We start from the raw sequence: 56255 nt of genomic DNA on the forward strand, positions 1-56255 counted from the left end.
CCAATCTGGTCGCTGGTGAAGCTGACGAAGTTTTCGCCCTGCAACGCTTCCAGCGGCAAACGCCGCTGGCCAAACAATCGGTGGCGCTTGCCACAGAAGAACGCATAGCGCTGGCGCAACAGGCGCCGCTGCTCCAGGCGGGCCTGCGGAAAACGGCACAAGCCAAGGCCGACGGTCGCGGTTCTCTGGTTGAGCGAACTCTGGATATCCGAGCTGCGCATGACCTCGATCTCCAGTTCGACCCGTGGATGATCACGGTGAAACTGCACCAGAAAATCATCGTACAGCGCCGACTGCACCTGGCTGATGGTCAGCATGCGCACCTTGCCGACGATATCGTCCTCGGGATTTTTCACCGTGGCCGCCAGCCGCGAGACATTGCCGTAGATCTCTTCGGCGATGCGCAGCACTTCTTCGCCAGCCGGCGACATATCGAAACGCGGGCCCCGGCGCAGGATCAGCGTTCCAGTTGTTCCTCCAGGCGCTTGAGCGACTGGCTGACGGCCGACTGGGTGATGAACAAGCGCGCGGCCGCCCGGCTGATGCTTTTTTCCTGGCCGATGGCCAGAAAGGTTCTCAGCAGGTTCCAGTCCAGCCGGTCATTGAGAAAGCGTCTGCCCTGCCAGTCTTGCCCTGTGGGCGGTACGTCGTGATCACTCATGCAACACCATTAGTAGCAGGCTTAATAATTAGAATAAGTATTAGCAAATTGATTAAACATCGAGGTTAAGGGATAAAGCCTGCAAGCGCCACAGAGCGCACCGTGACCTGTTTGAAACCCTGCCAGAAAGACAAAAGCCAAGGGCCTTGTATGCGTACTACATCGACACAACCACGCCGTGCGGCCGCCGCTGCCTTTGTGGGCACCACCATCGAATTCTATGATTTCTATATCTACGCCACGGCCGCAGCACTGATTCTTGGCCAGGTGTTTTTCCCCAGCGACAATCCAGCCCTCAGCACCCTCGCCGCCTTCGGCACCTTTGCCGTCGGCTTTATCGCCCGGCCGTTGGCAGGCATGATCTTCGGCCATCTGGGCGATCGCCTGGGACGCAAGAAAATGCTGCTGTTCACCATGGTGTTGATGGGCCTGGCCACCACCGGCATCGGCTTGCTGCCCAGCTATGCCAGTGTCGGTATCTGGGCGCCGATCGGCCTGGTGATCCTGCGCATCGTGCAGGGCATTTCGGTGGGCGGCGAATGGGGCGGCGCGGTGCTGATGGCCAGCGAACATGCCCCGGCCAAACGCAAAACGTTTTATGCCTCGTTTGCGCAACTGGGCAGCCCGGCGGGTTTGCTGCTGGCGCTGATCGCCTTTCGCCTGGTCACCTCGCTTGAACCTGCGCAATTTGCCGAGTGGGGCTGGCGCCTGCCGTTTCTGGCCAGCGGCGTGCTGATGCTGATCGGCCTGGCGATTCGCTTCGGTGTCGAAGAGTCGCCCGAATTCAAGCAGGTCAGCGAGTCGGGCACGACATCGCGCTATCCGGTGCTTGAGGTGGTGAAAACCTGCTGGCGGCAGATTTTCTTTGCCGCCTGTGCGGTGACCATCGGCTCGGCCGGGTTCTTTTTCACCAACACCTTCATGATCACCTACGTGACCCAATATCAAGGCATCTCGCGGGCGACCATTCTCGACTGCCTGTTCGTCGTCACCCTCATTCAGTTCATCTCGCAGCCCCTGAGCGCCTTGCTGGCCGAGCGCATCGGCGAGGGCCGTTTCCTGATGCTGGCGGCCTTGCTGTCGATGGCCATGCCCTACCCCATGTTCCTGCTGGTCGGCACCCAGAACCTGGTGCTCATGACCCTCGGCATCGCCATGGCGGTGGTCACCCTGTCGGGCCTTTACGCGGTGATTGCCGGCTACATGGCCCAGGCGTTTCCGACGCATTTGCGCTACAGCGGCATTTCTCTGGCCTACCAGTTGATCTGTGCCACCGCCGGCGGCACCACACCGATCATCGGCACCTTGCTGGCCTCTCGATTCGCCGGCCAATGGTTACCACTGGCCCTGTTCTTCAGCCTGCTGGCGGGCCTGTCACTGTTTGGCGTGTGCGGCCTTGCCCGTCTGCGCCAGGACACCCTGGCCCAGCCCCGCGCGGCCTTTTAAACAGGAGTTTTTATGTTGAAGCCCGAAATCCTCAACCCGCTGCAATGGCAGGCACGCTGTGACCTGGCGGCCCTGTACCGGTTGATCGCCTACTTTCGCATGACCGACCTGATCGACACGCACATCACCCTGCGTGTACCGGGTGATGAACATCACTTTCTGATCAACCGTTACGGCGTGGCCTTCGACCTCATGAAAGCCAGCGATCTGGTGCTCATCGATGAACACGGCCGTGTGGTCGAGGGCGATCCGGCGCGCAGCCGGGTCAACGCCGCAGGCTTTGTGATTCATTCGGCCATTCACATGGCGCGCCCTGACCTGACCTGCGTGATCCACACCCACACCGCCGCCGGCATGGCCGTTGCCGCGCAGGAACAAGGCCTGCTGCCGATCAGTCAGCATGCGCTGAAGTTCTACGGCAAGCTGGCCTACCACACCTATGAAGGCATCGCCCTGTCACTGGACGAGCGCGAGCGCCTGGTCGCCGACCTTGGCCCGCACAAGGCCATGATCCTGCGTAACCACGGCCTGCTGGCGGCCGGCACCGGCGTGGCCCAGGCCTTCCACGAGATCCACTTTCTGGAACGTGCTTGCCAGGCCCAGATCCAGGCGCTGGCCGGTGGCGGCAAGCTGGTTTACCCAAGCGATGAAGTGTGCCGCCTGACCGCGCAGCAGTTCGACCGCGATGAAGCCGAAGAAATCATCCAGTTGAGCTGGCAGGCCGCGCTCACCCTGATCGAAGACCAGCGCGAGTCGTACAGCTCATGACCACCCTCGTTCTGCTCAGCCGCGACACACTATTGCTCGGTCAATTGCAGGCCGCGTTCGCCGAACACGCGCCGGCGCTGCACGTGGTGCTGGCCGATGACCCGGCTGCCGTCGAAGCCGAAGTCGCCGCCTGCTGGTATCCACCGGCCGGCAGCCTGGCACGCTTGCCGCGCTTGCGACTGGTGCATTCGGTGGCCGCCGGGGTCGACCACCTCGGCACCGACTGCAGTGGCCCGAACGTACCGACGTGCCGCGTGGTCGACCCCGATCACCGGCGCGGCATGACCGAATACATTCGCTGGTGCGTGCTGCATTACCACCGCGACTTTGACCGGGTTATCGCGCAACAGCGCAGCAACCTGTGGCAGCGTCACCCGCAACGCCCGGCCGGCACGTTCAAGGTCGGGGTCATGGGCCTGGGCTCACTGGGCACGGCCATCGCCGAAGACCTGGCTGGCGCCGGTTACGCCGTACGCGGCTGGGCACGCAGTGAACGGACCCTGCCCGGCGTGGCGTGTCATCACGGCGAGGCCGGGTTCGCGGCGTTTCTCGATGGCCTGGACCTGCTGGTCAACTTGCTGCCACTGACCGACGCCACTCGCGGCATCCTCAACCGGCACACTTTTGCGCAACTGGCCAAAGGCGCGGCCATCGTCAATGGCGGGCGTGGCGCTCACCTGCTGATCGATGACCTGCACAGCGCGCTCGCCAAAGGCCAGTTGCGCGGCGCGGTACTGGATGTCTTCGAGCACGAGCCGCTGCCGGCCGAGCACCCGCTGTGGCACATGCCCGGCGTGGTGATTACTCCGCACATGGCCTCGGCCGCCTCGCATGCCTGCATCGCCCGTCAGGTCGCGGAAAACACTCGGCGTTTGCTCGCAGGCGTTGCACTGAACAATCGGGTCGACCCTGCCCTGGGTTACTGACGCCACACGTAGGAGAAATTGCATGAACCTGTTGAACTGCAACGGCGAACGGCTGTGGAACAGCCTCATGGACATGGCCCGGGTGGGCGCCACCGCCAAGGGCGGCAACTGCCGGCTGGCGCTGTCGGCCGAGGACAAGGCTGGTCGCGAGCTGTTCATGGGCTGGTGCCGCGAGGCCGGCATGAGCCTGGCTTTCGATGCCATCGGCAACCTGTTCGCCCGCCTTCCGGGGCTTAATGACAGCCTGCCGCCGGTGGTGATGGGCAGCCATCTGGACACCCAGCCCAAGGGCGGTCGCTTCGATGGGATCTATGGCGTGTTGTGCGGCCTGGAAGTGGTGCGCAGCCTCAACGAGCAAGGCCTGAAAAGCCCGCGCCCGATCGAGATTGCCGTGTGGACCAACGAAGAAGGCGCACGCTTTACCCCGGCCATGTTCGGCTCGGCGGTATTCACCGGATCGCTGGCCTTGCAGACCGCGCTGGATGCGCAAGACGTAGGCGGTATCAGCGTCGCCCAGGCCCTGGACAGCACCGGTCATGTCGGTGAGTTGGCATTCAAGCGGCCGTTCGACGCCTATTTCGAGGCGCACATCGAGCAAGGTCCGATTCTGGAAGACAACGGTGTGCCGGTCGGTGTGGTGACCGGTGGCCAGGCCATCTGCTGGCTGGACGTGCAGGTTCAGGGCATGAGCGCGCACGCCGGCACCACGCCGATGGCGCTGCGCAAGGACGCGCTGTTCGGCGTCGCTGAAATGGCCGCGCAACTCGAAGCCCTCGCCTGCGGGTTCAGCCCCAAGGGGCTGGTGACCATCGGCCAGCTGAACATTGCCAAGTCGTCACGCAACACCATTGCCGGCAACGTGACCTTCACTGTTGACCTGCGCCATCATGAAGATGCACAGATCGCGCTGATGGAGCAGCAGGTGCATGAGCATTTCCAGCGCGTGGCCGAGCATCGCGGCCTGCAGCTTGCGATCACTCGTCACTGGCTGAGCCCGGCCACGCCGTTCGACTCCGAGTGCGTGGCGGCGGTGCGGCGTGCGGTCGAGGCGCTGGGCTATGCGCATCAGGACATCGTCAGCGGTGCCGGCCACGACGCGATTCTGCTGGCCCGCCACTGCCCGACCACTATGATTTTCATCCCGTGCGTCGGTGGCCTGAGTCACAACGAAGCCGAAGACGTCTTGCCGGACGATGCGCGCAGGGGCTGCGACGTGCTGCTCAACGCCGTCGCCGAGCGCCTGATGCGCTAACGCTTCTCCACCAAGGGCCCGTCGAGGCCTGATTCAACAATGATTGATTGAAGTGCCCGCACGCGGGCGCTTGCACCTCCCTGCTGCCCAGAAAAACACCATCCGTTGAGCACCGCTCATTTTGGAGACATAAGGCATGAACAGTACTGCGTGCATAAAAGACCCGGCTTCGGTCAGCGAAACCCCGGTCAACATGAAAAAAGTCGCCGTCGCCAGCGTCATCGGCACCACCGTGGAATGGTACGACCTGTTCGTCTTCGCCACGGCCTCGGCCCTGGTCTTCAACAAGATCTTCTTTCCGGCCTTCGATGCCCTGGTCGGCACCTTGCTGGCATTCGGCACCTTCGCGTCGGCCTACGGCGCGCGGATTGTCGGGGCGGCGCTGTTCGGCCACTTCGGCGACAAGCTGGGACGCAAGTCGATGCTGCTGATTTCGCTGCTGGTCATGGGCGCCGCCACCTTCGCCATCGGCCTGCTGCCGGACTACGCCGCCATCGGCATCTGGGCACCGATCCTGCTGCTGACCCTGCGCATCATTCAGGGCCTGGCGCTGGGCGGTGAATGGGGCGGCGCGGTGTTGATGGCGGTCGAGCATGCACCGGCGCATCAACGCGGCCTGTATGGCTCGTGGGTGCAGATCGGCGTTCCGGCCGGCACCCTGATCGCCAACCTGGCATTCCTGGCGATTGCCGCCTGGCTGCCGCAAGAAGAACTGCTGGCCTGGGGCTGGCGCATTCCGTTTCTCGCCAGCGCGTTGCTGATCGCGGTGGGCCTGTATATCCGCCTGAACATTCATGAAACACCGGTCTTCAATCAGGAGAAAAAAACGGCAGCACCGGCAAAACTGCCGCTGGCCGAGATGTTTCGCAAGTACTGGAAGCAAGTGCTGCTGGGCGGCATCGCCACCATGTCCACCGGCGCCTCGTTCAACATCATCGTCGCCTTCGGCCTGACCTACGGCACCCAGACCCTGGGCTTCAGCCGCCCGACCATGCTCAGCGTGGTGCTGGCCTCGTGCGCCTTGTGCATCGTCCTGCTGCCGGTGTTCGGCGCCCTTTCAGACCGCTACGGGCGCAAGCCGGTGATCATCGCCGGCATCGTCGCCGAAGCGCTGGTGGCGTTCCCGATGTTCTGGCTGATGGACACTCGCGAGCTGCCGCTGGTGTTTCTCGGCTACATGCTGCTGATGACCGCCTTTGCCGCCAACTACGGCCCTATCGCCACCTTTCTCGCCGAGCTGTTCGGCACCGGGGTGCGTTATTCCGGGCTGTCGGTGTCGTACATGCTCTCCGGCCTGCTGGGCAGCGCCGCGACCCCGATCGTGACCACCGCCTTGCTGGCCTGGACCGGCAAGGGCTCATCGGTAGCCTGGTACATGATCGGCTCGGCGGCGATCTCGCTGATTGCCCTGCTGCTGTTGACCGAAACCTTCAAGCGCGACCTGACCCGCGCCAACAAACCGTGACTGAAGGAACAACTCCATGAAACGCATCAACGCAGCAGCCGGCAGCATCGGCCCGGTGGGCCCTTACTCGCAGGCCGTGATCAGCGGCCATCTGGTGTTCACCGCCGGACAGATTCCGGCCAGCGGCGATTTCGCCTCGCAGCCTGAAAGCTTTGAAGAGCAGGTGCGCCAGACCTTGCGCAATCTGGAAGCGATCCTGATCGCGGCCGGCTCCGATTTCGATCATGTGATCAAGGTCAATGGCTACCTCACCGATCCTGCGCAACTGGAGCCGTTCAACCGCATCTACAGCGAAGTGCTGGGCCACGCGCCACCGGCCAGGACCACGGTCTGCGTGGCGTTGTGGGGCGTGGCCCTGGAGATCGACTGCGTTGCCGAACTGATCACTGCACAAGGAGCTCAAGCATGACCGACACACCCAGCCTGCTGCAAAAACTCCAGCGCGTCAGCTTCGCCACATTGGGGCACTTCATGGAACACGGCTTTGTCAGCCCGCTTATTGCCGCGCAGCTACCTGGCATCAAGGTCATCGGCCGGGCCAGAACCCTGCGGGTCGGCAACGCCGATGCCTTTGCCGTCAATCAGGCACTGGCCAGCCTGCAAAGCGGTGAAGTGCTGGTCATCGACATGCAGGGTGACCACCGGCACGCCTGCGTCGGCACCGTCACCGCTTGCGCGGCAAACGCCCAGGGCGCACAGGCCATCGTGGTCGATGGCGTGATCACCGACCTGGCGGAACTGCGTGAGGCCAGCCTGCCGGTGTTTGCCCGTGGCACCAGCCTGCTGACCACCAAGCTGCGCAGCGACCCCGGCAGCGCCCACAACGTCGCGGTGCATTGCGCCGGTGTGACGGTGTTGCCGGGCGACTGGGTGCTGGGCGATGACAACGGCGTGCTGATCGCCTCGACGTCAGCGCTTGAAGCGGTCATCGACCGCGCACTGGCCAGCGACGCCGCCGAGCCGTTGTTGCTGGCAAGGATCAAGCATGGCGAACCGATTGAGCAGGTGTTGCGCTTGTCGTGAGCGCTGCAGGCTCGGCCAACAGCCCCTCGACTTGCGTGGTCAACAGCCGCTGTCCCGCCAGCCGGCCCATGACCCGCTCGACAATCTCCATCCGCGCCACCGCCGCCTCGCGCAGGCTTTGCATCGATTGCAGCGCTTCATCGGACTGCGCCAGGCCGCTGCGGGCCGAAGCGCCCAACTGATCGATGCCGCCGCGCGCTTCATCGGCGGTGCGTTCCAGGTTCTGGGCGATCTGATGAATCTGCGCGCTGGAGTCGGTCACGCGGCGCGACAGGTTGCGCACTTCATCGGCGACCACGGCAAAGCCGCGACCATGGTCGCCGGCGCGGGCGGCTTCAATGGCAGCGTTAAGGGCCAACAGGTTGGTTTGCCGGGCGATGTCCTGAATGCTGCCGACCAGCGCGCTGATCTGCAGCGACTGGCCGCCCAGTTCATCGAAGGAATGCGCCAACTGGCCCATGGACTGGTCCAGTTCACCGAGGATTTTCGCCGAGGCCTGAATGCTCTGCGCGCTGGCATTGACCTTGCCGCCGGCCTCGCGCGCCATCTGATTGGCCAGGCGCATGTCCTGCTCGGTGGCATGAATCGCCAGGGCCAGTTCGCCAAGGCTGCTGTGCAGGCGCGGATCGAGCGGCACCGGTTCCGGCGCACGCACGGCCTCGACCAGGCTGGTACGCGGCGCAATCAGCGGTTCGACCGGCACCTCGACGCGCACCTCGATCGTCTGCACCTTGTCGAAGTGATACAGCCCGCCGGCGGCGATCAGCGCCAGCACACCGAGGCTCAGGCAAACCGTGAGGTGTTCGGGGTAGAGGCCTGCGGCAAGGCAGGCCAGTACCGCAACGAGTTGTACGAAGGCGGCAAGACGCAAGCGGGTATTGGGTGTGTGCATGATTATTCTCATTATTGTTATTGGCATGGGACAGCAAACGCAAAAAACCGGGCCGGCCAATCAAGGCGGGCCCGGAGGGACGCGATAAACCTGCGGCGCGGTCAGGCCTCCTGCAAGGCCCGTGGGCGGTTGCTGCGCTGCTCGGCTTCAAGCTCGACGGCTTTCTGCAACTGGAAGTCGAAGGTCATCTCGGCGTAGCGGCCTTCGATGCCGCGTGCGCCGTCTTCACGGAACAGCACTTCACCAACCAGGCCGTCGCGGGTGGCATAGGCGAAGTCGTCCCACAGGTATTTCTCGCCCGACAGGTTGATCTGCGTGGTCAGGTGGCGATGGCCGGGCGCCGAGATGAAAAAGTGTACGTGGGCCGGGCGCTGGCCGTGGCGGCCGAGCAGGTCCAGGCATTCCTGGGTCGGGCCTTGCGGGTCGCAGCCGTAGCCGGAAGGCACGATGGAGCGCGCACGGTAACGGCCCTGTTCATCGGTGATGATGCGCCGGCGCAGATTGTATTCGGACTGGGTCGAGTCGAAGAACGAGTACGTGCCTTTGGTGTTCGCTTGCCACAGATCGACGGTCGCGCCGGCCACTGGTTTACCGTCCGGGTCGAGCACCTGGCCTTGCAGAAACATCACCGTGGCCACACCGTCTTCGGACCCGTCGTCCAGGCGCGCTTCGCTCTGGCTGATCGGCGCGCCGGCCACATACAGCGGGCCTTCGATGGTGCGCGGTGTGCCACCGGTAAGGCCGGCCTGCTGGTCCTTGGCGTCCTGCAACAGGTCGAGAAAATGCTCGACGCCCAGCCCTGCAACCAGCAGGCCGGCCTCGCTGCGACCGCCCAGGCGGTTGAAATAGTCGACGGTTTTCCAGAATTCGTCTTCGGTAACTTCCAGGTCTTCGACGAGCTTCGCGAGGTCTTGCAGCACCCGCAAAATAATACTTTTTACCCGCGGGTTACCGTCGTCGTTACCGAGGCCGGCGGCTTCTTTGAAGAACGCTTGCAGCTCTGGCGTATGGGAGATTTTCACGGTCATGCGGTTCACCTGTCTTGTTCTTGTTGAGCGTTCTTTTTAAAGACTTAGCCTAAATCGCCGCCGCCGACCGGCAAGGTCACGCCGGTGATGTACGAAGCTTCGTCCGAGGCCAGGAACAGGATCGGGCCGACCTGCTCATCGATCGTGCCATAGCGCTTCATCTGGCTGCTGTCGAGGGTCTGGTCGATGATCTGCTGGTACCAGACCTTTTCGTCTGCGCTCTGCTCGGCACTGTTGCGCGGGATGCGCCGTGGCGGCGCTTCGGTGCCGCCCGGCGCGGTGGCATTGACGCGAATGCCGCGCTCGGCGTTTTCAAATGCCAGGCACGCGGTCAGCGCATTGACCCCGCCCTTGGCCGCGCCGTACGGCACGCGGTTGATGCTGCGTGTCGCAATGGACGAGACGTTGACGATGGCGCCCTTGCCCTGGGCGAGCATGTACGGCAAGGCCGCATGGCAGCACCACAGGGTCGGAAACAGCGAGCGGCGCACCTCGGCCTCGATCTCGTGTTCGGCGTAATGCTCGAAAGGCTTGGCCCAGATCGTGCCGCCGACGTTGTTGATCAGCACATCCAGACGCCCGAAGCGCTCCACGGCGGCGGCCATGACCCGGCTGCAATCGGTGTATTGCTCAAGGTCAGCGGTCAGGGCCAGAACCTGCTCATCGCCCAGCTCACGACTGAGCTCGAAGACCAGGTCAGAGCGATCAACGGCCACGACTTGCGCGCCCTCCTGCACCAGACGCTCCGCCACGGTACGACCGATGCCTTGCGCAGCACCGGTGACCACGACGACCTTGCCGATAAATCTCGTATTCATGACAACCTCGTTAGTGTCAGGCCGCGCTGGCGGCGAATTTCTCGTAGTAGAAATTGCTCGGCGTCAGGCCCTGGTCGCGAATGTAGGTGCTGACCGCTTCGACCATCGGTGGCGGGCCGCACAGGTAGATATCGACCTCGCCTTCGTTAAGGTGCCCGGCCTCGATGTGCTGGGTCACATAGCCCTTGTGCGGATGGCCGCTGTCGGGGCTGGCCACGCAGGCGCGCCAGGTGAAATTCGGAATGCGGGCGGCGAAGGCTTCGAGTTTTTCAAGCTCCACCAGGTCGAAATCGTTGGTCACGCCGTAGATCAGATGCACCGGATACGCGCTGCCCTGCTCTGCGATTCTCTCCAGCATCGCGGTAAACGGCGCCAGTCCGGTGCCGCCGGCGAGCAACAGCAAAGGCCGTTTGATCTCGCGCAGATAAAAGCTGCCCAACGGCCCGGTCAGGCGCATCGCATCGCCGGCCTTGGCCACGCCGGTCAAAAAGCTGCTCATCAAGCCGCCCGGTACGTTACGCACCAGAAAACTGACCTCACCGCCCTTTTGCAACGAGCTGAAGGAATAGGCGCGGGTCTGTTCGCTGCCCGGCACTTGCAGGTTGACGTACTGGCCCGGCAAGAACGCCAGGCTGGCCAGCGCGTCGCCCTTGATCGACAGCGCGATGGTGCTTTCCGACAGTTGGCGCACATCACTGATTGCGGCGTCGAAGCTGGCTTGCTGGGTCTTGCACACCTGCGAGGACGCTGGAATGCGAATCACGCAATCGCTGGCCGCGCGCATCTGGCAGGTCAGCACATAGCCTTGTTCAGCTTCCTCTTCGGTGAGGGCGTCTTCGATGTATTCATCGCCCAGATCGTACTGGCCGGCCTCGGCGAAACATTTGCAGGTGCCGCAGGCGCCGTCGCGGCAGTCGAGCGGAATGTTGATGCCTTGGCGGTAAGCGGCGTCAGCGACGGTTTCGCTGGCGGTGGCGTCGATAAAACGGGTCACCCCGTCCTCGAAATTCAGCACGATATGAAAGCTCATGGGGCACCTTCAGATGTGGTAGACGTCGATGACCTGACGCACGTAATCGTTTTTCAGCACGACCTTCTTGGCCTTGATCAGCGGTTGTTCGCCGCGCATGTCGAGGGTGTAGAAACTGGTGCCGAAGTGGCTGTCGACGGTCTTGTAGCGAAAGCTCAGGGTGTGCCAGTTGAAGCGCACCTGCGCCACGCCATCACCCTCTTCAATCACCTCGATGTTGCTGAGGTTGTGCGAGGTGCGGGTATCGGGAATCGTCGCGCTGGAGCGCTCGGTCTTGATCCGGAACACGCGGTCTTCCAGGCCACCACGGTTGCCGTACCAGATCAGCGAGATTTCTTTTTGCGGGTCTTCGGTCAGGGTGTCGTTATCGTCCCAGGCCGGCATCCAGAAAGTGGCGTCCGACGCGTACAGCTCCAGCCATTGATCCCACTGGGCGTCATCCAGGTAGCGCGCTTCGCGAAACAGAAAATCGCGGACGATTTCGTAAGTGCGGCTCATTGCACGGCCTCCACAGGAATCAACGACTGCTCGGCTTCTACCGCCTTGATCATGGTCTGCTGCCAGTACTTGTGTTGCAGCACGAACAGGCCTTCATCCTCGGTACGTACGCCAGACAGCAGCGGCTTGAGTTCGATTTCCTGTGCCGCCGCGTCCGCCCCTTCGATCCAGTGGGTGGCGCCGCGCGACATGTCGTTCCAGCCGGTGCCGCCGCCGTAGCCGGTCTGGCACGAGCGGAATTCTTCTAGGTCGTCCGGCGTGGCCATGCCGCTGACGTTGAAGAAGTCTTCGTACTGACGAATGCGCTTGGCCCGCGCATCGGCGCTTTCGCCTTTGGGTGCGATGCAGTAGATGGTGATTTCGGTCTTGTTCACCGAGATCGGCCGCGCAATACGAATCTGCGAGCTGAACTGGTCCATCAGATACACGTTGGGGTACAGGCACAGGTTGCGCGAGTTCTGGATCATCCAGTCGGCCCGCGCCTGGCCAAAGTCGCGGGCCAGTTCGTCACGGCGCTCGTAGGCCGGACGGTCTTCGGGGTTGGCCCAGCGGGTCCACAGCAGCAGGTGGCCCTTGTCGAACGAGTAGAAACCACCGCCGGTCTTGCCCCAACTGCCGGCGCTCATGGTCTTGATTTCTTCGCCGGCCTCGCGCAGTTTGCGCTGGTTCTGGGTCGCGGCGTAGTTCCAGTGTACGGCGCTGACGTGGTAACCATCGGCGCCGTTTTCGGCGGTCAGCTTCCAGTTGCCTTCGTAGATATACGAGCTGGAACCGCGCAGCACTTCCAGGCCTTCGGGCGACTGGTCGACGATCATGTCGATGATCTTTGCCGACTCGCCGAGGTGCTCGACCAGCGGCAACACGTCAGCGTTCAGGCTGCCGAACAGAAAGCCGCGATACGACTCGAACCGCGCGACTTTGGTCAGGTCGTGGGAGCCTTCGCAGTTGAAGCTCGACGGATAGCCGGCATCGGTCGGGTCTTTGACCTTGAGCAGCTTGCCGCTGTTGTTGAAGGTCCAACCGTGAAACGGGCAGGTGTAGGACGACTTGTTGCCGGTCTTGTGCCGGCACAGCATTGCGCCACGGTGGCTACAGGCGTTGAGAAAAGCATTGAGCACGCCGTCTTTGTTGCGCGCGATAAAGATCGGCTGACGGCCGATTTGCGTGGTCAGGAAATCGTTTTTATTGGGAATCTGGCTTTCGTGCGCCAGATAGATCCAGTTGCCTTCGAAGATGTGTTTCATCTCCAGGTCGAACAGGCGCGGGTCGGTGAACATTTCACGCTTGCAGCGGTAGACGCCCTGCGCTTCATCTTCCTCAAGCAAACTGTTCAGGTACTCAATTCCCAAGGACATGGCCAGGGTCTCCGTTGTTATTGTTCAATGCAGAGCATGGTAGGGGCCTGTGCAAAGCCGGAAATATCCAGTTTGTGCAGACCTCTATCCATATCTCGCAAAAGGGGTGGATAAAACGCGGGCGTGATGCCTACCAGAACTTCCAGGTGTAGGTCGTGATCAGGCGGTTCTCGTCAAAATCCGCGCCGAAGCGGGTCTTGACCTTGATGTTGCGCCCCTCGAAAGCCACGCCTTTGAGCGGGCCGCCTTGCACCACATACGAAACAACCAGGTTGCTCTCGCTCTCGACGTTGTCTTGCAGGCTGGCACCGCGGTCGATGTTGGTGCCGCGCATATAGCGGGTCATGAACTTCAGGCCCGGCACACCCATGCCGGCAAAGTCGTAGTCATAACGGGCCTGCCAGGAGCGCTCGCCCGGTTTGTAGAAGGCGATGGTCGACCAGTTCACCAGCGTCGGTTGCGGCGCATAGCCGTTGAATAACGGGAAGGCATCGTCGCCGCTCATGCGCTGCCAGGCGAGCGTGAAGGTGTGGCCGTTCTTTTTAAGGGCGGTCATCAGGCCCAGCGCGCGGTTGTCGAAATCACCGGAACGCTTGGCGCCTTCATCCTGGGTGTCGTAGAAGCGCACGTCGTTCTTCAGGCTGTAGCCATTGCCCAGATCGAACGTGTAGGCGGCGCCCAGGTAGTGCTGCTGGTAGATGTCTTCCAGTTGCGCAAAGTAGTACGAGACGTTCAAGGCCGGGGTGAAATCGTAGCGGCCACCGGCAAAGTTGAGCCCGTCGCTGCTCTGCGCACGGGTGTCGCCAAACAGATAAATATCCTCGCGGTTGGTCGATTCGCGGCTGGCGATTTTCCAGAAGCGCCCGGCGTTAATAGTCAGGTTCGACCATTCTTTGGACTCGATCGTGGCGCCTTCGTAGGTGGTCACCAGTTGCCGTGAGTCATCCATGAAAGCGACCGGCAGCGTGGGCCGCTGCTCGCCGATGCGCAGCTCGGTTTTCGACACCCGGATCTTCGCCGTCAGCCCTGCCCGCCCGTAATCACGCACTGGCTCGCCCTTGCTCAGGTCATAGGGCAACACGGTGTCGGGACCACGCCCGCCGCCGCCATCGAGCCGGTAAGCGTATTGCCCTGCGGCATCGAGGCCGAACTGGATCGGGCCGTCGGTGTAGCCGGACTTGAACTGCAGATCAAAGCCCTGGCTCCAGCTGCCGACCCGCGACTTGGGCGCGTTGTCCTGCTTGAAATCGCGGTCGACGTAAAAGTTGCGCAGCCCCAGCGACAAGTGACTGTCCTGCACCACATCTGCGTGCGCCTGACCGCCCAGTGTCAACGTCATCAACGCTCCCGCCACTTTAATCTGGCTAACGGTCTTCATACTTTCACCGCTTCGACACTGGCAGCGACATGTCGCTGGGTGATCAACAGCACCGACACCACCGCCAGCACACCGGGCAGGCCGAACAACAGGAAGTTTTGCGCAAACGGCAGGCTCAGGCTGAGCAGATAACCGCCCAACAACGGACCCGCCACCGCTCCGCAACGCCCGACGGCGGCAGCCATGCTGACCCCTGTGGAACGGGCATTGGCCGGGTACAGGTCGGCGGCCAGGGTGTGCACCAGCGACAGGCAACCCACCGTGGCGCCACCGGCCAGCAGCAGCAGCGCGTAAAGGGTGACCGCGTCGGGCTTGATGCCCAGCAACGAAATGGAAATGGCCGAGACCGCGAACAGCACCAGCAAGGTCGGCTTGCAGCCCCAGCGATCAGCAATCACGCCACTGGCCAACTGGCCGATCAGGGCACCCACGTTCATGACAAACAGGAACATCACGCTGGAGCCCAGCGGGTAACCGCCACTGCTCATCAGCTTGGGCAGCCAGGTGTTGAGCCCGTACACCATCAGCATGCACATGCCGAACGACAGCCACAGCATCAGCGTGGCCAGCGAACGCCCGCCTTGAAACAGCGCGACCAGCGAGGTGCCGGCGCCAGCGTTTTGCGCATCGAGCTGGTAGTGAACCTCACCGACCGGTTTGTGTGCAGGGTTGATCTTGCCCAGCACGCGGGCGACGTCGGCCTGGCGATCGCGATGCACCAGAAACGCCACCGATTCGGGCAGGGTCTTGTACAGCAGCGGCAAGGCCACGATCGACAGGCCGGCGATGTAGAACGGTGAATGCCAGCCGAACGCCGGAATCAGGTACATGCCCGCCAGTGCCGAGAGCAGGCCGCCGACCGCAAAAAAGCTCAGCATCAGGTTGATCAGGCGGTTGCGGTACGCGCCGGGCGACATTTCCTTGAGGATCGTCACCAGGTTGGGCACCACGCCGCCCAGGCCGACGCCGGTCAGAAAGCGGCACAGGCCAAAGGTGGTGGCATCGTGGGCGAAGGCATTGGCGAATGCCGCCAGGCTGAACAGCGCCACGCAAAACAGGATGATCGGGCGCCTGCCGAAACGGTCGGCGACCGTGCCGAGGGTCAAGGCGCCGACCATCATGCCGAGCATGGAACTGGAGCCCAGCATCCCGGCCTGGCCGGCGCTCAGGCTCCACTCGGTCATCAGGTGCGGCAACACCGAGCCGTAGATGACCAGGTCATAGCCATCGAACATCATTATGAAGGAGCACCAGAACACCAGAAGATAGTGAAAGCCGTTCAGTTTCGCGGAGTCGACGACGTCCACTGCATTGATACGTTGCATGGCAGTTACTCTTTGTTGTTGTAGTTGTTTTAAGAACCGCAAGGGCGCGGTCCGGGCAATCGAATGGCGGGTTACAGGCAGGAAGGCTGTGAGCGTCACGTTATGCAGCAGGTAGAAATAGATCAAATAGATAGTTTTTTGAATTAAAAATAAGAACTCTCTATTTTCATGCTTAACACCTTTATAAACACAGCTGATAAACAACCTTAAAATCTATCTATTTGATCTATTCATAGACCAATCTTATGGTGCCCTCATCCTCTAATAATGAGAGCACCTCACCATGGCTTCGGTACATTCGACCACCTACGAGCTGTTGCGCCGCCAGGGCATCGACACGGTCTTCGGCAATCCCGGCTCCAACGAACTGCCTTTTCTCAAGGACTTTCCCGAAGACTTTCGCTACATCCTGGCCCTGCAAGAGGCCGTGGTGGTCGGCATTGCCGATGGCTATGCGCAGGCCAGTCGCAAGCCTGCGTTCATCAACCTGCACTCGGCGGCCGGCACCGGCAACGCGATGGGCGCCCTGAGCAATGCCTGGAATTCGCACTCGCCGCTGATCGTCACCGCCGGCCAGCAAACACGGGCGATGATCGGCGTCGAAGCCTTGCTGACCAATGTCGACGCCACCAGCTTGCCCAGGCCATTAGTGAAATGGAGCTACGAGCCGGCCAGCGCCAGCGAGGTGCCGCATGCCATGAGCCGGGCGATTCATATGGCGAGCATGGCGCCGCGCGGGCCGGTGTATCTGTCGGTGCCCTACGACGACTGGGATCAGGATGCCGACCCGCAGTCGCACCATCTGTTCGATCGTCAGGTCAGTACCGCCGTGCGCCTGGATGACAGCGCGCTGGATCACTTGGCGCAACAGCTCAGCGAGGCCAGCAACCCGGTCATCGTGCTGGGTCCCGATGTCGATGCCGCCAATGCCAACGCCGATTGCGTGACCCTCGCCGAACGCCTCAAGGCGCCGGTGTGGGTTGCGCCGTCCGCGCCGCGCAGTCCGTTTCCGACCCGTCACCCGTGCTTTCGCGGCCTGTTGCCGGCCGGCATCGCGACGATTGCGCAATTGCTCGAAGGCCATGACCTGGTGCTGGTGCTCGGCGCGCCGGTGTTTCGTTATCACCAATACGATCCGGGCCAATACCTAAAACCCGGCACGCACCTGATCGCGGTGACCTGCGACCCGCTGGAAGCGGCCCGTGCGCCGATGGGTGATGCCATCGTCGCCGATATCGGCCTGATGGCCGCAGGCTTGGCGGCACGGGTAACAGAGCGCACGCAACCGCTGCCGAACGCCCTGCCGCTGCCGGAAACCGTCGACCAAGGTCCCGGCGCACTACGCCCGGAAACGGTGTTCGACACCCTCAATGCCCTGGCCCCGGAAAACGCCATTTACCTCAACGAGTCGACCTCGACCACCACCGTGATGTGGCAACGCCTGAACATGCGCCACGCCGGCAGCTACTACTTCTGCGCCGCCGGCGGGCTGGGTTTCTCGATGCCGGCAGCGGTCGGTGTGCAACTGGCCGAGCCTGAGCGGCAGGTGATCGCGGTGATCGGCGACGGCTCGGCCAACTACAGCATCAGCGCCTTGTGGACCGCTGTGCAGTACAGGATTCCGGCCATCTTCGTGATCATGAACAACGGCACCTACGGCGCCCTGCGCTGGTTTGCCGGCGTGCTCAAGGCCGAGAAGGTGCCGGGGCTGGATGTGCCGGGCATCGATTTCTGCGCCCTGGCCAAGGGTTACGGCATGCACGCGATCAAGGCCGGCGACCAGGCGCAACTGACCGCCGCCTTGTCAGAGGCGCTGGCGCTCAAGGCGCCGGTGCTGATCGAGGTCAGTACTTTGGGTCCACTGGATTAAGGCCGGGTCATGACTCATCAAACCCTGTTGAACGTCGAGGACTATCGCCAGCTGGCGCGCAAGCGCCTGCCGCGCATGGTGTTCGACTATCTCGAAGGCGCCGCCGAGGATGAACACGGACTGCGCCATAACCGCTCGGTGTTCCAACACTGGCGCTTCAAGCCCAGGCGCCTGGTCGATGTCAGCCAGCGCCGCCTGAACACCCAGATACTGGGCAAGCCGCAAAGCATGCCGCTGCTGATCGGCCCCACCGGCCTCAATGGCGCGCTGTGGCCCAACGGAGATCTGGCTTTGGCCAAAGCGGCCGGCAAGGCGGGCATTCCGTTCGTGCTGTCGACCGCGTCGAACCTGTCTATCGAAGACCTGGCCCGCCAGTGCGATGGCGAGCTGTGGTTTCAGCTGTATGTCATCCACCGTGAAATCGCTCAGGGCATGGTGCTCAAGGCCTTGAACGCCGGCTACACCACGCTGGTCCTGACCACCGACGTGGCGGTCAACGGCTATCGCGAACGCGACCTGCGCAACCGTTTCAAGATGCCGATGAGCTACACGCCCAAGGTCATGCTCGACGGCTGCCTGCACCCGCGCTGGTCGCTGGACCTGTTGCGCCATGGCATGCCGCAACTGGCCAACTTTGTCAGCAGCGCAACCTCCAGCCTGGAGATGCAGGCGGCGCTGATGAGCCGGCAGATGGACGCCAGCTTCGACTGGCAGGCGCTGCGGTGGCTGCGCGATTTATGGCCGCACAAATTGCTGGTCAAAGGCCTGTTGAGCGGCGAAGACGCGCAGCGTTGCATTGAGGAAGGCGCCGATGGCGTGATCCTCTCCAACCATGGCGGCCGGCAACTCGATGGCGCGATCTCGCCCATGCAAGTGCTCGCCGACACCGTGGCGCGTACCGACAAACCGGTGCTGATCGACAGCGGTTTTCGCCGGGGTTCGGACATCGTCAAGGCCCTGGCCCTTGGCGCCCAGGCGGTGCTGCTCGGCCGCGCGACACTGTATGGGCTGGCGGCGCGCGGCCAGGCCGGGGTCGACGAAGTGTTGACTCTGCTCAAGGCCGATATCGACCGCACCCTGGCGCAGATCGGCTGCCCCGACATTGCCTCGTTGTCCGCGGACTTTTTGTACGACGAAGGCCGTCCCTCACATTCAAGCGCGCCGCTGATGCGCGTTAAAGGATCTTTGGCATGAGCGATATTCTGATTACCGGCCTGCGCACCCGCGCCATCAACGTCGCGCTGTCGTACCCGGTGCATACGGCCGTCGGCACCGTGGGCACCGCGCCGCTGGTGCTGATCGACCTGACCATCGATGCCGGCGTCACCGGCCACGCGTACCTGTTCGCCTATACGCCGGTGGCGCTGAAAGCACTCAAGCAATTGCTCGACGATATGGCGCTGCTGATCATCAATCAGCCGCTGGCGCCGATCGACCTTGAAGCCATGCTGGCCAAACGTTTTTGCCTGGCCGGCTTTACCGGTCTGGTGCGCATGGCCGCCGCCGGTCTGGACATGGCCGCCTGGGATGCATTGGCCAAGGCGCACAATCTGCCGCTGGTGCGCTTGCTCGGCGCCAGCGCCCGGCCCATTCCCAGCTACGACAGCCACAGCCTGGACGGCGTGAAGCTGGCCACCGAACGCGCCGCCACCGCTGCCGAATGCGGATTCCGCGCGATCAAGACCAAGATCGGTTACCCCACGCTGGCACAGGACCTTGAAGTGGTGAGCAGCATTCGCCGCGCGGTCGGCGATGGCTTCGACATCATGGTCGACTACAACCAGAGCCTCGATGTACCGGCCGCGATCAAGCGCGGTCAGGCCTTGCAGGACCTGGGTGTGGCCTGGATCGAAGAGCCGACCCTGCAACATGACTACGCCGGTCACCAGCGTATTCAGGCGGCGCTCGATGTGCCGGTGCAGATGGGCGAGAACTGGCTGGGGCCTGAAGAGATGTTCAAGGCCCTGCAAGCCAGCGCCTGCCGGCTGGCCATGCCGGATGCGATGAAAATCGGCGGCGTCACCGGCTGGCTGCGCGCCAGCGCCCTGGCGCAGCAGTTCGGGGTGCCAATGTCGAGCCACCTGTTTCAGGAAATCAGCGCCCACCTGCTGGCAGCCACGCCGACGGCACACTGGCTGGAGCGCCTGGACCTGGCCGGCAGCGTCATCGAGCCGACCCTGGAATTCGTCGACGGCAACGCGGTGATTCCAGACCTGCCGGGTATCGGCATCATCTGGCGCGAGAAAGCCATCGAGCAGTACCTGATCTAAGATGCTGTACCCAATCGTGGGTTGGAACGCCGTCGTAGGACCGGCTTTAGCCGGGAACCGCAGCGCCACTGTTCCCGACTAAAGCGGATCGCCGCCCGGTCGGTCCTGCGAGTAGGCATCAATAAGGTCTATTTCCCGATGATCGATCTCAACCTCGTCCGGGTGTTTGTCACCCTCTACGAAACCGGCAGCGTCACCGGTGCTGCCGATCGCCTGCACGTGACCCAGCCGTCGGTCAGCTACGCGCTGTCGCGGCTGCGTGATCAATGGGGCGACCCGCTGTTCAAGCGCACCCGCGACGGCATGCAACCCACGGTGCTGGCCTCGCAGTTGTACGGCTCGTTTCGCTCATCGCTGACCGACATCGAACGCGCGCTGGCGCTGACCCGCAAGTTCGATCCGCAACAATCCACCCGGCGTTTTCGCCTGGCGCTGTCGGACCTGGGTGAAGTGTTTTTCCTGCCGCACGTGCTGCGCGGCCTGCAGGCCCAGGCACCGCTGGTGGAGCTGGAAATCATCCAGATCGAGATCGACCGCCTGGATGAATGGCTGAAGACCGGCAAGATCGACGCGGCGGTGTGCAACCGCAGCTATCTGCCGGTGCAGGCCCAATGCGAGCTGATGTTCATCGAACGCTACGTGTGCATGCTGCGCGCCGATCACCCGCGCATCGACACCACGCTGTCGATGGCGCAATTCATCAACGAGCGGCACGTGGTGGTCTCGGCCGGCACCGGCCACCACTTTGTCGAAGACCGCCTGCGCGAAGCCGGCATCCAGCGCCCCGTCAGCCTGCGCGTGCCACACTTCAGCGTGCTGCCGCAAATCATCTCGACCAGCGATTTGCTGGTCACCCTGCCCGAACGGGTCGCCACGGTGTATGCCGAAAAGAACGGCCTCAAGACCGTGGCGCTACCGTTCACCGTGCCGGAGTTCGAAGTCAGCCTGCACTGGCACGAACACAGCGGCGACAGCTCGGCGCAATTGTGGTTTTGCGCGTTTTTGCGCGAGACGATTTCGTGTTTGTAGCCAGGCGACAGCGCCGCGCTCCGTCGGGCGGCGCTCCGCCTGTAGGACCGGCTTTAGCCGGGAAGGACGCGAGACCGTGTCGGGGCCGTTCGCGGCTAAAGCCGCTCCTACAGCAGCTCCTACGACGTCTAACCCGCGTCGCATCACCCCAACGGCGAAAACCCGGCCGGCAGGTACACCACCGAGTTCATTTCCTTGAGCTGCGGCCCTGAGTTTTCCGGTGGCCAGACGCCGTCCTGCACTGCGCGGGTGCGTACGTCCAGGCGTTGCTCAAGGCTTGCGTACGGCCAGATGTGCAAATAGCGCGGCACCCGGCCGCTGGTGGCGTAGAACGCGGCATACACCTGCGAATAAGCATCGTTGGTGCGCGGCTCGACGGCCTTGCGCCAGCCGGCCAGGGTCGGCGCCAGGCCCGAGGTCACCAGGTTGTACTCGCGCAGTTCATAGAACGGCCCGTGCTTGCCCGGCGCCAGCGGTTCGAGAAACGGGAACAGCCGGTAATCGTCGATCTGCTGATCGAGCACGAACTCGCCAATACCGAAGGCATCGGGCGCCAGCAGCACCCGCTCGCGTTCGGCCTGGCGCGCATCGTTGCTGGTGAAGCCGCGCAGTACGGCGATGGTGTTTTGCGGGCCGATTTCCGAGACCCAGCAACCGGCCAGGCTGACGCCCTCGCCTGCCTCGCCCAGGGCTTTTTCCAGACGCGGTAAAGCCTGGGCCGGTGTGCGCACGCGCAGGGTGAAACGGATCAATTCATACAGGTGCATGTTTAGTCTCGATCAAGGCCGGCGTGCCACGCGGCATAGTCAACAAGGTCAGGCTGGTCACGGCACCGAACAGCAGCAACATGACCGACACCGGCCACGCCGAATGCACCATGGCGAACAGCGCGGTGGCGATCAGCGGGGCGAAACCGCCGGCAAAGATCGAGGCGATTTCATGCCCCAGCGCCAGGCCTGTGTAACGCACATGGGTGGGGAACAGCTCGGCCATCAATGCAGGCTGGGTGCCGATCATCGCGCCGTGGCTGACCGGCAGGCCGAGCACCAGTGCCAGGTACACCAGCGCCGGATCGTGGGTGTCGAACAACCAGAAAAACGGAAACGCCAGCGCCACCAGACTCAGCGAGCCGAAGGCATACACCGCGCGACGACCGATGCGGTCTGACAGCCAGCCCCAGAATAAGATGCTGAACGCTTCGAGCACCATCGCCAGCATCACGCCCATCAGCACGGTCTGCGTCGATAGCCCGGTGAATTTGGCGTAGGCCATCGAGAACGACAGGAAGATATACGCCCCGCCGTTTTCCGCCAGACGCAAGCCCATGGCTTGCAGCACGGCCTTGGGGTGTTCACGCAAGACCTGCATGACCGGCAGATGCTGCTGCGCGGCAGCCTGCTTCTGTTCGGTGAAGGCACGGCTTTCCGGCAGCCGGTGGCGAATGTACAGGCCAACGCCGAAGATCAGTACGCTGGCCAGAAACGGAATGCGCCAGCCCCAGCTCATGAAGCTGTCGTGCGGCAGCAACTGCACCAGGTAAAACGCCCCGGCCGACAGCACAAAACCGCCGCTGACGCCCAACTGGCTGAACGAGGCATAGAAGCCGGCCTTGCCCGGTGGCGCGTTCTCGCTGAGCATCAGCACCCCGCCGCCCCACTCGCCGCCGGCGGCCACGCCTTGCACCAGGCGCAACAGCACCAGCGACAACGGCGCGAGAAAACCAGCCTGTTCATAGGTGGGCAACAAGCCCATGAGGAAGGTCGCCAGGCCCATCATCGCCAGCGTGATCACCAACGCCAGCTTGCGCCCGTGCAGGTCGCCCACATGGCCGAAAATGATGCCGCCGACGGGACGCGCGACAAAACCAACGGCAAAGCCTGCAAAGGCCCCCAGCGTGCCGAGCACCGGGTCCGTGCCGGCGGGGAAAAACAACGGCCCGAACACCAGCGCGGCGGCGGTGCCGTACAGAAAGAAGTCATACCATTCCAGCGCATTGCCGATCACTGAAGCGGCCACAATGCGACGCATCGGGGGATTGCTGTGTGTGGTCATGAAAAATGCTCCGTCACAAATCCGAGTCCTGACACAAACCCTGTGGGACCGGCACAAGGCCGGTCCTGTGGCGCTATTACCAAAGCTTCCAGGTGTAGGTCGTGTAGATCCGGTTCTCCTGGATGTCATCACCGAAGTTCTGCTGCACCAGGTAGTTCTTCCACTCGACCCCAAGCCCTTTCAGCGGGCCGTTCTGCACCACGTAGCGCACCGCCAGGTCACGCTCGTTTTCGTGGCCGTCGGACAGGCCGGCACGCAGGATGTCGGTGCCCTTGATGTAGCGGGTGCTGAAGGTCAGGCCCGGCACACCCAAACCTGCAAAATCGTAGCTGTAGCCCACGCCCACCGAGCGTTCCTGCGGGCGCATGAACGGCTGGTTGGCCCAGTTGAGCAGGTAGAACTGCGGGATATAGCCGTTGGGCGTCGGGAAAATACTGTCGCCGAACATGCGCTGGTAAACCACGCTGAAGCGGTGTCCGCCCTTGGTCAGCGCCAGCCCCGTGGACAGCGCGCGGTTGTCGACTTCGCCGTTGAGCGCCTGGCCGTCTTCGCGGTTATCGAACCAGCGCACGTCGGTGCGCAGTTTGTAGCCGTTGCCCAGGTCGGCCATGTGCATCAGGCCGTAGTAGTGCTGGCGGTAGATGTCGTGCATCACGCCATAGAAGTAGCTGGCTTGCAGGTTGGGCAACAGGTTGTAGGTCGCGCCGCCAAAGTCGATGCCCTTGCTGTCGAGGTTGTCGGTCGAGCCGTATTTGTAGAATTTCTCGTGGTTGGAAGACTCACGCGTGACGGCCGACCAGAAGCGCCCGCCGGTCAGGGTCAGGTTGGGAATCTCTTTGCTCTCGATCACCGCGCCCTGGTAAATCGTGTCGAGCTGGCGGCTCGGGTCGTGCCAGGCGATCGGCAGTTCCGGGCGCATGTCGCCGATTTTCAGTTCGGTCTGCGAGTACTTCATTTTCAGCGTCGCACCGGCGCGACTGTAGTCGTCCGGAATGCCGTTGATGCGGTCATACGGCAGCGTGCCGTCGTTGCCTTCCGAATCCAGCACGTAGGCGTATTGCGCATCCAGGTCCAGGCCGAAGGCCAGCGGCGTGTCGGTGTAGCCGGAGGCGAACTGCAGGTCGAAACCCTGCGACCAGTTGCCGACCTTGCTGGTGGCCGCACCGCTTTCGGTGTAGTTGCGGTCCAGCCAGAGGTTTTTCATGTCCACTTTCAGGTGGCTGTCTTGCCAGACATCGGCGTGCGCCACGCCCATGCCCCCCATACTGAAACTCAAAAGACTGGTGATGCCGATACGACGGGTGATGGTCGAGTGCAACATGTGACGGCTCCTCTTATAGCCCCGCAGGGCTGTTTTTTTATGTGATATGAGCAGATCAACGAAACGGAACTCGGCAGGAGAATTCGCGGCCTGCTTCTGATGGCAAGGGCTCGCGAAAAAGCTGTTGTGTTTATTGAATTGAGCGGCTCGTAGGAGCGGCTTTAGCCGCGAAGGTCATCACGCAGATTGGGGGTCGTCTGCTTCCCGACTAAAGTCGGTCCTACGTCGGTCCTGCGCAGTCCTTACGGTGTCCCAAGGCGGTGGTAGGCGCGGTTGAAATACACCAGGCCTTCATCGGCGCCGCCCTGGCGGATGCTCTGGATTTCGCAGTAGAAAATGTTGTGCGAACCCACTTCATGCACCTGGGCGATGCGGCAATCGAAGTTGACCAGCGCCTCCAGCATCACCGGCGCGCCGCTTTCCAGCGTGGTCCACGCGGTGCTGGCAAAACGCTGCTCCATGCTCAGCGCCTTGTTGGCAAACGCGCCAGACAACTCTTGATGCGCGCCGGCCAGAACGTTGACGCACACGGTGCCGTTGGCCTTGAACTGCGCGTTGGAGTTGGAGGTGCGGTTCATGCACACCAGCAAGGTGGGTGGCGAGTCGGTGACGCTGCACACCGCCGAGGCGGTGAAGCCGCAGCGCCCGGCAGGGCCGTCGGTGGTGATCACTGACACGGCGCCGCCGAGCAGGGCCATGGCATTACGAAAATCGGTTACATCGACCATGGTCGTTCTCCTCAAATGTCCAGCACGAGTTTTTTGGATTTGGCCCGCGAACAGCACACCAGGATCTGGTCGTTGCCGGCTTTTTCCTCGTCGGTCAGGTACACGTCGCGGTGGTCGGGTTCGCCTTCGAGCACATCGCACAGGCAGGTGCCGCACACGCCTTGCTCGCAGGAGATTTCGATCTTGATGCCGACGCCGGCCAGCGCCTCGAGAATGCTTTGCCCCTCGGCCACCTGCACGGTCTTGCCGCTGCGTGCGGCGACCACTTCAAAGCTTTCGCCACTGGCGTCGACGTCGACCTGGAAGTATTCCTTGTGGATGTGGTCCTCGGCGTAGCCTTGCTCGCGGGCGCCCTTGATCACCCAGTCCATGAAGCCCGACGGGCCACAGGTGTACATGTGCACACCCAGCTCGCCCTGCCCCAGGACTTTCACCAGATCAAGGTTTTGCTCAGTGCCTTCGTCATCGAAATGGGTGATGACCTTGTCGGCGAACGGGGCCGCTTCAAGCTGCTCCAGAAACGCGCTGCGGCTGCGTGAACGGCCGCAATAGTGCAGCTCGAAATCTTCGCCGCGTTGTTGCAGCGCGTAGGCCATGGCGATCATCGGCGTGATACCGATGCCGCCACCGAGCAGGATCGAGCGCCGCGCACCGGCCACCAGCGGAAACAGATTGCGCGGGGTGCTGATCTGCACCGGCTGGCCTTCGAGCAGGGTGTCGTGCACGCCCACCGAACCGCCGCGCGAGGCCGGGTCACGCAGGACGCCGAGGCGATACAGGCTGACATCGGCAGGGTCGCTGCACAGCGAATACTGGCGCACCAGACCCGGGCCGATATGGATATCGACATGCGCCCCGGCTTCAAACAATGGCAAGGCGGCGCCATCGGCGCGGGTCAGGTCGAGGACCACGACACCGTCGCCCTGGACCTGGCGTTTGCTGACGATGACATTCAACAGTTGTTCATTCATGGCTGAAATTCCTTGGGTTTGGCTCAGGTGGATCAGCGCATGAACAGGCCGCCGTTCACGTCCCAGGTCGCCCCGGTGGTGAACCAGGCCTCAGGCCGCGCCAGTTGCACGATCAGGTCGCCGAGAAAATCCGCATCGCCCAGGCGCTGCACCGGGATATTGCCGATCAGCCCGGCCAGGCGCTCGGCCGGCACGGCGGCATGCACCGCCGGCGACTCGATGGGGCCTGGGGCAATGGCATTGACCGTGACCCCGCGGGCGGCGAATTCCTTGGCGAAGATCTTGGTCAGGGTCACGATCGCGCCCTTGCTCGCAGCGTAGTGCGCGCCGGTGGCGGTGCCGCCGTTCTGGCCGGCCAGTGAGGCCATGTTGACGATGCGGCCGTAGCCGGTTTCAGCCAGGTAGGCGCCGAACACCTGGCAGCCGAGAAACACGCTGCGCAGGTTGACGCTGACCACCGCGTCGAACTCTTCGGGGCTGATCTGCATCAGCGGCGTGGTCTTGGTCACCGCCGCGTTGTTGACCACCACGTGCAGGGCGCCGAAGCGCTCCAGCACCTGGGCCAGCGCCTGCTCGAAATCGGCCTTGCTCGACACATCCAGACGTACGGCCAACATCCGCTCGCCGGTGCTGTCGAGATTGCCGGCGGCGGCGATGGCCGCCTGCTCGTCGCGGTCGCTGACCACCACGTGGTAGCCGGCGTTCAGCAAGCGTGCGCAGAAACTCAGGCCAAGGCCTTGCCCTGCACCTGTCACCAATGCAACCTGGTTCATGAGCGGCCCCCTTAAAGGATGTAGCCGATGCCCGCGAGGGTATCGTCGCTGTTGATCAGGCGAATCAGCTTGCGCTGAATCTTGAAGCTGCCTTCGTTGCGCACCAGCTCGTACACAAGATCGGCGCTGTAGTGCTTGAGGCTGTCCTTGCGGAACTCGCGCACGTTTTGCGCACAGCGCACGGTGACGTTATGGCCGTCGTCGAACAGCACCCGAAAGCGTGAAATAGTGCGCACGGTGCGCGGCTGCGGGCTGGTCGAGATCGACTCGCCGCCGGTCAGGCGCTGCACGCGCAGCTTGCGCATGTGATGGTCGTCATAGGCGTAGTTGAGGGTGTTTTCAAAATCCTCTTCGCGCGGGTCGATCGGGATGATGTAGGTGCCCTTGTCGCTCCACAGGTTGAGCCAGGTGTCGAATTCGCCATGGTCGAGCATGTCGCCTTCGGCCCAGATGAACGCGGTGACTTCTTGCAGCAGTTGAATGTTCATGGGTTTCTCCGGGGTCAGGCCGACATCATCTTTTTCCATTGCTGATACGCCGCGCGCATGCCGGTTTCGGCACTCACGTCGGAGATCAGTCCGTCTTCGCTAGGTTTTTCGCCCGGCAGGCCACGGTTGAGCATGATCCACAGGTCTTCGCCGGCATTGGCGCCCTTCTGCACACGCTCCCAGGCCTCGGAATCGTCCGGGGTGCCGAAGCCCATCGGCCCCTGGAAGTGCTCGTGCAGGCGCAGGCGGTAGCGGTTGGCGGCAGCCGGACCGCCGTCCATGGTGATCACCGAGTGATGGATTTCGGTCTCGGTGACCGAGATCGGTTGCAGCACCCGGAAGAACGCCATGGAACACGCGACGTTGGGGAACAGGTTGAGGTTGAAACCGGTGCCGCCCACGGCGCGGACGATGCGGCGCACTTGGGTTTCTTCCAGGCCTTCGTCGCGCAGTTCGGCAGCCAGCGACTCGAAGCGCTCGGGGATCGCTTTGTCGAGGTCCGCCTCCAAGTCGATCAGGTCGGGGATCATCACCATCACGCTGTGGCCGTTGCCCAGGTCTTCGACGTAGCCCGGGCCTTTGACGAAGTCGAACAGCTCCAGGGTCTGTTCATCCACCGACGACAGGAAGCTCTTGTGCACCAGCGGGAAGTGGTAGGCGTCGGTGGTGTTTTCGAGCTGGATCTTCCAGTTGCCCGGAAAGCGGAAGCGATGCTCGCCCGGCACCTTGATGCCGTAGCCGGCGCCCTGCTTCATGAACAGGTCCATCCACTTTTTCGCAGGACCGAGGAAGTCCACCAGCGGCTCGATGTCGTCCTTGAAGGTGGCGAAGATCATCCCGGCGTAGCTTTCGACGCGCAGGCTGACCAGCGGCAGCTCGCCCTTGTCGATGCAGTCGGCGTAGCTTTCAGGGTGCGGAATGGCGCGCAGCGAACCGTCCAGGCCGTAGCTCCAGCCGTGGTACGGGCAGACAAAGCTGTTGGCCTTGCCCTTCTTGTGTTCGCACACGGTGGCGCCGCGATGGCGGCAGCGGTTGAGCAGTACGTGCACGGCCTTCTTGCGGTCGCGGACCACGATCACCGGCTGCTTGCCGATGTAGGTGCTCTTGTAGCTGCCCGAATCCGGGATCTCGCTTTCATGTGCGACCCACACCCAGGTGCTGTAGAAAATCTTCTGCAGTTCGGCATCGAACAGCGCAGGGTCGGTGTACATCGCGGTGTGGACGCGGTCGGCCTTGACCAGGTCGGCGGGGTCGACCGCCAGGTTCACAGCGGGAATCAGGTTAGTCACGGTGTCTCCTCGTCGGCTCTGGTGGCCGACAGCTCATGAATTCGGTGCGTAGCGTTTATTCACTGCTCATTGCGGTCGGGGACCGGCAAGGGCGCGTCGCTGTTCCAGCCACTCACGGGGCGGCCGAACAGGTTTTCAGTCTGGAAATGCGCCATGCGCCATTGCCCGTCTTCCACCGCAAAGGTCACGCTCAGCCGTGCGGCATTGAGGTGTGACGCGCCGCTGGCGAAGGTGCTGGTCTGCAACATCACCCAAGTGCCAGTGGCTGCATCACCGTCCACCTCGATCAGCTCGCTGGTGAGAAAGTGCACGTTCAGCGCAAAGTGCGCCGGTGGCTGCATGTAGCCTGCGAACATCGCGGCGATGGCCTCGCGGCCGCGATAGCCACCGAAGCTGTTGGCATAGCGCGCGCCCTTGCCTTCCCAGATCGCGTCGGTGGTGAACAACTCGGCCAGTTCATCGAGCGGGGTGTGTTCATCCAGGGCGTCGCACAGCACCATGTAGCGGTTCATGCAGGCGCGCACGGCGTGTTCGCTTTCAAAACGGCGCAGGCGTTGCTGATCGAGCGGGCTCATGGCGGCGTACTCAGGTGCGCTGAATGATCAGTTCGCGGCCCACGCGGGCCTCGACTTTGGCGTAACGCCACAGCTTGTACGGGCCGTCACCGACGGCCGTGCTGCGAAACAGGTTGCAGGCGGCGTGCACGGTTTCGATGTCCGGCACATCGGCCAGCAGGTAGGTGGTCCACGGAAAGCCGTCGGACGGGCCGACCATGCCCTGGTCGTCGTCCATGTTGCCCAGCACGTTCACGCCCGGCAGGTCATGAATACCGTTCCACATGGCGCTGAACGCGGCCCAGACGTGCAGTTGCTCTTCACGCGCGGCGTCGAAGAAGTTCTGGTTGATGCCCATGCAAAACAGCACGCGCAGGGTCTTTTTCTCGCTCATGACTCGCTCCTCGAAAAGTTACAGGTAGCCCGGCAGGGGCTGTTTGCCGAAGAACATCGCTCCGGCGTTCTGATAAGTGACGTCGCCCATGAAGGCGTGCTGGGTGACCACCTGCGCATCGTTGACGCAGCGCGCCAGGGGGCTGGTGTTGTACACACCGCTCATGCCCGAGAGCATTTGCGCGGTGCGCGCGACATCCGCCGCAATGCGCGTGGCGTGGGTCGACGACAGGCGCAGAAGGTTGGTGGCCTCGGCCGGCACCGGATCGCCGGCCAGCACGTGGTGCCAGGCACGCTCGATGGACTCGTAGAAAAACGAGCGCGCGGCGCGCAGGGCGGCTTCGGCCTTGGCCACTTCGACCTGGGCCAGCGGGCGGTCGGCCAGCGCCGGGGCGCCGGTCACCGAGATACGGCCGCTGGCCATGCCGGCCAGTTCATCCAGCGCCGCCCTGGCCACGCCGAGGCCGACCACCGACAGCACCTGGGTGGCGAACGACAGGGACGGGTAACGAAAGAACGGCTCATCGAGGTTCGGTGCACCGCCGCGCACGAAGGTCCACTCTTCAGGGACGATCACATCCTCGACCACCAAGTCATGGCTGCCAGTGCCGAGCAGGCCCACGGTGTCCCAGGTCTGCTCGATGCGCGCCTTGCTTTGCGGCATCACCGCCAGGCGCGGCAGGTCGAGTTTGTCGCCGTTTTTCGGGGCGATGCCAACGCCGATCAGGTTGGCGCCCATCGAGCCACTGGAGTACTTCCAGCGGCCATTGACCTTGAAACCGCCGTCGACCACTTCGGCTGGTTGCGGCGGGAAAATACCCCCGGCAAACACCACGTCAGGGCCGTTGGCGTAGACCTGCGCCAAGGTGTCCAGCGGCAAGGCCGCCAGGTACACAGGGCTCATGCCGAAGCTGGCGACCCAGCCGGCCGAGCCGTCGGCATGGGCGATGCGCTCGATCATTGCGCAGAACTGCGCCGGTGAGCATTCGTGGCCGCCAAAGCGTTTGGGCACCAGGGCGCGGTACACGCCGTGGGCCTTGAAGGCGTCGATCACGTCGACAGAAATATGCCGCTGGCGGTCAAATTCACCGTCGCGGGCCCGCTGGCGAATGGTCTCGAGCAAGGCTTCGAAAGCCGGGCCCGATGCCAGGTTGGCGGCGGCGTCGAAGGCCTGCGCGTTGAGTGAGTTCATGAGGTGCTCCATGATCAGGTACGGTTGCTGTACAGGCGTTGCAGCAGCAGGCCGGCAGCGGCCAGCAGCGCCTCGTCGGCGCCTTTGGCACCGATCAATTGCAGGCCCACCGGCAGGCCTTGCGGGCTGCCCAGTGGAATACTCAGGGCCGGATGGCCCGACAGGTTGAAAGGCCGCACAAAGGCGGTCATGCCCAGCACCGCGCGGGTGTCGGCGGCGTCACTGAGAAGCAGCGGAAAATCGGGCATGGTCGGCAGTGCCAGCACCTCGACAGTGGCCAGTGCGGCATCGACTTCGGCCGTGAACTGGCGACGTACACTTTCGGCTTCGGCCAGCGCGGCATCGGTGGTGTGACCGGCAGCAGCCAGGCGACCGGCGATGTCTTCGCCAACCTTGCCGGTTTGCAGAAGATGACCGCAGGCGTTGAAGGTTTCGCGGTTGATCACCACCATTCCTGCGTCGTAGGCGGCATTGAAAGAAGGCAAATCCACGCGGGTCAGTGGTTGGCCACTGGCGGCCAATGCTGTATCGATAACGTGCTGCACCGCTGCGCTGGCCGACACCTGAATCACGCCAATGCGCACCTGTACCGGCACGGCCTGTGGCTGGTAGCTCGGGTCAATGGACTGCATCGCGGTTTCGAGCATCGGCAACGAGGCCGCGAACGGGCCGACGCAATCGAGGCTGGTGTGCTCAGGCATCACGCCACGGCGGCTGACCCGGCCAAAGGTTGGCTTGAAGCCGAACACGCCGCAGCAGCAGGCCGGAATGCGCACCGAGCCGCCGGTGTCGGTGCCCAGGGTGAAATCGGCAAGGCCCGCCGCCACCGCCGCTGCCGAACCGCTCGACGAGCCGCCCGGAATGCGTTCAGGGAAGCGCGGGTTAAGCGCGGTGCCGGTGTAGTGATTGATGCCGGTGGTGCCGAAGGCCAGCTCATGCAGGCTGGTCTTGCCGATCAAGCGGCAGCCGGCGGCCAGCAGATGGTCGACCACCTCGGCATGCGCAACGGCGGCCGGTGCGTCGTCCAGGGCGCGGCTTGAAGCGCGGCTTGGAAAGCCTGCGACATCAAGGGTGTCCTTGACCATGACGCGGGGGGCCAGCACACCAGCAGAGCCACCTAGAGAAAGTTGTTCCACGACGATCGTCATCTGCGCTACCTCGTTCGAACCTGATTGCCAGCTACCTGCCGGCCTTTTTCAAACATCGCGCAAATTTACTTGAATCGTCAACTGAATTTTCAATGGAATTTTACATTCCTTTTTGGTGCGATTTTTTAGCCTTGGCACTGAAAAGGCGCAGTTTTGAAAAGCTTTAAAAACGCCAAAAACAAACTATTTATCGTTTAAAAACATTAACTTAACTTAAAATACTAAAAAACCTGTGTAAATATTCGTGGCGCGAGACTATGCTCAGCCCAGTGCAGAAATAGACAAAAAGCAGCATCAAATAATAAAAATTTCACGCCAAAAAGAGCATAAAAATGCCTTTAAAATCCTTCCCGAAAATACCCTTCAAGGCCTTTATTCCAGCGCTTCCAGCCCCGTTTGGCAGTGCCGTTTCGCTGCGCCCAAAACACCCGTTCCGCACCCGAAACCGCCCCTGCCCGACCTCGGTACGCCGCCATCGCTGGCACGCAACCTGCTATCGCTCCACCAACGCCGCCCTTTGAACAGCCTTGGGCACTCGATGCCCCTGTCGACTTCCACACACTGGAGAACGAGATGAAAAAACGACTGACCACCGCCTTGCTGTCCGGCGCCGCCGGTATGGCCCTGAGCTGGGCCACCGTGAGCCAGGCCGAGGTAACGATCGGGGTGATTACCTCCTCCAGCGGCCCGATCGCCCAGGTAGGGATTCCGCAGAAGAACAGCGTGGCGCTGATGCCGACCAAGGTGGGCGACCAGACCGTGCGTTACATCTCGCTGGACGACGGCAGCGACCCGACCGCCTCGGTCAAGGCCTTCAAGAAGCTGGTCGATGAAGAAAAGGTCGACGCAATCATCGGCCCGAGCGGCTCGCCCAACGCGATGGGCGTGATTCAGTTTGCGGCGGCCTCCGGCACGCCGATGCTGGCGCCGGTCGGTACCGCTGCGGTGGTGCTGCCGATGAACGAGCAGAAGAAATGGGTGTTCAAGACCACCCAGAATGACGACCTGATTGCCCAGGCGCTGATGCAGGACATGCTCAAGCGCGGCATCAAGACCCTGGGCTTTATCGGCACCGCCGACCCGTATGGCGAGAACTGGGCCAAGGTGATCGGCGCCCTGGCCGAGAAGAACGGCATCAAGATCGTGGCCAGCGAACGCTTCCAGCGCCAGGACACTTCGGTGACCGGGCAAGGCCTGAAAGTGCTGATGGCACGCCCGGATGCCGTGCTGGTGGCCGCCCCCGGCAGTTCGGCGGTCATGCCGCAAAGCACCCTGTACGACCAGGGCTACAAGGGCCAGATGTACCAGACCCATGGCGCGGCACTGGAGCAGTTTCTGCAACTGGGCGGCAAGAAGGTCGAAGGCACGATTCTGGCTGCCAGCCTGATGCTGGTGATCGACGAAATACCTGCCGATCACCCATCCAAGGCCCTCGCCGCCAATTACATCGACGCCTATAAAAAGGCCTACGGGCAGACGCCTGCGACCTTCGGCGCCAACGTCTACGACGCCGGCCTGCTGCTGGAAAAGGCCATCCCGGTGGCTGAGCAAAAAGCCAGACCGGGTACGCCGGAGTTCCGCGCCGCCTTGCGCGACGCACTGGAACAGACCCGCGAACTGCCCGGCACACAAGGCGTGTACACCATGAGCGCTGCCGACCACAGCGGCTTCGACGATCGCGGCCGCGAACTGATCACCGTCAAGGACGGCCGCTGGACGCTGCTCAAATAAGGGCTTTATCCCGATTGCGCGCTGGAACCCGGGAATTGCCCGGGTGGTGATCCGGGTCCCACGCGCAATAGATGTATAGCCTCATAAAACCGTGCTTCAGCCTTGCGAGAACCTTCCCATGAATGTCCAGATAGCCCTGCTGCTGGGTCAGGACGGCATCACCAACGGTGCCATCTACGCCCTACTCGCGCTGTCGATATTGCTGGTGTTCACCGTCACCCGCGTGCTTCTGATTCCCCAGGGTGAGTTCGTCACCTATGGGGCACTGACCATGGCCGCCATCCAGGCCGGCCACCCGACGCCACTGGCCTGGTTGCTGCTGGTGCTGACCCTGATTGAATGCGTGCTCGACGCCGTGGCCCGCTATCGCGCAGGCCGCGGCCTGAGTATTGACCGGCACATGCTGATCAAGACCGGCTACGCCCTGCTGGTGATCCTGGCGGTGTATCAATTGCCGCTGGCCGAGCTGCCAATGGCCGCGCAGGCGGTGCTGACCCTGGCGCTGGTGGTGCCGCTGGGTCCGCGCATGTACCGGCTGTTTTTCCAGCCCATCGCCGGCGCCACGCCGCTGGTGCTGCTGATCGTGTCGATTGCCGTGCACGTGGCCATGGTCGGCCTCGGCCTGCTGTTGTTCGGCCCGGAAGGTGCCCGCACCCGGCCGTTTTCCGAAGCCGGCCTGGAACTGGGCCCGGTCACCCTCAACAGCCAGACGCTGTGGGTGCTGGCGCTGTCAGTGGTGCTGATCACCACGCTGTTTCTGTTTTTCGGCCGCAGCCTGTATGGCAAGGCTTTGCAGGCCACGGCGGTGAACCGTACCGGCGCGCGCCTGATGGGGATTTCGCCAGACCTGGCCGGCAAGGCGACCTTTGGCATGGCGACCTTCATTGGCTGCCTGTCGGGGATTCTGATTGCGCCGATCACCACGCTGTACTTCGACTCGGGCTTCGTCATCAGCCTAAAGGGCTTTGTCGGCGCGATCATCGGCGGCTTGATCAGCTATCCGCTGGCCGCCGTCGGCGCAGTGGCGGTCGGGCTGGTCGAGGCGTTCTCGATGTTCTGGGCCAGTAACTATAAGGAGGTGATCGTGTTCACCCTGATCATTCCTTTTCTGCTGTGGCGCTCGCTGCTCAGTCATCACGTGGAGGAAGAGGCATGAAACCCCGTCACCTGACCCTGGGCTTCATCGCCCTGATGGCCCTGGCGCCGTTTTTTCTGCCGACCTTTCAGGTCACCCTGCTCAACTACATCGGCCTGTATGCGCTGGTGGTGCTGGGTCTGGTGCTGCTGACCGGCGTCGGCGGCATGACCAGCTTCGGCCAGGCGGCCTTCGTCGGCCTGGGCGCCTACACCACCGCTTACCTGACCACCACCGAGCAACTGCCCACCTGGCTGGCCTGGGCCGGCGGCTCGCCGTGGCTGGCGCTGCTGGTGGGGCTGGTGTTTACCGCCGTGGTCGCACTGCTGCTCGGTGCGCTTACGCTGAAACTGTCGGGGCACTATCTGCCGCTGGGCACCATCGCCTGGGGCCTGTCGCTGTATTACCTGTTCGGCAACCTCGAAGGCATGGGCGGCCAGACTGGCATCAGCGACTTGCCGGCCATCAACCTGCTGGGCATCGAACTGGACAAGGGCGAGAAGATTTTCTACCTGATCTGGGCGGTGCTGCTGGTCGCGGTGCTGATCACCCAGAACCTGCTCGACTCGCGTCAGGGCCGGGCGATTCGCGCGCTCAAGGGCGGCCAGGTAATGGCCGAGTCGATGGGCGTGAACACCTTTCGCGCCAAGCTGGTGATCTTCCTGATTTCGGCGCTGTTTGCGGCGGTGTCGGGCTGGCTGTATGCGCACACTCAACGCTTCGTCAACCCAACGCCGTTCGGCCTGCACATGGGCATCGACTACCTGTTCATGGCCTTGATCGGCGGAGTCGGCAGTGTCTGGGGCGCGCTGCTTGGCGCCGGCGTGCTGACCTTGCTCAAGCAGTGGTTGCAGGACTGGCTGCCGCTGTTGATGGGCAGCCAGGGCAACTACGAAACCATCGTCTTCGGCCTGTTGGTGGTGCTGATGATGCAGCGCATGCCCGGTGGTCTGTGGCCGTTGCTGGCCAAGCGTTTTGCCAAGGCACGTCAGCGTCGTCAGGCGCCCGCTGCAACGGCCGCTGAAGCGCTGCCGCGCCGCGCGCAACCGGCCAAGGGCGAGCTGATTCTCGAAGCCCGCCAGGTGACCCGCCGCTTTGGTGGCCTGGTGGCCAACAACGACATGAACCTGAGCCTGCGTGCCGGCGAAATCCTCGCCCTGATCGGCCCCAACGGCGCCGGCAAGAGCACGCTGTTCAACCAGCTGTCGGGCGTCGACACGCCGACTTCGGGCGATGTGATGTTTCTCGGCCAGCGCATCAATGGCATTCCCTCACGGCACATCGCGCGGCTGGGCATGAGCCGCACCTTCCAGCATGTGAAGCTGCTGCCGACCATGAGCGTGCTGGAAAACGTCGCCATCGGTGCCCACCTGCGGGCGCAGGGCAGCGTACTGGCGAGCTTTGCGCACCTGGAGCGCAGCGAAGAGGCTCGCTTGCTGGCCGAAGCCCGCCGGCAACTGGAGCGCGTCGGCCTGGGCGAGTACCTGTATGAAGAAGCTGGCGCCCTGGCGCTGGGTCAACAACGGATTCTGGAAATCGCCCGCGCCCTGTGTGCCGACCCGTGCCTGTTGCTGCTCGACGAGCCCGCCGCCGGCCTGCGCCATAAAGAGAAACAGGAGCTGGCCGCGCTGCTCGGCAAACTGCGCGACGAAGGCATGGCGATTCTGCTGGTCGAGCACGACATGGACTTCGTCATGGGCCTGGTCGACCGCATCACGGTGATGGAATTCGGCCAGAAAATCGCCGAAGGCCTTCCCGAAACCATCCAGTCCGACCCTGCTGTTCTGCAAGCCTATCTGGGCGTGGAGTGAACCATGAATCATGTGAACAACCCGCTGCTCGAGATCAAGAACCTGTGCGTGGCCTACGGCAAGGTCGAGGCACTGACCGATGCCAACCTGACCGTCGGCCAGGGCCAGATCGTCACCGTGATCGGCCCCAATGGCGCCGGCAAGACCACCCTGCTCTCGGCGATCATCGGCCTGCTCGGCTCACGCGGGCAGGTGAACTTCGACGGCCGCCTGGAAGTGGTGCCCGAGGTTGAAGTGCTGGTGGGCCGGGGTCTTGGCCTGGTGCCGGAGAAGCGCGAGCTGTTTTCCAGCATGAGCGTCGAAGACAACCTCAAGCTCGGCGGCTTCATGCGTTACCGCCAGGGCGACCGCTCGTTCGCCAGCAGCCTGGATGAAATCTACAGCCTGTTTCCGCGCCTTGAAGAGCGGCGCAAACAAGCCGCCGCCACGCTGTCCGGTGGCGAGCGGCAAATGCTCGCGGTGGGCCGGGCGCTGATGGCCAAGCCCAAGCTGCTGATGCTCGACGAACCGAGCCTGGGCCTGGCGCCGCTGATCACCCGCGAGATCTTTCGCATCATCGATCAACTGCGCGGTCAGGGCGTGTCGATCCTGCTGGTCGAGCAGAACGCCCGTGCCGCGCTGAAAGTCGCCGACTACGCCTATGTGCTGGAGACAGGGCAAGTCGCCATGCACGGCCCGGCGGCCAGACTGGCCCACGACCCACGGGTGATCGACGCCTATCTGGGCGCGGCCAGCAAACACCAAACCATGCTTGCCAGCTAAGGAAACCCCATGGACAACCTCACTCCAACCGCCGCCCTGCGCGTGTGTATCGTCGGCGCCGGTGCCATCGGCTGCACCCTCGCCGCGCGGCTGGCCAACAGCGGCCAACAGGTCAGCGTGCTGGCGCGTGGCGCCGCCCTTGAGGCCATTGCCGCCAATGGCGTGCACCTGACCGACCTGGACGGCGAGCATCACGCACAGGTACAGGCGGCTGCCGACCCTGCCGCGCTGGGTGAGCAGGATGTGCTGTTTATCTGCATCAAGGCACCGGGCCTTGCCGCCCTGCTGCCGACCCTCGGCCCTCTGATTGGCCCACAGACCGTGGTGGTGCCGGTGGTCAACGGCGTGCCGTGGTGGTACTTCCATGGCGAGGCCGGGCGCTTTGCCAATTCACGCGTCGAAGCGGTCGACCCTGGCGGCGCGATCAGTCAGGCGCTGGACCTGCAGCACATTCTGGGTTGCGTGGTGTTCATCACTGCCGAAGTGCTCACCCCCTGCGTGGTGCGCTCGGGCAACCCGCACCTGATGATTCTCGGCGAGCCGGACAACAGCCAGAGCCCGCGCCTGGCGCAGGTGTGCGCGCTGGTCGCCGGTGCCGGCATCGAAGCCCGCGCCAGCGAGCGCATCCGCGATTCGCTGTGGACCAAGATCATCGCCAACCTGACCTCCAACCCTTTGTCGGTCATCACCGGCGCGACCCTGGCGCAGCTGTACGGCAAGCCGGAGCTCAATGCGGTGGTTGCCAAGATGCTCAACGAGGCGCTGCTGACGGCAGCGGCCTATGGCGCGCGCGTCGGCATCGACCCGCAGACCTTCATGAAGATGGGCGCCGACATGGGCGAGGTGCGCACCTCGATGTTGCAGGACTACGAGCACGGCCGCCCGCTGGAACTGCAAGCGATCGGCGACGCCGTGGTGGAGCTGGCCGAGCGCCAGGGCCTGCACATGCCGGTGACCCGCGACATCCTCAACCTGGCGCGCTTTCGCAGCCAGCCGTCCATTTGAATAGCAGGAACCGTCATGAACGCCAACGTTAACCCCGATCAATTCACCCAGCCTGCGCATATCGACGACGCCGAATGGGCGCTGCGGGTCAAGCTTGCCCAGTGCTATCACCTGGTCGACTGGTTCGGCTGGACCGAGGCCATCTTCAACCATATTTCGGCGCGCCTGCCCGGCCCTGCGCATCATTATCTGGTCAATCCATTTGGCCTCAATTACACCGAAATCACCCCGTGGAACCTGCTCAAGGTCGACCTCAACGGCCATAAACTCGAACCGTCGGACTACGACGGCAACCCGGCAGGCTTTGCCCTGCACAGCGCCGTGCATGCCGCCCGCGATGACATTCAGTGCCTGATCCACACCCACACCACGCCGATCTCGGCGGTGGTGCAAAAGAAACGCGGCTTTACCCACGACGACTTCTACGGCGCGCAACTGTACGGCCGGGTCGGCTATCACACCTTCGAAGGCATTACCCTGTTCGATGAAGAGAAGGTGCGGATGATCGAGAGCCTGGGCGACAAGCACGTGCTGGTGCTGCGCAACCACGGCATCGCGGTCGGTGAAAACAGCATCGACAAGGCGCTGTTTCTGTTGTGGACCGTGCAACGCGCGGCCGAGAACCAGTGCGCCGCCGGTGCTCTGGGCGGCGAAGATCACCCGCTGGAAGAAGGCATCGCCGAACGCTGCGCCGGCCTGACCGCCATGCTGATCCGCGAAAGCGGCTTTGCCAGCAAATTCTTCGACGCCATGGTGCGCAAGATGAGCACCGAACGCGGCCTGACCTGGTAAGGATGTGGCTATGCACGCTATGACTGAACCGCCGATCTCGCGCCTGGATGCCAACGGCAGCTTGCTCACCTGCAACCAGGCCTATTGCGACATGACCGGACACACCGCAACGGCACTCGAAGGCAGCGCCTTCGATGCCGGGCTGGCGCCGGCCATGCCCGCCGTTATTCTGGCCAGCCTGTGGCGCACGGTGCGCCAGGGCAAACCCTGGACGGGACCAGTGGTCGGCCGCACGGTTGGCGGCAGCCATTACTGGAAGCAGCTGTACCTGGTGCCGCTGTTCGATAACGGTCGCCTGAGCGCGCTGGGTACCGCGTACTTTCCGATGAGCATCGCCGAACAGCAGCATGCCGAGCGCTTGTATGGGCGTCTGGCCGAAGGCCTGGGGCCGTGGTCATGGCCAAAACGACTGGTCGCACTGGCCCGTGAACAGGCGCCGGCGCTGGCCTGTATCGGCGCCACCCTGACCGGCCTGGGCGCAGGCATGATCAGTCCGCTGGCCAGCGGCATCGTCTGCGCCGGCTTGCTGGCGCAGATCGGTTACAGCCAGGTTTATAGGCGGCGCCAGCAACAACGCTTGCTCGACGCCGGCGGCGACCACTTCAGCGACCCACTACTCAGCCCGTTGTATGCCCGCGAGCCCGGCATTCATGGCGAGCTGGCCATGGCTCTGGCCAGCCATACATGGCGGCTGCACACGGTGATCACCCGCCTGTATATCAACAGCGAACAGTTGCGCAGCCAGGCGCAAATCAGTGCCGGCGTGGTACAGGCGGCCAGCGAGGCACTGGAAGAACAGCAACAGCACACCGACCAGGCCGCCACCGCCATCGAACAGATGAGCGCGACCATCGGCGAGCTGAGCAGCAATCTGCAAGCCAGCGCCAACGCCGCCAGCGATGCCGAGCAGCTGGCACTCGGCGCCCAACAGGTGTCCGAGCGCAGCCAGATGTCGATGGACCAGCTCGGCGAATCGGTGATCGACATGGGCACCGCCATGGGCGAACTGGCCAATGCCGTGGAGGCGATCAGCAACGTCGCCGAGGTGATTCAGAGTATCGCCCAGCAAACCAACCTGCTGGCCCTGAATGCCGCCATCGAGGCGGCACGCGCCGGTGAATCCGGGCGCGGCTTTGCCGTGGTCGCCGATGAAGTACGCGGCCTGGCCTCACGCACCGCCGCCTCCACCGAAGAGATTCAGCACACCCTGCTGGGCCTGCGCAAAGGCAGCCAGCATGGCCTGGCGATGGCCGCCAGCGGTGAGCAAGCCGTCGGCCAGGCTCGCAACGATGCCCATCAGGCCCGTACGGCACTGCAAAGCATCTGTACCCAGGTGCAAAACATCAGCGCCAACAGCCAGCAAATGGCGGCCGCCCTGGAGCAACAGGGCCAGGTGGCGGGGGAAATCACCCAGCAGATCAACCGTATCGCGCAACGCACCGACGCCGAACGCGAACGCGCCAGCCAGAGCCGTGAGATCGCCCAGGCGTTGCATCAACTGGCGGACTCGCAGGCAGGCTTGTCGAAGCGCTTTATCAAGGGGTGAATCCTGTGGCTGGAAACGTCTATCATTGCGCCTCGTCTCCAGCCGGCCCTTGAGTATTTGATGAGCATCCCGAAAAAAAACCGCAGCCGCTACGACCCCTCAAGCGATGAGTTCTGCAAGGAAGAGTTTCCGTTCTACTGGCTGGCACGGGCTCACGGGCGTTACACCCAGATGATGGAAAAAGCCCTGAAGAAGATCGACATGGACCTGTCGACCTGGCGAGTGCTGTGGATTCTCAAGGAAAACGGCGAGTCGAGCATTTCCGAGATTTCGATCCACGCCATCGCCAAACTGCCGACCATCACCAAGATCGTCTACCGCATGAAGGATGACGGTCTGGTCGACACGGCAACCAGCGTCGACGACGGCCGCGTGACCCAGGTGCGCATCACCGAAGTGGGTCTGCAAGCGGTGGAACGCATGCAGAGCGCTACCAAGGACTTGTTCAAGCGCAGCTTCAACGGCCTGACCGAGGCACAGATTCAGCGGTTGAACCGGTTGCTGGAGACGGTGTTTCACAATCTGGAAGATTGATGTACAAAGCTGTAATTGATAATGATTATCGAGGCCATGTAGGATACGCCGCTTCGGGCAGGACATGTCGCACCTTGCCGAGATATTCGAGCACTCTCTTCTGTGGATCCGTCCGCCAGCAAACTTGACCTTTACCTGGCTCATCGCGCCGCGCTGGTGGATTACGCCGCGCCCATCGTCGGCTGCCGTGCGCGTGCCGAAGATGTGGTGCAGGAAGCCTGGCTACGCTTCAATGCCCGTCAGGACCCGAGCCTTGAGATCAGCCACCCGCTCGGTTACCTGTACCGCATCGTGCGCAATCTGGCGCTGGACCAGACCCGCAGCCTGGCCACCGAACGGCGTCAGCCCGACGGTGATGCGCTGCTTGCCGAATTGCCGTCCAGCACCGCTTCCCCCGAACAGCAGGTCGCAGGCCAGGACGAGTTGCAAATGCTCGCCGATGCACTGCTGCAGTTGCCCGAACGCACGCGCATCGCGTTCGAAATGCACCGTTTGGGTGGCTACACGCTGCAACAGGTGGCTGCCGCCATGGGCATCTCGGTCGGCTTGACCCATCAACTGGTGCATGACGCCCTGAGCCATTGCGCGAGCCGTCTGGAACGCGGTCATGGTTGAGCGCGCTGAAAATAATCTGAAAAAAAATCCGGCACATCCGTCCTTTGCTTACACGGGCGAATCTGTGGCACCCTCGCCCACCCCAAAAGACCCTGGAGCCTTGCCGGATATGTCGCAAGCCGAACCGCGTAACGCCCGTCTGGATATTGCTCTGGACTGGTTGTTGCGTGTCCGCGAAGCACCCGGCGATACGCACCTGCAAGACCAGTTGCGCGACTGGCAGCAGGCCGACCCGCAAAACGCCGAAGCGCTGAGCAAGGCCGAACGGGTCTGGCGCCTGACCGGGCAGATGCAGGCCAGCACCGCGCATTTGTGGCCGACTGTGCCACCGCAGCCGCAGGCACAACTGACGCCTGGTGCCGCGCCAGCCCGCCCGCGCAGGCGCCGCACGTTCGCCTGGGCGGCCAGCGCCGCACTGGCGGTCTGCATCGCCGTGGTCTTTGCGCCGCGTTTGACCACGCACCTGGAAGCCGATTACCTGACCGCGCAAGGTGAGCGCCGTACCGTGCAATTGCCCGACGGCAGCAGCGTGGTGCTGGATGCTGACAGCGCCATCGCCGTGCAATTTACCCTCACCGACCGGCAGATCCGCCTGCTGAGCGGCCAGGCCTTCTTCGAGGTCAAGCCGGACCGCAGCAAGCCCTTCATCGTCCACGCCAAGGCGCTGGATGTGACCGTGACCGGCACCGCCTTCAACGTCGACCTGCAAGACACACGCATCGAAGTCGCCGTGCAGCACGGCTCGGTGAAAGTCGCCGAACCCGACGCGCAACGCCTGCTCAACCCCGGCCTGACCGCCGGCCAGCGCCTGACCTTCGATCCGGATACCGATCAGGTAAGCCTCGACGTGCAGCCCGCCGGGCGCATGGCCAGCTGGCGCAACGGTCAGTTGATTGCCGAAAACGCCCGCCTTGGCGATGTGGTCGAGCAGATGCGCCGCTACTTGCCCGGCACGGTGTGGCTCAAGGATCAGGCGCTGGCCGACAAGCGCATCACCGGCGTTTATGACACCCGCGACCCGGAAGCGGCATTGCGCGCCATGGCGCAACCGCATGGGGCGCAGTTGAGCCATTACAGCCCGTGGGTGTTGGTGATTACCCGTTGATAGATGGAGAGTCCTCGCGATAATGCTCGCGAATGACCTGTGCCATATCCAGTGTTCCTTGCCTGGCATGCGCAGCAACTTTTAGTTCGATTACAAATGTCGGCAGCCTTGGTAATCCGCATTCGGCGTCAAGCTCGTGCAAGTCTTCAGGCACCAGCGAGCGTAGCCAGGGCGTCAGGGCCAGTTCGCTGCGGACCGTGGAGAGCGTGGTATCGACCGAAGCGTTTTCGAACACCACACGCCAATTGATATTCGCTTCGCCCAGCAACGAAAATACCGTGCTGCGGAACCTGCAGGTCGGGGTCACGAAACACAAAGGCAAGGGCCGCTGGCGAACCAGATGACCTGAGGCGCCGATCCATACCAAAGGCACTTCGGTCAGACGTTCAGCGCTTTGATCTTCTTCGCCCACCGGGCACTGCGTGATGATCAGGTCGACCAGACCGTTGTCCAGATGCTGGATCAGGTCGGCGGAGGAGCCTGCGACAATCGTCACTTCTGCATGCGCATGGCGGTGCGCATACAGCTTGAGCACCGGCGCAAAATGCGCACCCGCCATGTCATAAGGCACACCTACCCGGACGTATTCGGGCAGCGTTGTACCCAGCATGTCCTGGCAAACGCTGTCGTTGAGCTGCAATAGCCTTCGCGCCTGAGGGAGCAGTTCTGCGCCCTGCTCCGTCAGTTGCACACCACTGGAGTTACGCGCCAATAACAGGCAATTGAAAAACGTCTCCAGGCGTTTGACCTGCTGACTGACACCGCCTTGAGTAAGGTGCAACTGCCGTGCAGCAGCGCTGACACTGCCGGTTTGCACTACGGCAACGAAAGTGCGCAGCAAGACAAGATCAATCGTGCGAAGTCTGGACATTGGCAGGCCATCAAGAATGCTAATGGGTCCATTATAAACATTCGATATGGCGCGTCATTCGAGCGACGTACAGTGGTATTTCTTCGCCAATCGAGCCTTTCTCATGATCATCAGCGGTAGCACTGTCAATATCGAAGCAGCCTTGGCCAAGGTCAGTGAGTACTGGTCGCCACAGGTTATCGGTCAGGTCAACGACCAATACATCAAGGTCGCCAAGTTAAAGGGTGAGCTGCTGTGGCATGCCCATGCCGATGAGGATGAAATGTTCATGGTGGTGTATGGCGTGCTCAACATTCAGTTGGAAGACCGAGAGATCGTCGTAAAGCCGGGCGAGTTTTGCGTTATCCCCAAACAGGTCAGGCACAACCCTGTCGCGCAGGAGGAATGCGGCATCGTGCTGATCGAAACCGTCACGACGCAACACACCGGTGCCGAGATAACCGCCAGAACGGTGCCTGTCGAGAAGCAATTGGGATGACTCTGTCAGCGATCTGCTGACGCCTCCTGACGAAAACGGGCCGGCCTTCGTCTGAAGGCAGGCCCGTTCAGTCACTCGTACGCTTACAACGCCGCTTGCGGACTGCGCCCCAGCACGCGGGTGTACTCAGCCTTGGCGGTTTCTTCGGTGAACTCGCCCGACCACTTGGCAACCACGACGGTGGCCACGCTGTTGCCGATGGTGTTGCAGGTGGCAATCGCCATCGACATGAAGCGGTACACGCCAAACAGCAGCGCCAGGCCTTCAGCCGGCAGTACGCCGATCGCCGTGACGGTGGCGGCGAATACCACGAAGCTGCCGCCCGACACGGCGGCGGCGCCCTTGGAGGTCACCAGCATGATGGCGACGATGCCCAGTTGCTGTTCCCAGCTCAGCGGCACGCCGTAGGCGTTGGCGATGAACAGCACGCACAGCGACATGTAGATCGAGGTGCCGTCGAGGTTGAAGGCGTAGCCGGTGGGCAATACCAGACCAACGCTCTGCTTGGAGCAGCCGAACTTCTCCAGCTTTTGCAGCAGGCGTGGCAAGGCGCTTTCCGAGGAGGCAGTGCCCAGCACGATGAACACTTCGTCCTTGATGTACTTCAGGAAGCGCCACAGGCTGAACCCCGACAAGCGGCACACCGTGCCCAGCACCACGAAGATGAAGAACGCCACGCAGACGTAGAACATCAGCACCAGGTTGGCCAGCGACATCAGCACCGCCGTACCGTTGGCACCCACTGCGTAGGCCACCGAACCGAAGGCGCCCAGCGGGGCGAACTTCATGATCAGGTTGATGAACTCGAAGAAGGCTTCCGACACCCGGTTCAGGCCGTCTTCGATCACCGCCCGACGCTCTTCTTTCAGCGCCAGCAAGGCGAAGCCGAACAGGATCGAGATCACCAGCACCTGAAGCAATTGACCACTGGCGAAGGCGCCGATGAAGTTATCCGGGAATATTCCGTAGATGAAGTCCAGCGTCGAGGTCGGCGCGTGGCCCTTGGCAACGGCGGCGGCAGACGCGGCGGCGGTGGCGCTGCTGGGGTGGGCGTCGTGCATGCCAGAACCGATTTGCAGCAGGTTGCCCCAGATCAGGCCAATGGCCAGTGCCAGGGTCGAGACCACTTCAAAATAGACCAGCGCGCGCCAGCCGACCTTGCCGACCCGCTTGATATCCCCCGCCGAGGCGATGCCGTGGACCACGGTAAAGAACACCAGCGGCGCGACGGCGGTCTTGATCAGCTTGAGGAAGATGTCGCCAAGGATCTTGAACTTGGCCGCCAGCTCCGGGGCAATGAAGCCGAAGGCAATGCCAAGGAACATGGCCGCCACAACCTGAAAGGTCAGGTCTTTGTAGAGCGGTTTTTTTGCAGGACTCGCAGCAATAGCAGCAGACATGTTTGCGATCTCGTTGTTTTTATTGATAGGCAACTGTCAGGGCCCGGTTCGTGGCCGGGCTCATTTAGGTTTAACGCTTGACCGAGCCCGGCCGCGCCAACGCCAGATCGACCATCTGTGGCGCCAGGCCCAGGTAGTTGGTCGGGTCGGTAAGACGCTTGAGTTCTTCCACGTCCAGCTCGGCGGTGGCTTCACCCTGCGCCAGCAAGGCGTCGAGCAGGCTGATGCCCTGGTCGTTGGCCATCCGGCACGCGGCGTAGACCACGTCGTGGGCGACCTGACGGCCAAGTGCCGGGGCCAGGCCCATCATCACTGCCTCGGCGACGATCAGGCCTTGGGTCATGTCGAGGTTCTTGCGCATGCGCTCGGTGCGCACATCGAGGCCGGCGAGCATGAACCTGGCTTGTCCCAGTGAGGCGGCGCTCAAGGCAAAGGCTTCGGGGATGGCGATCCACTCGGCCTGCCATGGGCCGGTAGAACGCTCGAAGTCCTGAATCATGGCGTCGAGCATCAGGCCGGCCTGCTGGCGCACGCCTTTGGCGGCGGCGTACATCAGCTCGCAACTGATCGGGTTGCGCTTCTGCGGCATGGTGCTGCTGGCGCCACGGCCTTTTACGAACGGCTCGTAAGCTTCGCCCAGCTCGCTGGTCATCATCATCATGATGTCCAGCGCGATCTTGCCCAAAGAACCGGTGACCAGGCCAAGGAAGTTCAGGGTTTCGGCCAGGCCATCGCGTGCCACATGCCAGGTGGCCTGCGGCACGCCCAGACCCAGTTCGGCCATCAGCGCTTCCTGCACTTCCAGGCCCTTGTCGCCCAGCGAAGCCAGGGTACCGGCGGCACCGGCGAACTGGCCGATCTCGACCCGTGGACGCAGCTCGACCAGACGCTCGGCGTGGCGGTCGAACATGCTCAGCCACACCGCGCACTTGTAGCCGAAGGTGATCGGCAAGGCATGTTGCAGGTGAGTGCGGCCGGCCATCGGCGTGTCGCGATAACGCAGCGCCAGGTCAGCGAGCAGGTTGCGCACCGCCTGAATGTCACGCTCGACGATCAGCAAGGCGGCGCGCACTTGCAGGACCACGGCGGTGTCCATGATGTCCTGAGTGGTCGCACCCCAGTGCACGTAGCGACCGGCTTCGCCACAGATCTTCGACAGTTGCTCGACCAGCGGCAGGATCGGGTAACCGACGATCTCGGTCTCGTGCTGCATATGTGCAAGGTCCAGCGCCTCGTATTTCGAGGTGCGGGCGATCTGCTCGGCAGCGTCCGCCGGGATCACGCCGCAGCGCGCTTCGGCACGGGCCAGGGCGACTTCGACCTCGATGTAGCGCTCGATCAGGGCTTTGTCGGAGAACACCCCGCGCATCTCGGCAGTGCCGAACATGTCGCGGAACAGAGTGGAGTCGAAAACGGTGGTGGACATGGCATGTTCCTGAAATGTTGTTATTGGACCGTACATATTGTTTATGTCCGTACATAATTGTTGCCATCACACTGGTAGACTGTCAACTGGTTGATTTGACGAGGCTGATGAAGGGCATGAACGACGCGCGCTATGCGGTGCTGGCAAGGGATCTGATGGAGGGCATCGCGTCAGGGAAATACCCGGTGGGCAGCCTGCTGCCGACCGAGTTCGAGTTGTGCGACCTGTACGAGGTCAGCCGCCACACGGTGCGCGCGGCGATCAACCAGTTGCAGACCCAAGGCCTGGTGTCGCGGCGCAAGCGCGTCGGTACGCGGGTCGAAGCCAGCTCACCACGCGGCGGCTATTCGCATTCGCTGGCCACGGTGTCGGACCTGGCGCACCTGGCTGAAACCCAGCAGCGCGACATTCAGGAGGTGCGGCATTTCGTGGCCGACATCGCCCAGGCCAAGCGTCTGGGCCTGCAACCGGGCGAGCATTATTTCTGCGTGTCGAGCGTGCGCATCGACCGTGACCACCCCGAAGCGCCGTTGTGCTGGACCGATGTCTATGCCCGGCAAAGCTATGCCGAGGTCATCGAGCAGGCCCGTGAACAGCCTGGCGTGTTGATCGCGACGCTGATCGAAGCGCACTTCGGGCGCTACATCGATGTGATCGACCAGCAGGTGCGCGCGGTGTTGCTGGACGCCCGGCTGGCGAAACAGCTCAACGCCGAAGCGGGCTCGCCGGGGCTGAATATTCTGCGTCAGTACCGCGATGAGAACGGCGAGTTGATCGTGGCCTCTGAGACCATTCACCCGGACGACCGCTTTACCCTGGTGTTGCAGATGAAGCGCGACCGAGCGGTTTAATACTCGCCGTGCGGCAAGTGTATATTTTGTAAATTCACTTTACTCTCAAATGAGAAACCCTATCATCCAGCCCTTGTCCCCGTGTCGAGGGCTCTGGATCAAGGCTTGACCGATCCTGCGCACTGCGTCCTGCTCTCGTCGCTTCACCCGCAGCCAGGACTCCTCGCCATGTTCAAACCCCTTTCCCTTGTGATGCTTGCCGTACTGGCCACGCCGCTGATGGCCGCTGAGCGCACGCTGGACACCGCCTTCGGGCCGGTGAAACTCGATGCCACGCCGCAGCGGGTCATTACCCTCGATGAAGGCAGCCTCGACACCGCGCTGGCGCTGGGCATTCAGCCGGTCGGTACGGTCTCGACACGGGGCAGCGATCAGGTGTCGGCGTACCTCAAGGACAAAGCCGGTACGCCGGGCATCGTCGGCACCAGCCGGGCGCCGAACATGGAGGCGATCTTCAAGCTCAAGCCGGATCTGATTCTGGCCCCTGAAGGTTTGAGCAAGGATCTCTACGCCGCCTACAGCCGCATCGCGCCGACCATCGTCGCCAAGGGTTCGAGCAGCAGTGCCTGGCAGGACAACGCCAGCTTCATCGCCAAGGCGCTGGACCGCGAAGCGCAGGGCAAGAGCGTATTGCAGGCCATCGACCAGCGCATTGCCGCGCTGAAAGCCAAGGCACCGGCCGGGCAAACGGTGTCGGTGGTGCGCTGGAACCCGCAAGGTCCGATTGCCATGTCGAGCAAGATTTTTGTTGGCCAGTTATTGACTGCCGCCGGCTTCAAGAGCACCGAACTGGCCAACAGCCTGAGCAAGCCGCACAGCGATGTGCTGAGCCTGGAAAACCTGAGCAAGATCGACGCCGACTGGCTATTCGTCGCCAGCCTGAACAGCGAAGGCGCCAAGACCCTGGAAACTGCCCGTGCACAACCGGCGTTCGCACGCCTGGGTGCGGTACAGAACAAGCAGGTGGTGGATGTCGACGGTCAGGTCTGGGCCAGCGGTTCGGGGCCACTGGCAGCGAACAAGGTGCTGGATGACCTGGAGAAGGCGCTGATCAAACCTTGATGACTGCATTACCCCGCGTTTACCGCTCCCGCCTCATGACCTGCGCCGCCCTGCTGGCGCTGGTCACCCTCGCCAGCCTGCTGTTCGGTGCCGGCGATACCGGGCCGGTTCGCGCCGTGCACACGTTATTAGGCCACGGCAGTGCCGACGAACGCTTTGTGGTCTTCGAATTGCGCTGGCCGCGCACCCTGCTCGGCCTGCTGGTCGGCGCTGCACTGGGTGCCGCCGGCATCGTGCTGCAAGCCACCACCCGTAACCCATTGGCCGAGCCCGGCCTGCTCGGGGTCAGTGCCGGCGCTTCATTGGCGGTGGTGCTGGCGATTGCGCTGGGCGCCAGTTCGGCCACGGTCAATCTGGGCGTGGCCGTGGCCGGTGCGCTGGCCGGCTGTTTGCTGGTGCTGCTGGTCAGCCGCGTCGCCACGCTGGGCAATGACCCGGTGCGGCTGGTGCTGGCCGGTGCGGCGTTCAGCAGTTTGCTGGCGGCGATCACCTCGGTGATTCTGCTGCACGATCAGCGCAGCGCCGACGAGATCCGCTTCTGGGTCATCGGTGCGCTGGCCGGACGTTCCGCCGATACCCTGCTGTGGAGCCTGCCCGGCGTCATCGCAGGACTTGCACTGTTGCTGCCACTGATTCGTCCGCTGGCCAGTCTGGCGCTGGGTGAACGGGTCGCGGCCGGTCTGGGCCATCACCCGCAGTTGATCCGCTTCTGGGCACTGGTGGCCGTTGCGCTGCTGGTCGGCACCGCGACCTCGGCGGCCGGCCCCATCGGTTTTGTCGGCCTGATCGTGCCCTTTATCGCCAGGCGCCTGGCGGGTCCGGACATACGCCGCACCTTGCTGCCGTCGCTGTTGCTCGGCCCGTGTGTGCTGGTGGCCGCCGATATCGTCTCGCGCCTGAGCGTGCGTCCGTATGAGCTGCCCATTGGGGTGATCACCGCGTTTATCGGCGCACCGATCCTGATTGCGGTGGTGCGCGGCCAACGGATTCCACGCTTATGAACTTGCGTCCGCTGCCCGGCTACTGGCTGGTCCGCCTGGGCGGTTACTCGCTGCTGGTGCCCAGGCGCGCCACAGGGGCTGCTACTGCATTGTTGCTGGCACTGCTGGTGATCGGCGCCGCCAGCCTGGCCAGCGGCGCCGCCGGGCTCAATCCGTTGAGTGCGCTGTTGGCGCTATTTGGCCAAGGCGATCCGATGAATGTGTTTCTGGTTCAAGAATTGCGCTTCGAGCGGCTGCTGGCCGGGCTGTTCAGTGGCGCGGCGCTGGGCATCGCCGGTTGTCTGTTGCAGACCCTGGCCCGCAACCGCCTGGCCACGCCCGGCATCATTGGCCTGGACGACGGTGCGACGGCATTTGCCGTGGCCTCCATCGTCGCCATTCCCACCAGCCTGGCCCCTTCGGCCCTGGCGTTGATCGGCGCCTGCACCGCTGCGGCGCTGGCTTTTGGACTGGGCGGCGGCAGCGGCGCACGCGGTTATCGGTTCATCGTGGTCGGCATTGGCGTGGGTGCGGTGTTCGGTGCGCTGACCAACCTGATGCTGGCCCGCACCGACATCGACAGCGCCAACCAGGCCTACCCATGGACCGTCGGCACCCTCAATGCCCGGCCGTGGCTGGCGGTGCAGATGCTCGGCATCGGCCTGTTGCTGGCGCTGCCGTGCTGCAAGGTCTTGACCCGGCCACTGACTATCTTGCGCTTCAACGACCAGGTCGCCCGCGGCCTGGGTGTGCATCTGGGGCGGGTGCGGGCCGCCACACTGGCGCTGACCGTGCTGCTCACCGGCCTTGCAGTGGCGGTGGTCGGCCCGGTGGGCCTGATCGCCCTGGCGGCGCCAGAAATGGCTCGCTATCTGTCGGGGTATCGCGGTGTGCCGGTGCTTAATGCAGGCTTATGCGGCGCCCTGTTGATGACCGCTGCGGACTGGGCCGGGCGCACCTGGCTGGCACCGCTGGAAATCCCGGTGGGTATCGTTACGGCGATTATCGGCGGCCCTTATCTGCTGTGGATTCTGATCCGCCAACCCATCCGGAGCACCCCATGACCCTCGACACCGCGCTGCTGCCCATCGATGCAGCGCCCGCACGCCTTGAAGCACGCGAACTGAGCCTGGATTACGCCCGCACGCGAATCATCGAACAGCTGTCGCTGAGCCTGCCGCCGCACAAGGTCACCGCCATCGTCGGCCCCAATGGCTGCGGCAAATCCACCCTGCTGGCCGGGCTGAGCCGCCTGCATGCGCCCAGCCACGGCGCGGTGCTGCTCGACGGTGCCGACATCGCCCGCCTGCCGACCCGCCGCGTGGCCCAGCGCCTGGCCCTCTTGCCTCAGGATGCCAGCGCCCCGGACGGCTTGACCGTGCATGAACTGGTGCGCTTTGGCCGCCAGCCGCATCAGGGCGTGCTGAGCCAGTGGTCCGAACAGGATCAACGCATTGTCGAAGCCGCGATTGCAGCGGCCGACTTGCAGGACCTCGAGCACCGCGCGCTGGAGTCGATGTCAGGCGGCCAGCGCCAGCGCGCCTGGATCGCCATGGCGATTGCGCAGGCCACTCCGCTGCTGTTGCTCGATGAGCCGACCTCGGCACTGGACCTGGGTCACCAGATTGAAGTGTTCGAACTGATTCGCGACCTGGCTGCCACCGGCAAGACCCTGGTCATGGTGGTCCACGACTTGTCCAGCGCCTGCCGCTACGCCGACCATCTGGTGGCGATGCAGGCCGGCCGGATCGTGGCCGAAGGTCCGCCCGATCAGGTAGTGACCCCGGCGCTGGTCGAGCAATTGTATGGCGTGCAATGCGAGCTGCTGCGCGATCCGCACAGCGGCACCGTAGTGATCGCCGGTGTTCGGCGCCGCGTGGCGAAGACCTGAGCTAAAGCTGTCGGCGCATAGAACCGCGAGTTCGGTTGACCGGAAAAAATGTTTCAAGGATGTGACAAGAGTGCGTGGTAGCTTCGGTCCATACCCACCCCTTTCAGGACGATCATGAACCGTACGCTTCTGGCCCTGGCCTTCACCACGCTGTTTACCCCTACCCTTACCCACGCCGCCACTCACTCTGCCAATCCTTCGAGCAGCATCAGCGATGCGCAATACGCCGATGTGCTGGGCGGTTCATGGCGCACCAAGGACAACAGCGCCCGCGACGGCGCGCGCCATCCCAGGGAAACCTTGCAGTTCTTTGGTTTGCAGGCCAACCAGACGGTGATCGAAATCACCCCTGGCGCAGGCTGGTACAGCGAGATCATTGCGCCATTGCTCAAGGACCACGGGCATTACATCGCCGCCTTGCAGGCGCCGTCGTCGGGTGATTACTACAAGAAGGCTGCCGACACGCTCAAGGACAAGTTCAAGGCCGACCCTGAACGGTACGGCAGGGCCGAGCGGGTCGAGTTTGACCCCAAGGCGCCGGTGTTCGGCGCACCGGGTTCAGCCGACCGGGTGCTGACCTTCCGTAACGTGCATAACTGGGTGCTCGCAGGCGATGCGCCGGCCACGTTCGAGGCGTTCTTCAAGGTACTCAAGCCGGGTGGCGTGCTGGGAGTGGTCGATCACCGCGCCAGGGACGGTGCCGATCTGGAAAGCATCAAGAAGACCGGTTACCTGACCACCGACTATGTGATCAGGCTGGCGCTGGATGCAGGATTCAAATTACAGGACAGAAGTGAGGTCAACGCCAACCCCAAGGACACCAAGGACTACCCGGCCGGCGTCTGGACTCTGCCACCGAGTTACAAGCTCGGTGAACAGGACAAGGCCAAGTATGCAGCCATTGGTGAGTCCGACCGGTTGACCCTCAGGTTTGTGAAACCCTAGGTTCAGGAATTACCCCGGCACTCGCTCATCGTCCGGTATTGCACAGCGTTGAGGTCGCCTTTGGAATCCTTGTAGATCATCAACCGCGGCGTCACCTGGCAGGATTTATCCAGTGGGGTCTTGAACACCACACGGGCGACATCCAGCTTCATGCCGTAGCGGTATTCGACGACCTCGGGCACCGGCAGGTTCTGTCGGCTGGCGTGCTCTTGCACCAGGGTCTGGTAAGAAGTGGCCTGAGCGGCCAGCGGGGTCAGCAACACAAGGCCGGTGAACAACAGGGTGGTCAGTTTCATCGTGGTTCTCCTTCAAAAGATGGCGCTAGGTTAACCACCGGCCACTTTCGGGAGCATTGCGTGAAAATGACCATTCAGTAATGTGGCATCGCGCTATCTACTTGTTGCACAAACAAAAAACCCGCGATCTGAACCGTCGCGGGCTTTTTGTTTACGCCTTGACCGGAATCAATCAGGGTCGCGGCGATGTGCCCATTGATACAGCGCCGGCAGCACCAGCAAGGTCAGCATGGTCGAGGACAGAATGCCGCCGATCACCACGGTCGCCAGCGGTCGCTGTACCTCGGCTCCGGTGCCGGTGGCCAGCGCCATCGGGATAAAGCCCAGCGACGCTACCAGCGCAGTCATCAGCACCGGGCGCAGGCGCGTCAGGGCTCCCTCGTTGATGGCATCAAACAGTGAACGCCCTTCTTCACGCAGGGTACGGATGAAGGCAATCATCACCAGGCCATTGAGCACCGCGACACCCGACAAGGCGATAAAACCGACCCCTGCCGAAATCGACAACGGAATATCGCGCAGCCACAGCGCCAGCACCCCGCCGGTCAGCGCAAACGGAATACCGGTGAACACCAGCAGGCCGTCCTTGAGGTTGTTGAACATCATGAACAGCAGCGTCAGCACCAGCAGCAAGGCAATGGGCACCACAATCTGCAGGCGCTCGGCCGCCGATTGCAATTGCTCGAACTGCCCGCCCCACGCGGTCCAGTAACCGGTCGGAATCTTCACCTGGTCCTGCAGGGTTTGCGCGGCCTCCTCAACGAACGAGCCCAGGTCGCGACCGCGCACGTTGGCGCTGACCACCACCACGCGCTTGCCGTTCTCGCGGCTGATCTGGTTCGGCCCCAGTTCCAGGTCGAGGCTGGCGACCTGCGACAGGGTGATAAAGCCGATCTGTTGGCCGGCATTGCCCGGCACCGGAACCAGCAGGCTGGCCAAGGCCTCGGGGTCCGTACGCAGGGTTTCGGGCAGGCGCACGACCATGTCGAAACGCCGGTCGCCTTCGTACAGGATGCCGGCCTCACGACCACCGACAGCAATCGCGATGGCGTCCTGTACATCACCGATATTCAGCCCGTAGCGAGCGGTTTTTTCGCGGTCGATATTGATAGTCAGCACCGGCAGGCCGGTGGTCTGCTCGACCTTCACCTCAGAAGCACCGGGGACGTTCTGCAGGGTCGCGGCAATTTTGGCAGCGGTCTGGTTGAGCACGTCCATGTCGTCGCCAAAGACCTTGACCGCCACGTCACTGCGCACTCCGGAGATCAACTCGTTGAAGCGCAACTGGATCGGCTGCGACAGCTCGTAGTTGCTGCCCGGCACGCTGGCAGCGGCCGCTTGTAGTTCAGCGATCAGGGTCTCGCGCGACTTGCCAGGCTCTGGCCACTCGCTGTTGGGCTTGAGCATCACATAGGCGTCGGAGATGTTCGGCGGCATCGGGTCGGCAGCGATTTCGGCGGTGCCGGTGCGGGCGAAGACGCGCTCGACCTCGGGCATTTTCGCCATGATCGCCTTCTCCAGACGCTGCTGCATGTCCACTGACTGGCTCAGGCTGGTGCCCGGCACACGCAGGGCCTGCAAGGCAAAGTCGCCCTCGCTCAGGCTGGGGATGAACTCGCTGCCCATGCGGCTGGCGGTAACCCCCGACAGCACCACCAACACCACGGCCATGGCAAAGGCGACGCTGCGATGCGCCAGCACCCAACCCAGCACCGGGGCATAGCCCTGGCGCGCCTTGCGCATCACCAGGCCCTCTTCTTCCTTGACCTTGCCGGTGACGAACAGCGCGATGGCGGCTGGCACGAAGGTCACCGAAAGGATCATGGCGCCGAGTAAGGCGATGACCACGGTAAAGGCCATGGGGTGGAACATTTTGCCTTCGACCCCGGTCAGGGCGAAGATCGGCAGGTACACCACCATGATGATCAACTGGCCGAAAATCAGTGGCCGACGCGCTTCTTTGGCCGCCGCGAACACCTCATGGAAACGTTCGGAACGGGTCAGCAACCGGCCATGTTTGTGCTGTGCGTTGGCCAGGCGGCGGATGGCGTTTTCGACGATCACCACCGCGCCGTCGACGATGATGCCGAAGTCCAGCGCGCCGAGGCTCATCAGGTTGGCGCTGACCCGGTTGGTGAACATACCGGTGAAGGTGAAGAGCATGGCCAGCGGAATCACCATGGCCGTGATCAGCGCCGCACGGATATTGCCCAGAAACAGGAACAGAATCGCGATGACCAGAATCGCGCCTTCGATGAGGTTTTTCTTCACCGTGGCGATGGCTTTTTCCACCAGATTGGTACGGTCATAAACGGTTACCGCGACCACGCCGTCCGGCAATGTACGATTGATCTCGGCCAGCCGCGCCGCGACCGCCTGCGAGACGCTGCGGCTGTTTTCGCCGATGAGCATGAACACCGTGCCCAGCACCACTTCACGGCCGTTTTCGGTGGCCGCACCGGAACGTAGTTCCTTGCCGATCATCACCTCAGCGACATCGCTGACCCGCACCGAGGTGCCCTCGACATGGGTCAGCACCACATTGGCGATGTCTTGCAGACTGCCCAGTTGGCCCGGCGCCCGGATCAGTAGCTGTTCGCCGCTGCGCTCGATATAACCGGCGCCGACGTTGGCGTTGTTACGCTCCAGCGCGGTGAGCAAATCATTCAGGGTCAACTTGTAGGCCGCCAGCTTGCGCGGGTCGGGGGCGATCTGGAACTGCCTGGCAAAGCCGCCGATGGTGTTGATCTCGGCCACACCCGGCACATTGCGTAACTGCGGCTTGATGATCCAGTCCTGGATCACCCGCAAGTCGGTGGGCGTGTACGGCGTGCCGTCCGGCTTGCGCGCCTCGTCACTGGCCTCGACGGTCCACAGGAAGATTTCACCCAGCCCGGTCGACACCGGCCCCATGACCGTGTCGACCCCGGCCGGCAGTTGCTGGCGGGCATTCTGCAAGCGCTCGCTGACCCACTGGCGGGCGGCGAACAGGTCGGTGCCTTCCTTGAAAATCACCGTGACCTGCGACAGCCCGGAGCGCGACAGCGAGCGGGTCTGTTGCAAATCAGGCAAGCCG

General features: G+C 63.0%; 53 protein-coding genes and 1 pseudogene (2 of these 54 running past the window's edge). 28 read left to right on the forward strand and 26 right to left on the reverse strand.

Annotated elements, in window-relative coordinates; genetic code table 11:
* Positions 1–661 (reverse strand): annotated as a pseudogene (locus tag ACYP2A_RS19930) (LysR family transcriptional regulator); it reaches 307 nt to the left of the window's first position.
* 150 nt (positions 662–811) lie between these two features.
* Between ACYP2A_RS19930 and ACYP2A_RS19935 the strand changes: the two are divergent.
* From ACYP2A_RS19935 to ACYP2A_RS19965, 7 genes are all read left to right on the forward strand, one after another.
* A complete protein-coding gene (locus ACYP2A_RS19935; protein ID WP_459747513.1) occupies positions 812–2107 on the forward strand; it encodes an MFS transporter in 1296 nt (431 codons plus the stop codon).
* Between the two features lie 12 nt (positions 2108–2119).
* Positions 2120–2875, forward strand: coding sequence for a class II aldolase/adducin family protein (locus tag ACYP2A_RS19940; protein WP_459747514.1), 756 nt, complete (start codon positions 2120–2122; stop codon positions 2873–2875).
* A complete protein-coding gene (locus ACYP2A_RS19945; protein ID WP_459747515.1) occupies positions 2872–3801 on the forward strand; it encodes a 2-hydroxyacid dehydrogenase in 930 nt (309 codons plus the stop codon). The genes ACYP2A_RS19940 and ACYP2A_RS19945 overlap by 4 nt, the downstream gene beginning before the upstream one ends.
* A 28-nt stretch (positions 3802–3829) precedes the next feature.
* A complete protein-coding gene (locus ACYP2A_RS19950) occupies positions 3830–5053 on the forward strand; it encodes a Zn-dependent hydrolase (RefSeq protein ID WP_459747624.1) in 1224 nt (407 codons plus the stop codon).
* A 136-nt stretch (positions 5054–5189) separates the two neighbouring features.
* Positions 5190–6518, forward strand: coding sequence for an MFS transporter (locus ACYP2A_RS19955; RefSeq protein ID WP_459747516.1), 1329 nt, complete (start codon positions 5190–5192; stop codon positions 6516–6518).
* A 16-nt stretch (positions 6519–6534) separates the two neighbouring features.
* Complete coding sequence (locus tag ACYP2A_RS19960) at positions 6535–6927, forward strand: RidA family protein (protein WP_459747518.1); 393 nt, start codon at positions 6535–6537, stop codon at positions 6925–6927.
* Positions 6924–7541 (forward strand): RraA family protein, encoded by a 618-nt coding sequence (locus tag ACYP2A_RS19965; RefSeq protein WP_459747520.1) that lies wholly within the window; start codon positions 6924–6926, stop codon positions 7539–7541. Before ACYP2A_RS19960 ends, ACYP2A_RS19965 begins: the two co-directional genes overlap by 4 nt.
* Here ACYP2A_RS19965 and ACYP2A_RS19970 read toward each other — a convergent pair.
* The 8 genes from ACYP2A_RS19970 to ACYP2A_RS20005 form a co-directional block, all read right to left on the reverse strand.
* Complete coding sequence (locus ACYP2A_RS19970; RefSeq protein ID WP_459747522.1) at positions 7498–8460, reverse strand: methyl-accepting chemotaxis protein; 963 nt, start codon at positions 8458–8460, stop codon at positions 7498–7500. The genes ACYP2A_RS19965 and ACYP2A_RS19970 overlap by 44 nt on opposite strands.
* A gap of 74 nt (positions 8461–8534) precedes the next feature.
* The gene (gene catA / locus ACYP2A_RS19975; protein WP_459747524.1) at positions 8535–9461 is read right to left on the reverse strand and encodes a catechol 1,2-dioxygenase; all 927 of its coding nucleotides are present in this window, start codon (positions 9459–9461) and stop codon (positions 8535–8537) included.
* 44 nt (positions 9462–9505) lie between these two features.
* Entirely contained in the window at positions 9506–10279 is a 774-nt protein-coding gene (locus ACYP2A_RS19980) for a 1,6-dihydroxycyclohexa-2,4-diene-1-carboxylate dehydrogenase (RefSeq protein ID WP_459747526.1), read from the reverse strand.
* A gap of 16 nt (positions 10280–10295) precedes the next feature.
* On the reverse strand, positions 10296–11309 hold the full coding sequence (gene benC / locus ACYP2A_RS19985; protein ID WP_459747528.1) for a benzoate 1,2-dioxygenase electron transfer component BenC: 1014 nt from the start codon (positions 11307–11309) through the stop codon (positions 10296–10298).
* 9 nt (positions 11310–11318) lie between these two features.
* On the reverse strand, positions 11319–11807 hold the full coding sequence (gene benB, locus ACYP2A_RS19990; RefSeq protein WP_459747530.1) for a benzoate 1,2-dioxygenase small subunit: 489 nt from the start codon (positions 11805–11807) through the stop codon (positions 11319–11321).
* Entirely contained in the window at positions 11804–13162 is a 1359-nt protein-coding gene (gene benA / locus ACYP2A_RS19995; RefSeq protein WP_459747532.1) for a benzoate 1,2-dioxygenase large subunit, read from the reverse strand. The genes benB and benA overlap by 4 nt, the downstream gene beginning before the upstream one ends.
* A 130-nt stretch (positions 13163–13292) precedes the next feature.
* Positions 13293–14501: an OprD family porin gene (locus tag ACYP2A_RS20000; protein ID WP_459747533.1), complete on the reverse strand. Its 1209-nt coding sequence runs from the start codon at positions 14499–14501 to the stop codon at positions 13293–13295.
* Between the two features lie 35 nt (positions 14502–14536).
* On the reverse strand, positions 14537–15865 hold the full coding sequence (locus tag ACYP2A_RS20005; RefSeq protein WP_459747535.1) for an MFS transporter: 1329 nt from the start codon (positions 15863–15865) through the stop codon (positions 14537–14539).
* Between the two features lie 283 nt (positions 15866–16148).
* Between ACYP2A_RS20005 and mdlC the strand changes: the two genes are divergently transcribed.
* The 4 genes from mdlC (at position 16149) to ACYP2A_RS20025 (ending at position 21034) form a co-directional block, all read left to right on the forward strand.
* Positions 16149–17735, forward strand: coding sequence for a benzoylformate decarboxylase (gene mdlC, locus ACYP2A_RS20010; RefSeq protein ID WP_459747536.1), 1587 nt, complete (start codon positions 16149–16151; stop codon positions 17733–17735).
* Between the two features lie 9 nt (positions 17736–17744).
* On the forward strand, positions 17745–18929 hold the full coding sequence (locus tag ACYP2A_RS20015; protein ID WP_459747538.1) for an alpha-hydroxy-acid oxidizing protein: 1185 nt from the start codon (positions 17745–17747) through the stop codon (positions 18927–18929).
* Positions 18926–20005 (forward strand): enolase C-terminal domain-like protein, encoded by a 1080-nt coding sequence (locus ACYP2A_RS20020; RefSeq protein ID WP_459747539.1) that lies wholly within the window; start codon positions 18926–18928, stop codon positions 20003–20005. Before ACYP2A_RS20015 ends, ACYP2A_RS20020 begins: the two co-directional genes overlap by 4 nt.
* A 138-nt stretch (positions 20006–20143) precedes the next feature.
* Positions 20144–21034, forward strand: coding sequence for a LysR family transcriptional regulator (locus ACYP2A_RS20025; protein ID WP_459747540.1), 891 nt, complete (start codon positions 20144–20146; stop codon positions 21032–21034).
* A gap of 143 nt (positions 21035–21177) precedes the next feature.
* Here the strand turns inward: ACYP2A_RS20025 and ACYP2A_RS20030 are convergent, their stop codons facing one another.
* The 12 genes from ACYP2A_RS20030 to ACYP2A_RS20085 form a co-directional block, all read right to left on the reverse strand.
* On the reverse strand, positions 21178–21801 hold the full coding sequence (locus ACYP2A_RS20030; protein ID WP_459747542.1) for an NIPSNAP family protein: 624 nt from the start codon (positions 21799–21801) through the stop codon (positions 21178–21180).
* Positions 21788–23086, reverse strand: coding sequence for an MFS transporter (locus tag ACYP2A_RS20035; RefSeq protein WP_459747543.1), 1299 nt, complete (start codon positions 23084–23086; stop codon positions 21788–21790). The genes ACYP2A_RS20030 and ACYP2A_RS20035 overlap by 14 nt, the downstream gene beginning before the upstream one ends.
* 76 nt (positions 23087–23162) lie before the next feature.
* A complete protein-coding gene (locus ACYP2A_RS20040) occupies positions 23163–24407 on the reverse strand; it encodes an OprD family outer membrane porin (protein ID WP_459747545.1) in 1245 nt (414 codons plus the stop codon).
* Between the two features lie 242 nt (positions 24408–24649).
* A complete protein-coding gene (locus ACYP2A_RS20045) occupies positions 24650–25135 on the reverse strand; it encodes a flavin reductase (RefSeq protein ID WP_459747546.1) in 486 nt (161 codons plus the stop codon).
* An 11-nt stretch (positions 25136–25146) separates the two neighbouring features.
* Positions 25147–26106, reverse strand: coding sequence for a PDR/VanB family oxidoreductase (locus ACYP2A_RS20050; RefSeq protein WP_459747548.1), 960 nt, complete (start codon positions 26104–26106; stop codon positions 25147–25149).
* Between the two features lie 32 nt (positions 26107–26138).
* A complete protein-coding gene (locus ACYP2A_RS20055; RefSeq protein ID WP_459747549.1) occupies positions 26139–26879 on the reverse strand; it encodes an SDR family NAD(P)-dependent oxidoreductase in 741 nt (246 codons plus the stop codon).
* Between the two features lie 11 nt (positions 26880–26890).
* Positions 26891–27367, reverse strand: coding sequence for an aromatic-ring-hydroxylating dioxygenase subunit beta (locus ACYP2A_RS20060; protein ID WP_459747550.1), 477 nt, complete (start codon positions 27365–27367; stop codon positions 26891–26893).
* 14 nt (positions 27368–27381) lie between these two features.
* Positions 27382–28656 (reverse strand): aromatic ring-hydroxylating oxygenase subunit alpha, encoded by a 1275-nt coding sequence (locus ACYP2A_RS20065; RefSeq protein ID WP_459747551.1) that lies wholly within the window; start codon positions 28654–28656, stop codon positions 27382–27384.
* A 59-nt stretch (positions 28657–28715) separates the two neighbouring features.
* Positions 28716–29231 (reverse strand): nuclear transport factor 2 family protein, encoded by a 516-nt coding sequence (locus ACYP2A_RS20070; RefSeq protein ID WP_459747552.1) that lies wholly within the window; start codon positions 29229–29231, stop codon positions 28716–28718.
* Positions 29232–29241: 10 nt separating this feature from the next.
* The gene (locus ACYP2A_RS20075) at positions 29242–29604 is read right to left on the reverse strand and encodes an IacB protein (RefSeq protein ID WP_459747553.1); all 363 of its coding nucleotides are present in this window, start codon (positions 29602–29604) and stop codon (positions 29242–29244) included.
* 18 nt (positions 29605–29622) lie between these two features.
* Positions 29623–30795 carry an indole-3-acetate monooxygenase gene (iacA, locus tag ACYP2A_RS20080; RefSeq protein ID WP_459747554.1) on the reverse strand — a complete coding sequence of 391 codons (1173 nt, stop codon included), beginning with the start codon at positions 30793–30795 and terminating at the stop codon, positions 29623–29625.
* 14 nt (positions 30796–30809) lie between these two features.
* Entirely contained in the window at positions 30810–31943 is a 1134-nt protein-coding gene (locus tag ACYP2A_RS20085; RefSeq protein ID WP_459747555.1) for an amidase, read from the reverse strand.
* 573 nt (positions 31944–32516) lie between these two features.
* Between ACYP2A_RS20085 and ACYP2A_RS20090 the strand changes: the two genes are divergently transcribed.
* The 10 genes from ACYP2A_RS20090 to ACYP2A_RS20135 all read left to right on the forward strand — a co-directional run bounded on the left by ACYP2A_RS20090 (position 32517) and on the right by ACYP2A_RS20135 (position 42979).
* Complete coding sequence (locus ACYP2A_RS20090; RefSeq protein ID WP_459747556.1) at positions 32517–33674, forward strand: ABC transporter substrate-binding protein; 1158 nt, start codon at positions 32517–32519, stop codon at positions 33672–33674.
* A gap of 118 nt (positions 33675–33792) precedes the next feature.
* Positions 33793–34830: a branched-chain amino acid ABC transporter permease gene (locus ACYP2A_RS20095; RefSeq protein WP_459747557.1), complete on the forward strand. Its 1038-nt coding sequence runs from the start codon at positions 33793–33795 to the stop codon at positions 34828–34830.
* Positions 34827–36620 carry a branched-chain amino acid ABC transporter ATP-binding protein/permease gene (locus ACYP2A_RS20100; protein WP_459747558.1) on the forward strand — a complete coding sequence of 598 codons (1794 nt, stop codon included), beginning with the start codon at positions 34827–34829 and terminating at the stop codon, positions 36618–36620. Before ACYP2A_RS20095 ends, ACYP2A_RS20100 begins: the two co-directional genes overlap by 4 nt.
* A 3-nt stretch (positions 36621–36623) precedes the next feature.
* Complete coding sequence (locus tag ACYP2A_RS20105) at positions 36624–37382, forward strand: ABC transporter ATP-binding protein (RefSeq protein ID WP_459747559.1); 759 nt, start codon at positions 36624–36626, stop codon at positions 37380–37382.
* 9 nt (positions 37383–37391) lie between these two features.
* The gene (locus ACYP2A_RS20110; protein WP_459747560.1) at positions 37392–38387 is read left to right on the forward strand and encodes a ketopantoate reductase family protein; all 996 of its coding nucleotides are present in this window, start codon (positions 37392–37394) and stop codon (positions 38385–38387) included.
* A 15-nt stretch (positions 38388–38402) separates the two neighbouring features.
* Positions 38403–39179, forward strand: a complete 777-nt coding sequence (locus ACYP2A_RS20115; protein WP_459747562.1) for a class II aldolase/adducin family protein — start codon at positions 38403–38405, stop codon at positions 39177–39179.
* Positions 39180–39189: 10 nt separating this feature from the next.
* Positions 39190–40725 carry a methyl-accepting chemotaxis protein gene (locus ACYP2A_RS20120; RefSeq protein WP_459747563.1) on the forward strand — a complete coding sequence of 512 codons (1536 nt, stop codon included), beginning with the start codon at positions 39190–39192 and terminating at the stop codon, positions 40723–40725.
* A gap of 60 nt (positions 40726–40785) precedes the next feature.
* The gene (locus ACYP2A_RS20125; protein WP_459747564.1) at positions 40786–41259 is read left to right on the forward strand and encodes a MarR family winged helix-turn-helix transcriptional regulator; all 474 of its coding nucleotides are present in this window, start codon (positions 40786–40788) and stop codon (positions 41257–41259) included.
* Between the two features lie 102 nt (positions 41260–41361).
* On the forward strand, positions 41362–41874 hold the full coding sequence (locus tag ACYP2A_RS20130; protein ID WP_459747565.1) for a sigma-70 family RNA polymerase sigma factor: 513 nt from the start codon (positions 41362–41364) through the stop codon (positions 41872–41874).
* Positions 41875–41983: 109 nt separating this feature from the next.
* Complete coding sequence (locus ACYP2A_RS20135) at positions 41984–42979, forward strand: FecR family protein (protein WP_459747567.1); 996 nt, start codon at positions 41984–41986, stop codon at positions 42977–42979.
* Here ACYP2A_RS20135 and ACYP2A_RS20140 read toward each other — a convergent pair.
* Complete coding sequence (locus ACYP2A_RS20140; RefSeq protein ID WP_459747568.1) at positions 42969–43850, reverse strand: LysR family transcriptional regulator; 882 nt, start codon at positions 43848–43850, stop codon at positions 42969–42971. The two genes, ACYP2A_RS20135 and ACYP2A_RS20140, sit on opposite strands and share 11 nt — an antisense overlap.
* A 103-nt stretch (positions 43851–43953) precedes the next feature.
* Between ACYP2A_RS20140 and ACYP2A_RS20145 the strand changes: the two genes are divergently transcribed.
* Positions 43954–44328 carry a cupin domain-containing protein gene (locus ACYP2A_RS20145; protein ID WP_459747569.1) on the forward strand — a complete coding sequence of 125 codons (375 nt, stop codon included), beginning with the start codon at positions 43954–43956 and terminating at the stop codon, positions 44326–44328.
* An 83-nt stretch (positions 44329–44411) separates the two neighbouring features.
* Here ACYP2A_RS20145 and dctA read toward each other — a convergent pair whose 3' ends face one another.
* Together dctA and ACYP2A_RS20155 are read right to left on the reverse strand one after the other, a co-directional pair.
* Positions 44412–45728 carry a C4-dicarboxylate transporter DctA gene (dctA, locus tag ACYP2A_RS20150; RefSeq protein WP_459747571.1) on the reverse strand — a complete coding sequence of 439 codons (1317 nt, stop codon included), beginning with the start codon at positions 45726–45728 and terminating at the stop codon, positions 44412–44414.
* A 70-nt stretch (positions 45729–45798) separates the two neighbouring features.
* The gene (locus ACYP2A_RS20155) at positions 45799–47154 is read right to left on the reverse strand and encodes a class-II fumarase/aspartase family protein (protein ID WP_459747573.1); all 1356 of its coding nucleotides are present in this window, start codon (positions 47152–47154) and stop codon (positions 45799–45801) included.
* Between the two features lie 116 nt (positions 47155–47270).
* Here ACYP2A_RS20155 and ACYP2A_RS20160 point away from each other — a divergent pair, with 116 nt between their 5' ends.
* The 6 genes from ACYP2A_RS20160 (at position 47271) to ACYP2A_RS20185 (ending at position 52883) form a co-directional block, all read left to right on the forward strand.
* Positions 47271–48005 carry a GntR family transcriptional regulator gene (locus ACYP2A_RS20160; protein ID WP_459747574.1) on the forward strand — a complete coding sequence of 245 codons (735 nt, stop codon included), beginning with the start codon at positions 47271–47273 and terminating at the stop codon, positions 48003–48005.
* A gap of 168 nt (positions 48006–48173) precedes the next feature.
* Positions 48174–49067, forward strand: coding sequence for an ABC transporter substrate-binding protein (locus ACYP2A_RS20165; RefSeq protein ID WP_459747576.1), 894 nt, complete (start codon positions 48174–48176; stop codon positions 49065–49067).
* A complete protein-coding gene (locus tag ACYP2A_RS20170; RefSeq protein ID WP_459747578.1) occupies positions 49067–50068 on the forward strand; it encodes a FecCD family ABC transporter permease in 1002 nt (333 codons plus the stop codon). The genes ACYP2A_RS20165 and ACYP2A_RS20170 overlap by 1 nt, the downstream gene beginning before the upstream one ends.
* Positions 50065–51111 carry a FecCD family ABC transporter permease gene (locus tag ACYP2A_RS20175; RefSeq protein WP_459747580.1) on the forward strand — a complete coding sequence of 349 codons (1047 nt, stop codon included), beginning with the start codon at positions 50065–50067 and terminating at the stop codon, positions 51109–51111. Before ACYP2A_RS20170 ends, ACYP2A_RS20175 begins: the two co-directional genes overlap by 4 nt.
* The gene (locus tag ACYP2A_RS20180) at positions 51108–51938 is read left to right on the forward strand and encodes an ABC transporter ATP-binding protein (RefSeq protein ID WP_459747582.1); all 831 of its coding nucleotides are present in this window, start codon (positions 51108–51110) and stop codon (positions 51936–51938) included. Before ACYP2A_RS20175 ends, ACYP2A_RS20180 begins: the two co-directional genes overlap by 4 nt.
* A gap of 114 nt (positions 51939–52052) precedes the next feature.
* Positions 52053–52883, forward strand: a complete 831-nt coding sequence (locus ACYP2A_RS20185) for a class I SAM-dependent methyltransferase (RefSeq protein ID WP_459747583.1) — start codon at positions 52053–52055, stop codon at positions 52881–52883.
* A 2-nt stretch (positions 52884–52885) separates the two neighbouring features.
* On the opposite strand, the gene ACYP2A_RS20190 is transcribed toward ACYP2A_RS20185, so the two are convergent.
* Together ACYP2A_RS20190 and ACYP2A_RS20195 are read right to left on the reverse strand one after the other, a co-directional pair.
* Entirely contained in the window at positions 52886–53179 is a 294-nt protein-coding gene (locus ACYP2A_RS20190) for a DUF2790 domain-containing protein (RefSeq protein ID WP_459747584.1), read from the reverse strand.
* Between the two features lie 168 nt (positions 53180–53347).
* Positions 53348–56255 carry the 3' portion of a CusA/CzcA family heavy metal efflux RND transporter gene (locus ACYP2A_RS20195; RefSeq protein ID WP_459747585.1) on the reverse strand. It continues 221 nt past the right edge of the window, so only the last 2908 of its 3129 coding nucleotides appear in the window; its start codon lies off the right edge, out of view — the gene reads right to left on this strand; its stop codon occupies positions 53348–53350.

It is taken from the genome of Pseudomonas sp. 3A(2025) (assembly GCF_054589175.1).

What these genes read in the sequence shown, in the direction of transcription:
- ACYP2A_RS19935 (WP_459747513.1), top strand. Translation starts at nt 812, where the DNA reads ATGCGTACTACATCGACACAACCACGCCGTGCGGCCGCCGCTGCCTTT.
- ACYP2A_RS19940 (WP_459747514.1), top strand. Translation starts at nt 2,120, where the DNA reads ATGTTGAAGCCCGAAATCCTCAACCCGCTGCAATGGCAGGCACGCTGT.
- ACYP2A_RS19945 (WP_459747515.1), top strand. Translation starts at nt 2,872, where the DNA reads ATGACCACCCTCGTTCTGCTCAGCCGCGACACACTATTGCTCGGTCAA.
- ACYP2A_RS19955 (WP_459747516.1), top strand. Translation starts at nt 5,190, where the DNA reads ATGAACAGTACTGCGTGCATAAAAGACCCGGCTTCGGTCAGCGAAACC.
- ACYP2A_RS19960 (WP_459747518.1), top strand. Translation starts at nt 6,535, where the DNA reads ATGAAACGCATCAACGCAGCAGCCGGCAGCATCGGCCCGGTGGGCCCT.
- ACYP2A_RS19965 (WP_459747520.1), top strand. Translation starts at nt 6,924, where the DNA reads ATGACCGACACACCCAGCCTGCTGCAAAAACTCCAGCGCGTCAGCTTC.
- ACYP2A_RS19970 (WP_459747522.1), bottom strand. Translation starts at nt 8,460, where the DNA reads ATGCCAATAACAATAATGAGAATAATCATGCACACACCCAATACCCGC.
- catA (WP_459747524.1), bottom strand. Translation starts at nt 9,461, where the DNA reads ATGACCGTGAAAATCTCCCATACGCCAGAGCTGCAAGCGTTCTTCAAA.
- ACYP2A_RS19980 (WP_459747526.1), bottom strand. Translation starts at nt 10,279, where the DNA reads ATGAATACGAGATTTATCGGCAAGGTCGTCGTGGTCACCGGTGCTGCG.
- benC (WP_459747528.1), bottom strand. Translation starts at nt 11,309, where the DNA reads ATGAGCTTTCATATCGTGCTGAATTTCGAGGACGGGGTGACCCGTTTT.
- benB (WP_459747530.1), bottom strand. Translation starts at nt 11,807, where the DNA reads ATGAGCCGCACTTACGAAATCGTCCGCGATTTTCTGTTTCGCGAAGCG.
- benA (WP_459747532.1), bottom strand. Translation starts at nt 13,162, where the DNA reads ATGTCCTTGGGAATTGAGTACCTGAACAGTTTGCTTGAGGAAGATGAA.
- ACYP2A_RS20000 (WP_459747533.1), bottom strand. Translation starts at nt 14,501, where the DNA reads ATGACGTTGACACTGGGCGGTCAGGCGCACGCAGATGTGGTGCAGGAC.
- ACYP2A_RS20005 (WP_459747535.1), bottom strand. Translation starts at nt 15,865, where the DNA reads ATGCAACGTATCAATGCAGTGGACGTCGTCGACTCCGCGAAACTGAAC.
- mdlC (WP_459747536.1), top strand. Translation starts at nt 16,149, where the DNA reads ATGGCTTCGGTACATTCGACCACCTACGAGCTGTTGCGCCGCCAGGGC.
- ACYP2A_RS20015 (WP_459747538.1), top strand. Translation starts at nt 17,745, where the DNA reads ATGACTCATCAAACCCTGTTGAACGTCGAGGACTATCGCCAGCTGGCG.
- ACYP2A_RS20020 (WP_459747539.1), top strand. Translation starts at nt 18,926, where the DNA reads ATGAGCGATATTCTGATTACCGGCCTGCGCACCCGCGCCATCAACGTC.
- ACYP2A_RS20025 (WP_459747540.1), top strand. Translation starts at nt 20,144, where the DNA reads ATGATCGATCTCAACCTCGTCCGGGTGTTTGTCACCCTCTACGAAACC.
- ACYP2A_RS20030 (WP_459747542.1), bottom strand. Translation starts at nt 21,801, where the DNA reads ATGCACCTGTATGAATTGATCCGTTTCACCCTGCGCGTGCGCACACCG.
- ACYP2A_RS20035 (WP_459747543.1), bottom strand. Translation starts at nt 23,086, where the DNA reads ATGACCACACACAGCAATCCCCCGATGCGTCGCATTGTGGCCGCTTCA.
- ACYP2A_RS20040 (WP_459747545.1), bottom strand. Translation starts at nt 24,407, where the DNA reads ATGTTGCACTCGACCATCACCCGTCGTATCGGCATCACCAGTCTTTTG.
- ACYP2A_RS20045 (WP_459747546.1), bottom strand. Translation starts at nt 25,135, where the DNA reads ATGGTCGATGTAACCGATTTTCGTAATGCCATGGCCCTGCTCGGCGGC.
- ACYP2A_RS20050 (WP_459747548.1), bottom strand. Translation starts at nt 26,106, where the DNA reads ATGAATGAACAACTGTTGAATGTCATCGTCAGCAAACGCCAGGTCCAG.
- ACYP2A_RS20055 (WP_459747549.1), bottom strand. Translation starts at nt 26,879, where the DNA reads ATGAACCAGGTTGCATTGGTGACAGGTGCAGGGCAAGGCCTTGGCCTG.
- ACYP2A_RS20060 (WP_459747550.1), bottom strand. Translation starts at nt 27,367, where the DNA reads ATGAACATTCAACTGCTGCAAGAAGTCACCGCGTTCATCTGGGCCGAA.
- ACYP2A_RS20070 (WP_459747552.1), bottom strand. Translation starts at nt 29,231, where the DNA reads ATGAGCCCGCTCGATCAGCAACGCCTGCGCCGTTTTGAAAGCGAACAC.
- ACYP2A_RS20075 (WP_459747553.1), bottom strand. Translation starts at nt 29,604, where the DNA reads ATGAGCGAGAAAAAGACCCTGCGCGTGCTGTTTTGCATGGGCATCAAC.
- iacA (WP_459747554.1), bottom strand. Translation starts at nt 30,795, where the DNA reads ATGAACTCACTCAACGCGCAGGCCTTCGACGCCGCCGCCAACCTGGCA.
- ACYP2A_RS20085 (WP_459747555.1), bottom strand. Translation starts at nt 31,943, where the DNA reads ATGACGATCGTCGTGGAACAACTTTCTCTAGGTGGCTCTGCTGGTGTG.
- ACYP2A_RS20090 (WP_459747556.1), top strand. Translation starts at nt 32,517, where the DNA reads ATGAAAAAACGACTGACCACCGCCTTGCTGTCCGGCGCCGCCGGTATG.
- ACYP2A_RS20095 (WP_459747557.1), top strand. Translation starts at nt 33,793, where the DNA reads ATGAATGTCCAGATAGCCCTGCTGCTGGGTCAGGACGGCATCACCAAC.
- ACYP2A_RS20100 (WP_459747558.1), top strand. Translation starts at nt 34,827, where the DNA reads ATGAAACCCCGTCACCTGACCCTGGGCTTCATCGCCCTGATGGCCCTG.
- ACYP2A_RS20105 (WP_459747559.1), top strand. Translation starts at nt 36,624, where the DNA reads ATGAATCATGTGAACAACCCGCTGCTCGAGATCAAGAACCTGTGCGTG.
- ACYP2A_RS20110 (WP_459747560.1), top strand. Translation starts at nt 37,392, where the DNA reads ATGGACAACCTCACTCCAACCGCCGCCCTGCGCGTGTGTATCGTCGGC.
- ACYP2A_RS20115 (WP_459747562.1), top strand. Translation starts at nt 38,403, where the DNA reads ATGAACGCCAACGTTAACCCCGATCAATTCACCCAGCCTGCGCATATC.
- ACYP2A_RS20120 (WP_459747563.1), top strand. Translation starts at nt 39,190, where the DNA reads ATGCACGCTATGACTGAACCGCCGATCTCGCGCCTGGATGCCAACGGC.
- ACYP2A_RS20125 (WP_459747564.1), top strand. Translation starts at nt 40,786, where the DNA reads ATGAGCATCCCGAAAAAAAACCGCAGCCGCTACGACCCCTCAAGCGAT.
- ACYP2A_RS20135 (WP_459747567.1), top strand. Translation starts at nt 41,984, where the DNA reads ATGTCGCAAGCCGAACCGCGTAACGCCCGTCTGGATATTGCTCTGGAC.
- ACYP2A_RS20140 (WP_459747568.1), bottom strand. Translation starts at nt 43,850, where the DNA reads ATGTCCAGACTTCGCACGATTGATCTTGTCTTGCTGCGCACTTTCGTT.
- ACYP2A_RS20145 (WP_459747569.1), top strand. Translation starts at nt 43,954, where the DNA reads ATGATCATCAGCGGTAGCACTGTCAATATCGAAGCAGCCTTGGCCAAG.
- dctA (WP_459747571.1), bottom strand. Translation starts at nt 45,728, where the DNA reads ATGTCTGCTGCTATTGCTGCGAGTCCTGCAAAAAAACCGCTCTACAAA.
- ACYP2A_RS20155 (WP_459747573.1), bottom strand. Translation starts at nt 47,154, where the DNA reads ATGTCCACCACCGTTTTCGACTCCACTCTGTTCCGCGACATGTTCGGC.
- ACYP2A_RS20160 (WP_459747574.1), top strand. Translation starts at nt 47,271, where the DNA reads ATGAACGACGCGCGCTATGCGGTGCTGGCAAGGGATCTGATGGAGGGC.
- ACYP2A_RS20165 (WP_459747576.1), top strand. Translation starts at nt 48,174, where the DNA reads ATGTTCAAACCCCTTTCCCTTGTGATGCTTGCCGTACTGGCCACGCCG.
- ACYP2A_RS20170 (WP_459747578.1), top strand. Translation starts at nt 49,067, where the DNA reads ATGACTGCATTACCCCGCGTTTACCGCTCCCGCCTCATGACCTGCGCC.
- ACYP2A_RS20175 (WP_459747580.1), top strand. Translation starts at nt 50,065, where the DNA reads ATGAACTTGCGTCCGCTGCCCGGCTACTGGCTGGTCCGCCTGGGCGGT.
- ACYP2A_RS20180 (WP_459747582.1), top strand. Translation starts at nt 51,108, where the DNA reads ATGACCCTCGACACCGCGCTGCTGCCCATCGATGCAGCGCCCGCACGC.
- ACYP2A_RS20185 (WP_459747583.1), top strand. Translation starts at nt 52,053, where the DNA reads ATGAACCGTACGCTTCTGGCCCTGGCCTTCACCACGCTGTTTACCCCT.
- ACYP2A_RS20190 (WP_459747584.1), bottom strand. Translation starts at nt 53,179, where the DNA reads ATGAAACTGACCACCCTGTTGTTCACCGGCCTTGTGTTGCTGACCCCG.